General features: G+C 74.4%; 53 protein-coding genes, 1 pseudogene and 1 riboswitch (2 of these 55 running past the window's edge). Of the genes and pseudogenes, 30 read left to right on the top strand and 24 right to left on the bottom strand.

Translation table 11 applies throughout. From position 1 onward, the window contains the following. On the top strand, positions 1–730 hold the 3' portion of the coding sequence (locus tag AB0947_RS31380; protein ID WP_366753743.1) for a CoA transferase. It extends 671 nt beyond the left edge of the window; the window shows 730 of its 1,401 coding nt (coding positions 672–1,401); its start codon lies off the left edge, out of view; its stop codon occupies positions 728–730. A gap of 9 nt (positions 731–739) precedes the next feature. Here the strand turns inward: AB0947_RS31380 and AB0947_RS31375 are convergent, their stop codons facing one another. Together AB0947_RS31375 and AB0947_RS31370 are read right to left on the bottom strand one after the other, a co-directional pair. Next, positions 740–1,786, bottom strand: a complete 1,047-nt coding sequence (locus AB0947_RS31375) for a zinc-dependent alcohol dehydrogenase family protein (protein ID WP_366753742.1) — start codon at positions 1,784–1,786, stop codon at positions 740–742. 162 nt (positions 1,787–1,948) lie between these two features. Beyond that, entirely contained in the window at positions 1,949–2,659 is a 711-nt protein-coding gene (locus AB0947_RS31370) for a VIT family protein (RefSeq protein WP_366753741.1), read from the bottom strand. A 257-nt stretch (positions 2,660–2,916) separates the two neighbouring features. On the opposite strand from AB0947_RS31370, the gene AB0947_RS31365 reads away from it, so the two are divergent. The 6 genes from AB0947_RS31365 to AB0947_RS31340 all read left to right on the top strand — a co-directional run bounded on the left by AB0947_RS31365 (position 2,917) and on the right by AB0947_RS31340 (position 10,829). Next, positions 2,917–5,523, top strand: a complete 2,607-nt coding sequence (locus tag AB0947_RS31365; protein WP_366753740.1) for an MXAN_6230/SCO0854 family RING domain-containing protein — start codon at positions 2,917–2,919, stop codon at positions 5,521–5,523. Between the two features lie 133 nt (positions 5,524–5,656). Next, on the top strand, positions 5,657–6,640 hold the full coding sequence (locus AB0947_RS31360; RefSeq protein WP_366753739.1) for a DEDDh family exonuclease: 984 nt from the start codon (positions 5,657–5,659) through the stop codon (positions 6,638–6,640). A gap of 99 nt (positions 6,641–6,739) precedes the next feature. Next, a complete protein-coding gene (locus AB0947_RS31355) occupies positions 6,740–6,973 on the top strand; it encodes a hypothetical protein (protein ID WP_189985138.1) in 234 nt (77 codons plus the stop codon). 16 nt (positions 6,974–6,989) lie between these two features. Then, positions 6,990–7,820 carry an SURF1 family protein gene (locus tag AB0947_RS31350; RefSeq protein ID WP_366753738.1) on the top strand — a complete coding sequence of 277 codons (831 nt, stop codon included), beginning with the start codon at positions 6,990–6,992 and terminating at the stop codon, positions 7,818–7,820. A gap of 463 nt (positions 7,821–8,283) precedes the next feature. Beyond that, positions 8,284–10,068 carry a glycoside hydrolase family 15 protein gene (locus AB0947_RS31345; RefSeq protein ID WP_366753737.1) on the top strand — a complete coding sequence of 595 codons (1,785 nt, stop codon included), beginning with the start codon at positions 8,284–8,286 and terminating at the stop codon, positions 10,066–10,068. A gap of 5 nt (positions 10,069–10,073) precedes the next feature. After that, positions 10,074–10,829 (top strand): SDR family oxidoreductase, encoded by a 756-nt coding sequence (locus AB0947_RS31340; RefSeq protein WP_366753736.1) that lies wholly within the window; start codon positions 10,074–10,076, stop codon positions 10,827–10,829. 74 nt (positions 10,830–10,903) lie between these two features. Here the strand turns inward: AB0947_RS31340 and amaP are convergent, their stop codons facing one another. From amaP to AB0947_RS31315, 5 genes are read right to left on the bottom strand one after another with little or no spacing between them, the layout of a single operon-like run. Then, complete coding sequence (gene amaP, locus AB0947_RS31335; protein ID WP_366753735.1) at positions 10,904–11,491, bottom strand: alkaline shock response membrane anchor protein AmaP; 588 nt, start codon at positions 11,489–11,491, stop codon at positions 10,904–10,906. After that, on the bottom strand, positions 11,488–12,153 hold the full coding sequence (locus tag AB0947_RS31330) for a DUF6286 domain-containing protein (RefSeq protein ID WP_366753734.1): 666 nt from the start codon (positions 12,151–12,153) through the stop codon (positions 11,488–11,490). Before AB0947_RS31330 ends, amaP begins: the two co-directional genes overlap by 4 nt. Beyond that, entirely contained in the window at positions 12,150–12,554 is a 405-nt protein-coding gene (locus tag AB0947_RS31325) for a hypothetical protein (protein ID WP_366753733.1), read from the bottom strand. The genes AB0947_RS31330 and AB0947_RS31325 overlap by 4 nt, the downstream gene beginning before the upstream one ends. A 5-nt stretch (positions 12,555–12,559) precedes the next feature. Continuing rightward, on the bottom strand, positions 12,560–12,754 hold the full coding sequence (locus AB0947_RS31320) for a hypothetical protein (RefSeq protein WP_366753732.1): 195 nt from the start codon (positions 12,752–12,754) through the stop codon (positions 12,560–12,562). Positions 12,755–12,800: 46 nt separating this feature from the next. Next, on the bottom strand, positions 12,801–13,271 hold the full coding sequence (locus AB0947_RS31315; protein WP_366753731.1) for an Asp23/Gls24 family envelope stress response protein: 471 nt from the start codon (positions 13,269–13,271) through the stop codon (positions 12,801–12,803). A gap of 100 nt (positions 13,272–13,371) precedes the next feature. Here AB0947_RS31315 and AB0947_RS31310 point away from each other — a divergent pair, with 100 nt between their 5' ends. Further along, positions 13,372–14,097, top strand: a complete 726-nt coding sequence (locus AB0947_RS31310; RefSeq protein ID WP_366753730.1) for a nucleopolyhedrovirus P10 family protein — start codon at positions 13,372–13,374, stop codon at positions 14,095–14,097. A gap of 30 nt (positions 14,098–14,127) precedes the next feature. Here the strand turns inward: AB0947_RS31310 and AB0947_RS31305 are convergent, their stop codons facing one another. The 4 genes from AB0947_RS31305 to AB0947_RS31290 form a co-directional block, all read right to left on the bottom strand. Continuing rightward, positions 14,128–14,931 (bottom strand): enoyl-CoA hydratase/isomerase family protein, encoded by an 804-nt coding sequence (locus tag AB0947_RS31305; RefSeq protein ID WP_366753729.1) that lies wholly within the window; start codon positions 14,929–14,931, stop codon positions 14,128–14,130. Positions 14,932–15,048: 117 nt separating this feature from the next. Beyond that, positions 15,049–15,270: a helix-turn-helix domain-containing protein gene (locus AB0947_RS31300; protein ID WP_004002281.1), complete on the bottom strand. Its 222-nt coding sequence runs from the start codon at positions 15,268–15,270 to the stop codon at positions 15,049–15,051. Between the two features lie 335 nt (positions 15,271–15,605). Then, positions 15,606–17,204, bottom strand: a complete 1,599-nt coding sequence (locus AB0947_RS31295) for an ABC-F family ATP-binding cassette domain-containing protein (protein ID WP_366753728.1) — start codon at positions 17,202–17,204, stop codon at positions 15,606–15,608. Positions 17,205–17,297: 93 nt separating this feature from the next. Next, on the bottom strand, positions 17,298–17,990 hold the full coding sequence (locus AB0947_RS31290) for a hypothetical protein (RefSeq protein ID WP_366753727.1): 693 nt from the start codon (positions 17,988–17,990) through the stop codon (positions 17,298–17,300). Positions 17,991–18,204: 214 nt separating this feature from the next. Here AB0947_RS31290 and AB0947_RS31285 point away from each other — a divergent pair. Then, positions 18,205–18,471 (top strand): annotated as a pseudogene (locus AB0947_RS31285) (hypothetical protein); the annotation flags it as partial. Positions 18,472–18,534: 63 nt separating this feature from the next. Here AB0947_RS31285 and AB0947_RS31280 read toward each other — a convergent pair. The 3 genes from AB0947_RS31280 to AB0947_RS31270 form a co-directional block, all read right to left on the bottom strand. Next, positions 18,535–19,953, bottom strand: a complete 1,419-nt coding sequence (locus AB0947_RS31280; RefSeq protein ID WP_366753726.1) for a hypothetical protein — start codon at positions 19,951–19,953, stop codon at positions 18,535–18,537. A gap of 214 nt (positions 19,954–20,167) precedes the next feature. Next, positions 20,168–21,295: an alpha/beta fold hydrolase gene (locus tag AB0947_RS31275; protein WP_366753725.1), complete on the bottom strand. Its 1,128-nt coding sequence runs from the start codon at positions 21,293–21,295 to the stop codon at positions 20,168–20,170. A 133-nt stretch (positions 21,296–21,428) separates the two neighbouring features. After that, the gene (locus AB0947_RS31270; RefSeq protein ID WP_366753724.1) at positions 21,429–22,160 is read right to left on the bottom strand and encodes a class II aldolase/adducin family protein; all 732 of its coding nucleotides are present in this window, start codon (positions 22,158–22,160) and stop codon (positions 21,429–21,431) included. Between the two features lie 179 nt (positions 22,161–22,339). Here AB0947_RS31270 and AB0947_RS31265 point away from each other — a divergent pair, with 179 nt between their 5' ends. From AB0947_RS31265 to cobI, 10 genes are all read left to right on the top strand, one after another. Next, positions 22,340–23,176: a lysozyme gene (locus tag AB0947_RS31265; protein ID WP_366753723.1), complete on the top strand. Its 837-nt coding sequence runs from the start codon at positions 22,340–22,342 to the stop codon at positions 23,174–23,176. A 143-nt stretch (positions 23,177–23,319) separates the two neighbouring features. Then, a complete protein-coding gene (locus tag AB0947_RS31260; RefSeq protein ID WP_366753722.1) occupies positions 23,320–24,561 on the top strand; it encodes an inorganic phosphate transporter in 1,242 nt (413 codons plus the stop codon). 40 nt (positions 24,562–24,601) lie between these two features. Continuing rightward, a complete protein-coding gene (locus tag AB0947_RS31255) occupies positions 24,602–24,829 on the top strand; it encodes a hypothetical protein (RefSeq protein ID WP_189815421.1) in 228 nt (75 codons plus the stop codon). Between the two features lie 158 nt (positions 24,830–24,987). Beyond that, positions 24,988–25,130: riboswitch (cobalamin riboswitch) on the top strand. Between the two features lie 100 nt (positions 25,131–25,230). Next, complete coding sequence (locus AB0947_RS31250) at positions 25,231–26,175, top strand: cobalamin biosynthesis protein (RefSeq protein WP_366753721.1); 945 nt, start codon at positions 25,231–25,233, stop codon at positions 26,173–26,175. Next, positions 26,172–27,680, top strand: coding sequence for a cobyric acid synthase (locus AB0947_RS31245; RefSeq protein ID WP_366753720.1), 1,509 nt, complete (start codon positions 26,172–26,174; stop codon positions 27,678–27,680). The genes AB0947_RS31250 and AB0947_RS31245 overlap by 4 nt, the downstream gene beginning before the upstream one ends. Then, positions 27,677–31,327, top strand: a complete 3,651-nt coding sequence (cobN, locus tag AB0947_RS31240; RefSeq protein ID WP_366753719.1) for a cobaltochelatase subunit CobN — start codon at positions 27,677–27,679, stop codon at positions 31,325–31,327. The genes AB0947_RS31245 and cobN overlap by 4 nt, the downstream gene beginning before the upstream one ends. Beyond that, positions 31,324–33,339 carry a putative cobaltochelatase gene (locus AB0947_RS31235; RefSeq protein WP_366753718.1) on the top strand — a complete coding sequence of 672 codons (2,016 nt, stop codon included), beginning with the start codon at positions 31,324–31,326 and terminating at the stop codon, positions 33,337–33,339. The genes cobN and AB0947_RS31235 overlap by 4 nt, the downstream gene beginning before the upstream one ends. Further along, on the top strand, positions 33,339–33,938 hold the full coding sequence (gene cobO, locus AB0947_RS31230; protein ID WP_366753717.1) for a cob(I)yrinic acid a,c-diamide adenosyltransferase: 600 nt from the start codon (positions 33,339–33,341) through the stop codon (positions 33,936–33,938). The genes AB0947_RS31235 and cobO overlap by 1 nt, the downstream gene beginning before the upstream one ends. Further along, a complete protein-coding gene (locus AB0947_RS31225; protein ID WP_366753716.1) occupies positions 33,932–35,308 on the top strand; it encodes a cobyrinate a,c-diamide synthase in 1,377 nt (458 codons plus the stop codon). The genes cobO and AB0947_RS31225 overlap by 7 nt, the downstream gene beginning before the upstream one ends. Next, positions 35,305–36,036, top strand: a complete 732-nt coding sequence (gene cobI, locus AB0947_RS31220; RefSeq protein WP_366753715.1) for a precorrin-2 C(20)-methyltransferase — start codon at positions 35,305–35,307, stop codon at positions 36,034–36,036. The genes AB0947_RS31225 and cobI overlap by 4 nt, the downstream gene beginning before the upstream one ends. Positions 36,037–36,047: 11 nt before the next feature. Here cobI and AB0947_RS31215 read toward each other — a convergent pair whose 3' ends face one another. Then, positions 36,048–36,776 (bottom strand): ZIP family metal transporter, encoded by a 729-nt coding sequence (locus AB0947_RS31215; protein ID WP_366753714.1) that lies wholly within the window; start codon positions 36,774–36,776, stop codon positions 36,048–36,050. Between the two features lie 82 nt (positions 36,777–36,858). Here AB0947_RS31215 and cobM point away from each other — a divergent pair, with 82 nt between their 5' ends. Genes cobM through cobC form a run of 6 tightly spaced genes read left to right on the top strand, consistent with a single transcriptional unit; the run spans position 36,859 to position 43,182 of the window. Further along, positions 36,859–37,677 (top strand): precorrin-4 C(11)-methyltransferase, encoded by an 819-nt coding sequence (gene cobM / locus AB0947_RS31210; protein WP_366753713.1) that lies wholly within the window; start codon positions 36,859–36,861, stop codon positions 37,675–37,677. Continuing rightward, positions 37,674–38,909, top strand: a complete 1,236-nt coding sequence (gene cbiE / locus AB0947_RS31205; protein WP_366753712.1) for a precorrin-6y C5,15-methyltransferase (decarboxylating) subunit CbiE — start codon at positions 37,674–37,676, stop codon at positions 38,907–38,909. The genes cobM and cbiE overlap by 4 nt, the downstream gene beginning before the upstream one ends. Continuing rightward, positions 38,906–40,588 (top strand): precorrin-3B C(17)-methyltransferase, encoded by a 1,683-nt coding sequence (gene cobJ, locus AB0947_RS31200; RefSeq protein WP_366753711.1) that lies wholly within the window; start codon positions 38,906–38,908, stop codon positions 40,586–40,588. The genes cbiE and cobJ overlap by 4 nt, the downstream gene beginning before the upstream one ends. Further along, entirely contained in the window at positions 40,585–41,175 is a 591-nt protein-coding gene (locus AB0947_RS31195) for a precorrin-8X methylmutase (protein ID WP_366753710.1), read from the top strand. The genes cobJ and AB0947_RS31195 overlap by 4 nt, the downstream gene beginning before the upstream one ends. Further along, positions 41,172–42,089 (top strand): sirohydrochlorin chelatase, encoded by a 918-nt coding sequence (locus AB0947_RS31190; RefSeq protein WP_366753709.1) that lies wholly within the window; start codon positions 41,172–41,174, stop codon positions 42,087–42,089. Before AB0947_RS31195 ends, AB0947_RS31190 begins: the two co-directional genes overlap by 4 nt. Beyond that, positions 42,079–43,182, top strand: coding sequence for an Rv2231c family pyridoxal phosphate-dependent protein CobC (gene cobC, locus AB0947_RS31185; RefSeq protein WP_366753708.1), 1,104 nt, complete (start codon positions 42,079–42,081; stop codon positions 43,180–43,182). Before AB0947_RS31190 ends, cobC begins: the two co-directional genes overlap by 11 nt. Positions 43,183–43,452: 270 nt before the next feature. On the opposite strand, the gene AB0947_RS31180 is transcribed toward cobC, so the two are convergent. From AB0947_RS31180 to AB0947_RS31160, 5 genes are all read right to left on the bottom strand, one after another. Further along, positions 43,453–44,364, bottom strand: coding sequence for an SCO1860 family LAETG-anchored protein (locus AB0947_RS31180; RefSeq protein WP_366753707.1), 912 nt, complete (start codon positions 44,362–44,364; stop codon positions 43,453–43,455). Positions 44,365–44,519: 155 nt separating this feature from the next. Then, on the bottom strand, positions 44,520–45,611 hold the full coding sequence (locus AB0947_RS31175; protein ID WP_366753706.1) for an amidohydrolase family protein: 1,092 nt from the start codon (positions 45,609–45,611) through the stop codon (positions 44,520–44,522). Positions 45,612–45,628: 17 nt separating this feature from the next. After that, positions 45,629–46,423, bottom strand: a complete 795-nt coding sequence (locus AB0947_RS31170; protein ID WP_366753705.1) for an amino acid ABC transporter ATP-binding protein — start codon at positions 46,421–46,423, stop codon at positions 45,629–45,631. Next, a complete protein-coding gene (locus AB0947_RS31165; RefSeq protein WP_366753704.1) occupies positions 46,420–47,253 on the bottom strand; it encodes an amino acid ABC transporter permease in 834 nt (277 codons plus the stop codon). Before AB0947_RS31165 ends, AB0947_RS31170 begins: the two co-directional genes overlap by 4 nt. After that, entirely contained in the window at positions 47,250–48,098 is an 849-nt protein-coding gene (locus tag AB0947_RS31160; protein WP_366753703.1) for a transporter substrate-binding domain-containing protein, read from the bottom strand. Before AB0947_RS31160 ends, AB0947_RS31165 begins: the two co-directional genes overlap by 4 nt. 139 nt (positions 48,099–48,237) lie before the next feature. Here AB0947_RS31160 and AB0947_RS31155 point away from each other — a divergent pair, with 139 nt between their 5' ends. The 5 genes from AB0947_RS31155 to thpD all read left to right on the top strand — a co-directional run bounded on the left by AB0947_RS31155 (position 48,238) and on the right by thpD (position 52,824). Further along, on the top strand, positions 48,238–49,338 hold the full coding sequence (locus AB0947_RS31155; RefSeq protein WP_366753702.1) for an aminotransferase class V-fold PLP-dependent enzyme: 1,101 nt from the start codon (positions 48,238–48,240) through the stop codon (positions 49,336–49,338). Positions 49,339–49,686: 348 nt separating this feature from the next. Then, on the top strand, positions 49,687–50,205 hold the full coding sequence (ectA, locus tag AB0947_RS31150; protein WP_366753701.1) for a diaminobutyrate acetyltransferase: 519 nt from the start codon (positions 49,687–49,689) through the stop codon (positions 50,203–50,205). A gap of 13 nt (positions 50,206–50,218) precedes the next feature. Beyond that, positions 50,219–51,490, top strand: coding sequence for a diaminobutyrate--2-oxoglutarate transaminase (ectB, locus tag AB0947_RS31145; protein ID WP_366753700.1), 1,272 nt, complete (start codon positions 50,219–50,221; stop codon positions 51,488–51,490). A gap of 29 nt (positions 51,491–51,519) precedes the next feature. Beyond that, positions 51,520–51,924, top strand: a complete 405-nt coding sequence (locus AB0947_RS31140; protein ID WP_366753699.1) for an ectoine synthase — start codon at positions 51,520–51,522, stop codon at positions 51,922–51,924. Between the two features lie 6 nt (positions 51,925–51,930). After that, positions 51,931–52,824: an ectoine hydroxylase gene (gene thpD / locus AB0947_RS31135; RefSeq protein ID WP_366753698.1), complete on the top strand. Its 894-nt coding sequence runs from the start codon at positions 51,931–51,933 to the stop codon at positions 52,822–52,824. A gap of 59 nt (positions 52,825–52,883) precedes the next feature. Here the strand turns inward: thpD and AB0947_RS31130 are convergent, their stop codons facing one another. The 4 genes from AB0947_RS31130 to AB0947_RS31115 form a co-directional block, all read right to left on the bottom strand. Continuing rightward, complete coding sequence (locus AB0947_RS31130) at positions 52,884–53,945, bottom strand: aminotransferase class V-fold PLP-dependent enzyme (RefSeq protein ID WP_366753697.1); 1,062 nt, start codon at positions 53,943–53,945, stop codon at positions 52,884–52,886. Positions 53,946–54,040: 95 nt separating this feature from the next. Further along, the gene (locus tag AB0947_RS31125; RefSeq protein WP_366753696.1) at positions 54,041–54,760 is read right to left on the bottom strand and encodes a DsbA family oxidoreductase; all 720 of its coding nucleotides are present in this window, start codon (positions 54,758–54,760) and stop codon (positions 54,041–54,043) included. A gap of 105 nt (positions 54,761–54,865) precedes the next feature. Then, positions 54,866–55,480, bottom strand: a complete 615-nt coding sequence (locus AB0947_RS31120; protein ID WP_366753695.1) for a DUF1349 domain-containing protein — start codon at positions 55,478–55,480, stop codon at positions 54,866–54,868. Between the two features lie 23 nt (positions 55,481–55,503). Next, positions 55,504–56,584: the 3' portion of an aldehyde dehydrogenase (NADP(+)) gene (locus tag AB0947_RS31115; RefSeq protein WP_366753694.1), read on the bottom strand. The gene runs 449 nt beyond the window's last position; only the last 1,081 of its 1,530 coding nucleotides appear in the window; its start codon lies beyond the right edge, outside the window; the stop codon is at positions 55,504–55,506.

Here is a 56,584-nt window from a genome sequence, read left to right as displayed (position 1 = left end):
GGTCGCCACCCGCACCCTGGCCCTGCTCGGCGCGGACGTGCTGCGCGTGGACGCCCCCTGGCTGCCGGAACTGCCGGACCAGCACGCCGACACGGGCTTCGGCAAGCGGTCCGCCACGCTCGACCTGACCGCCGGCCGGGACACCTTCGAGGAGCTGCTGCGCACCGCCGACGTCGTGGTGACCGGGTACCGGCCGGGCGCGCTCGACCGGTTCGGGCTCGCACCGCGCGCGCTGGCCGAGCGGCACCCCGGCCTGGTCGTCGCCCAGGTGTCGGCGTGGGGCGCGTACGGGCCGTGGGGCGGCCGGCGGGGCTTCGACAGCCTGGTGCAGGTCGCGACCGGCATCGCGGTCACCGAGGGCTCGCCGGACCGGCCCGGCGCGCTGCCCGCGCAGGCGCTCGACCACGGAACCGGCTATCTGCTGGCGGCGGCCGTGCTGCGGGCGCTGACCGAGCAGTCGTACGACGGCGGGAGCCGGCTGGTCCGGCTGGCGCTGGCCCGGACCGCCCACTGGCTCACCGAGCGCACCCCGTCCACGGCCGCCGAGGGCATCCCGTCCGCGGTGGCCGAGGGGGCGCCGTACGCGGGCCCCGACGCCTGGCTGGCCGAGACGGACGGTCCCCTGGGCCGGCTCCGGCACGCCCACCCGGCCGTGTCCTTCACCGGGGGCCCCGCCGGCTGGGCGCGGCCTCCCGTGCCGTGGGGGTCGGACCCGGCCGAGTGGCGCTGACGGGCCGGTTCAGCCGTTGGTCACCAGCACCTTGAGCGCGGTGCGTTCGTCCATGGCTTTGTAGCCGGCGGGCACGTCCTCGATGCCGACGGTCATGTCGAACACCGGCGAGGGGTCGATCGTGCCGTCGAGCACGTCCGGCAGCAGGTCGGGGATGTAGGCGCGGACCGGCGCGACACCGCCGCGCAGGGCGAGGTTCCGGTCGAACATCACGCCGAGGTTCAGGCCGGTGCCGCTGCCGTGGGGCACGCCGACGAAGCCGATGGCGCCGCCGTCGCGGGTGATGTTGACGGCCGTCCGCATGGACTGCTCGGTGCCGACCGCCTCCACGACGGCGTGGGCGCCCTGCCCGCGGGTCAGCTCGCGGACGGCCTCGACGGCCGCGTCCCCGCGCTCGGCGACGACGTCGGTGGCGCCGAACCGGCGCGCGATGTCGGTGCGCACCTCGTGCCGGCCGAGCGCGATGATCCGCTCGGCGCCGAGCCTCTTGGCGGCCAGCACGGCGCACAGGCCGACCGCGCCGTCACCGACGACGGCGACCGTGGCGCCGGGCCGGGCACCCGCTCCGAGGGCCGCGTGGTGACCGGTGCCGAGGACGTCGGAGAGGGTCAGCAGGGCCGACAGCAGGTGGTCGTCGGAGGCCGCGTCCTTGGGGAGCCGGACGAGGGTGCCGTCCGCGAACGGCACGCGGACGGCCTCGCCCTGGCCGCCGTCGTAGCCGACGGAACCCCAGAAGCCGCCGTGCTCGCAGGACGTCGTCAGGCCCTCGCGGCAGTAGTCGCAGACGCCGTCGGACCACATGAAGGGCGCGACCACCAGGTCACCGCGCCGGAGGGTGCCCACCTCGGAGCCGGTCTCCTCCACGACGCCGAGGAACTCGTGCCCGATGCGCTGCCCCGGCTGCCGGGCCGCCTCGCCCCGGTAGGCCCACAGGTCGCTGCCGCAGATACAGGCCCGCAGCACCCGCACCACGGCGTCGGTGGGCAACTGCACCACGGGCTCGGGCACGTCCTCCACGCGCAGCTCGAACGGGGCGTGGATGGTGGTGGCGCGCATGGCGGGGATCCTTCTCGTGGGGGTCGTACCAGGGCGTGCGGAGTCGCACAGGGTCGTGCGGAGTCGCACAGCGTCGTGCGGGCGGCGGGCCCGGGGTGCCGGGCCCGTTTCACCGTACGCCGGGGCCGCCGCCGTCCGCGCGGCCGGGGGTGACCCGCCCGGTCACGCCCCCACCGCCCCCAGCAGGCTTCCCGCCACGTACGTCACCGCCATCGCCAGGGCGCCGCCCGCCACGTTCCGCAGGACCGCGCGTCGCGGGTCCGCCGCGCCGAGGCGGGCACTGCTCCAGCCGGTGAGGGTCAGGGCGGCCAGGACGGAGACGACGGTGACGGCGAGCCGCCAGCCGGCCGGGGGCAGGACGATGGCCAGCAGGGGCAGCAGCGCGCCGACGGTGAACGACAGGAAGCTCGCCCGGGCCGCGTGCCAGGGGTTGGTCAGCTCGTCCGGGTCGATGCCCAGCTCCACGCGCGCGTGGGCCCGCAGCGCGTCCCGCGCGGTGAGCTGCTCGGCGGCCTCGCGGGCCACCTCGCGGGACAGGCCGCGCTGCTCCAGCAGCTCGGTCAGCTCCCGCAGTTCGGCCTCCGGCTGCTCGCGCAGCTCCCGTTTCTCCACGGCCAGCGCCGCCATCTCGGAGTCGCGCTGGGTGGAGACGGAGACGTACTCGCCGGCCGCCATGGACATCGAGCCGGCGAGCAGACCGGCCAGCCCGGCGGTGAGCAGGGCGCTGCGGCTCCCCGTCGCGCCCGCCACCCCGACGACCAGTCCGGCGGTGGACACGATGCCGTCGTTCGCGCCGAGCACCGCGGCCCGGAGCCAGTTCAGCCGGACACCGAGCGTGCCGCCGTGGGGCTCGTCATGGATGGGTTCCGTCACAGCAGGGAGGATCGCATCCCGGGGTCGCGCCCGCCGCACCGACGCCCCGCGCGCGGGCAGCGGCCGCTCGCGCCGGCCACGCGTGCCCGCCGGTGCCGCCCGGAAATTCGCTGGCGCCCGAACTGCCGTACGCCTACTGTTCCTGACCGCGGGGGCGGCTCCGCCGGCGTGCTTCCTTCTCTTCCCACCCTTGGAATCCACAGCGCGCCCACTCTCCGCCCCCGACCCATCTTCTTTTCCGCACCGGGGGATTCCGCTTGTCCGAACTGGCGTCCGTGCTGCTCCGCCGTCTCCGTACCGTCTACGTCGACCAGGCCGGACCACGCCCGGGCGACCCGTCGACGGCGGAGGGGCTCACCGCCCTGGAAGGCGAGCTGCTCGACCGGGGCTTCGCGCCGACGGCACAGCTGCGCGCGGCCCTCGCCTGGCTCGGTCCCGCCGGGCTCGCGGACGCCGGCCGGCGGCTGATCCGGCACCTCGACGCCGAACTGGGCGCGGACCGCACCCACATGCCGCTGTTCCGCTCCTTCCCCGCCTCCGTGCCGGACGACACGTTCGGGCTGTACGTCGACCGGGTCTTCGCCCTGCTGCTCCAGTGGCCCGCCCAGCCGTGCGTGCTGTGCGGCACGGTGGGCGCCGTGCACCCGGTGGCGCCGTGCGCCCATCTGGTGTGCCGCGCGTGCTGGGACGGCGCCGACTACACCGGCTGCCCGCTGTGCCGCCGCCGGATCGACACCGCCGACCCGTTCCTGGTGCCGGGCGAGCCGCGCCGCCCCCGAAAGGTGCCGACCGGCCCGCTGAAGCTGCTCGCCCTCGGCAGGGACGTCCGCGCGGACACGGTCCACGCGCTGCGCACGTTGCTGGCCCGGCGCACTCCCCTGCCCGCGCTGGACCGCGCCGATGTGACGGTGCTGCTGGCGCACGCGCCGGCGGACCTCGGCTGGTTCCCGGCGGAGATCCCGGTCCGGGAGACGAAGGCGCTCGTCCTCGGCACTCTGCTGCGCGACCGGCACACGCGCGTGGCGGCCACCGGCCTGCTCGGCACGCACCTGACGACCGCGACCGACGTGCTGCGGCTGCTGTGCGTGTGGTCCGGCGGCACGGCGGACCTCACGGCGCCGCCCCGGCTGCGCTCGCTGCCCCGTGCGCTGCGCCGCCGGCTGCTCGGCCTGCTCGACTCCTTCGCCGTGCCCTCGCTGGTGGAGGACGTCCTGCGGCACCCGGCCGCGTGGAAGCGGGCCGCCGAGACCCTGCACCCCTTCGAGCACCACGCCCGGCATCCCGGGGCCGCCCTCGCCTTCGCCGTGCTGCGCGGCACGTCCGTCGTGCCCGGCAGCGCCCTGGGCGAGGCGCTGCTGCGGACGGCCGCCGCCCACCCGGAGGCCGTCCGGGTCGCGGACGGCCGGATCCGGGCGGCCACCTGGCGCGCGCGGACGGAACAGGCACTGGCCGGGCGGGACACCGGCGCCGCGCTCGCCCTCCTGGGACAGCGGCCGGGCGAACTGCTGCGCCGGCTGGACCACCTGCTGCGGCTGCGCGAGCTCGACGTACTGCCCGAGGAGTTCGACGAGGTGCTGCGGCGGGCACTGCCCGGGGCCGGTCCCGGCCCGCTGCTGGCCGCGCTCGGCCGGCTGCGCGTCCGTCATCTGCCCGGTGACCGGCGGGTGTTCTTCCCGCGCGGTCAGGTCACGCACGCGTACACGGCCGACGACACGCGCCCGCCGTTCGCCGAGGCGGTGACCGCGCGCGTGTGCGCGCTGCTGGAGACGGAGGCGCTGCGCCGCCTGGCCGCCGGGTCCCGGTTCGACCTGGCGGTGCTGGACTCGGCTCTCGCGGGGCTCGCGGTGCCGTCCGCCGAGCGTGCCGCCGCCAAGGCCCTCGTGTCGGTGCCGCGCGGCAGCACCCAGCCACTGCCCGCCGGCGAGGTGCTGCGGCTGTTCCTGCACTGGACGGAACCGGAGACGACCCGGGTGGACCTGGACCTGTCGGTGGCGCTGTACGACGAGGACTGGGAGTTCGCCGGCCTGTGCGACTACACGAACCTCGTGTACGGCGACCGGTGGGCCGTCCACTCCGGCGACCTGACGTCGGCTCCGGCTCCGGACGGCGCCACCGAGTACGTCGACCTGGACCTCGGCGCGCTCGGCGGGCGGGGCGTGCGGTACGCGGTGCCGGTCGTCTTCAGCTACAACGACATCCCGTTCGAGGAACTGCTCGACGCCTTCGCCGGTTTCATGGCGCTGCCGTCGGCGGCGGAGGAGGCGCGCGGCGCCGGGTACCACCCGCGCGCGGTACGGCAGCGCTACGACCTGGAGGGCGACTCGCGCATCCATGTGCCGATGCTGGTCGACCTGCGCCGGCGCACGTTCCTGTGGACGGACCTGCACCTGCCGTCGGCCGAGGGCTACCACGACGTGACCCGGCACCGGGAGGACCTGGGCCGGATCGCCCGGGACCTGTTCCGGTACTTCGCGCACGGCCGTACGACGCTGTGGGACCTCGCGGTGTGGCACGCGGCGGCGCGGGGCGACGAGGTGCTGGTCGTCCGGCGCGCGCCCGTCGCGGGCACCGTCGACGAGCTGTGGCACTACCGGCGCCGGGACGGGGAGGCGGACACCGCGTTCGCCGCGCGGATACGGGCCCTTGAGGCGCCGGAGCGGCGGGAGCCGGCGGGCAGCGCCGCGGACGCCGACGCACGTGCGGGTGAAGCGGCGGCGAAGAAGCGCGTGTTGCTGGCCCTGGTGCACGGCGGGGTGGCACCGCGGGGCGCGACCGGGGAGGTGTACCGGCTGCTGCCCGGCCCGGCCGACGGCTGCGGGCTCGCGCCGCTGACCGCGGGGGACCTGGTGGCGGCGCTGGGGTGAGCGCCGGGGCGGCGGCGAACTCGCCGACGCCCGGGCACGGGTGTGCGGTGGCCGAGCGGGAGGGCGAGCCCGCGGCGTGCGAACGGGACCTGAGGGGCCGTGCTGTCAGTCGTGGCCCGTATCCTCAGTGACCATGCTCGAAGACCGTGCGACCGCAGTGTCCTCCGCCACCCAGTGGCCGGCCGCGTATCCGCTGGGATACGCGGTCGTTGACGTGGAGACCACCGGCCTGGCCCGGGACGACCGGATCATCTCTGCGGCCGTCTACCGGCTGGACGCGCGCGGTGAGGTCGAGGACCACTGGTACACGCTGGTCAACCCGGAGCGGGACCCGGGCCCGGTGTGGATACACGGTCTGACGAGCGAGACGCTGGCCGGCGCGCCGCTGTTCGCGGACGTCGCCGAGGAGTTCGCCGCCCGGCTGGAGGGCCGGGTGCTCGTCGCGCACAACGCCGTCTTCGACTGGCAGATGATCGCGCGGGAGTACGCGCGCGTGCGGCGCGAGGCGCCGGTGCGGCAGCGGCTGTGCACCATCGCCCTGTCGAAGGAGCTGGGGCTGCCGCTGCCCAACCACAAGCTGGAGTCCCTGGCGGCGCACTTCGGGGTGGTGCAGCAGCGGGCGCACCACGCGCTGGACGACGCGCGCGTGCTGGCCGAGGCGTTCCGGCCCAGCCTGCGGGCCGCGGCGGCGGGCGGCGTACGGCTGCCGCTGCTGGAGTGCCGGCCGCTGACGGAGTGGTCCGACCGGCCCGTGCCCCGGCAGGCGTCGGGCGGCTACGGCGGCTACCGGACCGGCGGTTGGCGCCCCTCCCGCAAAAGGCCCGCGTGCCCCTATCCCAACCCAGGTCGCTATGAAGACGGCAAACGCCTCAAACAGGGCATGCGGGTGGCCTTCTCCGGTGACACGTCGACCGAGCGGGAGCTGCTGGAGGACCGGGCCGTGGAGGCCGGGCTGCACGTCGCCACCAGCATCTCCCGGCTGACCAGCCTGCTGGTGACCAACGACCCCGACTCGGGCACGTCGAAGACGGTGAAGGCCCGGCAGTACGGCACGCCGATCGTGGACGAGGCCGCGTTCGGGCAGCTGCTGGGGGACGTGGAGCCCGCCGACGGGTGAACGCACCGCGTATCGGGCCGTCGTACGATCGGGTGATTGCCGGACGACTCACCCGGCGCCCGCTCGCCGGGGAATCGGCGACGGCCCACCCTGTGGCGCATGGCGACATGCGAAGTGTGCGGCAACGACTACGGAATGACCTTCGAGGTGCACGCGCAGGGCGCGGTGCACGTCTTCGACTGCTTCTCCTGTGCGATCCACCGCATGGCACCGGTCTGCGAGCACTGCCGGGTGCAGATCATCGGCCAGGGCGTGGAGGTGGAGGGCCACTGGTACTGCGGCGCGCACTGCGCCCGCCAGGAGGGGAGGACCGGGATCGTCGACCGGGTCTGACCCGGTACCCGCCTGAATGCGCCCCACGGCTCGGAGGTACCGTCGTGGGGTGCACCGCTACCGCTTCCTGTTGTCCCGCCAGTGGGTGATCCTCACCCTCGTCGCGATCGCGCTGATCCCGACGATGATAAGGCTGGGCTTCTGGCAGCAGCACCGTTACGAGGAGCGCACCGCCCGCAACAACCTGGTCTCCGCCGCGCTGCACGCCGAGCCGGTCCCGGTCGAGCGGCTGACCTCCCCCGGCCACGCCGTGACCCGCGCCGACAAGTACCGCACGGTCACCGCGACCGGCACCTTCGAGACGGCGAAGGAGGTCGTGGTCCGGCGCCGTACGAACGCCGACGGCGAGGTCGGCTTCCACGTCCTCACCCCGTTCGTCCTCGACGACGGCAAGGTGCTGCTCGTCAACCGCGGCTGGATCCCGGCGAACGGCGCGCAGACCGCCTTCCCGAAGATCCCCGCCCCGCCGGCCGGCCGGACCACCGTCACCGGGCGGCTGATGGCCGACGAGACGACCTCGGCGAGCGGCATCAAGAACGTCGAGGGCCTTCCCGACCGGCAGATCATGCTGATCAACAGCGCGGAGGAGGCCCGGCGGCTCGGCGCGCGGGTGCTCGGCGGCTACATCCAGCAGACGGCGCCCGAGCCCAAGGGCGGCTCCCCGGAGCAGATCTCCGACCCGGGCAGCGAGGACGCGCCGCTGAACTACGCGTACATGATCCAGTGGTGGCTGTTCGCGGCGGCCGTGCCGGTCGGCTGGTGGTTCCTGGTCCGGCGCGAGATCCGCGATCAGGAGGAGGCCGCGGCACAGCGGCAGCCGAAGGAGACCGAACCGGCCACGGTGTAAGCGGGCCGCCTCCCGGCGATCGGCCACGGGCACGGGCACGAACGGGCAGCGCCCGCCGGCCCAACGGGCACGGTGCAACGAGCCACGCTCCCGGCCGACCGCCCGATGTGACCGAGCCGCGCCTGCCGCCAGTCCGCCACCGTGCGAGCGGCCACGCCTCCGGGCGAGCTGCCTCGGTGCAAGCGAGCCGCAGCTCACGGCCGGCCGGCCACGTGTGAACGGGCCGCCTCCCGGCGATCGGCCACGGGCACGGGCAGCCGCCCCCGGCAGCCCGCCCTGGTGTAAGCGGGCCGCAACGAGCGGGCCGTGCACGGGGTGTCGGTCAGGTCGGTGGAAGGGGGCCGTGGGTCCCCGGCCCGCCCCCGGGGTCCGTGTCGCGCGCGGCCCACCGGGTGTGTGCGGAAAGGTCACTCCCCGGCGTTCCACCTGATTGGCCCCGTGGCCGCCCGGGAAACCGCATCCCGTGAACGCGCGCATCGAGGATTACGCCCTCATCGGCGACGAGCAGACCGCGGCCCTGGTCGGCAAGGACGGCTCGGTCGACTGGCTGTGCCTGCCGCGCTTCGACTCCGGTTCCTGCTTCGCCCGGCTGCTGGGCGACGAGGACCACGGCTACTGGCGGATCGCGCCGAAGGGGGCGGACGTCTGCACCCGCCGCGCCTACCGGACCGACACGCTGGTGCTCGACACCGAGTGGGCGACCGCCGACGGCGTGGTGCGCGTCACCGACCTGATGCCGCAGCGCGACCGCGCCCCCGACGTCGTACGGATCGTGGAGGGCGTCAGGGGCCGCGTCACCGTCCGCAGCACGCTGCGCCTGCGCTTCGACTACGGCTCGGTCATGCCGTGGGTGCGCCGCTCGGACGGCCACCGGGTGGCCGTCGCCGGGCCGGACTCCGTCTGGCTGCGCACCGAGCCGTCCGTGCACACCTGGGGCGAGGACTACGGCACCCACGCGGAGTTCACCGTCGCGGAGGGCGAGCGGGTCGCGTTCGTGCTCACCTGGCACCCCTCGCACGAGCAACGCCCGCCGCTCATCGACCCGTACGAGGCACTGGAGAGCAGCGTCACCGACTGGCGGCGCTGGGCCCGCCAGTGCCGGTACGACGGACCGTACCGGGACGCGGTGGTCCGGTCCCTCATCACCCTCAAGGCCCTCACCTACGCCCCGACCGGCGGGATCGTCGCCGCGGCCACCACCTCGCTGCCCGAACAGCCGGGCGGCGTGCGCAACTGGGACTACCGGTACTGCTGGCTGCGCGACTCCACCCTCACGCTCGGCGCGCTGCTCGCGGCCGGTTTCCAGCAGGAGGCCGAGGCCTGGCGCGACTGGCTGCTGCGCGCGGTCGCCGGCGACCCGGCCGAGCTCCAGATCATGTACGGCGTCGCGGGCGAGCGGCGGCTGCCGGAGACCGAGCTGCCCTGGCTGCCCGGCTTCGCCGGCTCCTCCCCCGTGCGCGTCGGCAACGGCGCCGTCGACCAGCTCCAGCTGGACGTGTACGGCGAGGTGATGGACTCGCTGTCGCTGGCCCGCTCCTCGGGCCTGCCCACGAAGCCGCACATGTGGGCCATGCAGCGCTCGCTGATGACGTTCCTGGAGTCGGCGTGGCGGCAGCCGGACGAGGGCCTGTGGGAGGTGCGCGGCGGCCGGCGCCAGTTCGTGCACTCCAAGGTGATGGTGTGGGTGGCCGCCGACCGGGCGGTGAAGACCCTGGAGCGGCACCCGAAGTTGCAGGGCGACCTGGAGGGCTGGCGCCGGCTGCGCGACGAGGTGCACCGGGAGGTCTGCGAGAAGGGCTTCGACCGGGAGCGCAACACGTTCACCCAGTACTACGGCTCCCGGGAGCTCGACGCCTCCCTGCTGCTCATCCCGCGCGTCGGGTTCCTGCCGCCGGACGACCCGCGGGTGGCCGGCACGGTCGACGCGATCCGCGACGACCTCGGCCACGACGGCTTCCTGCGCCGCTACGACACCGGGGACTCGGTGATCGACGGCCTGCCGGGCGGCGAGGGCGCCTTCCTCGCCTGCTCGTTCTGGCTGGCCGACGCGCTGCACCTGACCGGCCGGACGAAGGACGCGCGGGAGCTGTTCGACCGGCTGGTGGGCCTGTGCAACGACGTGGGCCTGCTGGCCGAGGAGTACGACCCCGTGGACGGCTGCCAGCTGGGCAACTTCCCGCAGGCGTTCAGCCACGTCGGTCTGGTGAACACCGCGCTGATCCTCTACGGGGACGACCGGGCAGGATAGGGACCATGGATCTTGGACTGAAGGACCGGGTGTACGTCGTCACCGGAGCGACGCGCGGGCTGGGCAACGCCACCGCGCGGGAACTCGTCGCCGACGGGGCGAAGGTGGTCGTCACCGGCCGGGACGAGCAGCGGGTCGCCGAGGCGGCCGCCGGACTGGGCCCGAACGCGGTGGGCGTGGCCGTGGACAACGCCGACCCGCAGGCTCCCGGGCGGCTGATCGCCGCCGCCCGGGAGAACTTCGGCGGCTTCCACGGCGTGCTGGTGAGCGTGGGCGGGCCGCCGCCGGGGTTCGTCGCCGACAACACCGACGAGCAGTGGCGCACCGCGTTCGAGTCGGTGTTCCTCGGCGCGGTACGGCTCGCCCGCGCGGCGGCGGCCGAGCTGGAGGAGGGCGGTGTCATCGGGTTCGTGCTGTCGGGCTCGGTGTACGAGCCGATCCCGGGGCTGACCGTGTCCAACGGGCTGCGGCCCGGACTCGCCGGGTTCGCCAAGTCGATCGCCGACGAGCTGGGGCCGCGCGGGATCCGGGTGGTGGGCCTGCTGCCGGGACGCATCGCCACCGATCGCATGCGGGAGCTGGACGGGCTGTCCGCGGACCCGGAGGCCACCCGCGCCGCGAACGAGTCCCGCATCCCGTTGCGCAGGTACGGGACGCCCGAGGAGTTCGGACGGACGGCGGCGTTCCTGCTGTCCCCGGCGGCCTCCTACGTGACGGGGGTCATGGTGCCGGTGGACGGCGGGACACGGCACGGGTTCTAGGGTCTTTCGTCCGGGTCGGGCCGGATCAGCGAGCCCGGCATGATCCGGACGAGAGGCCCGGGGAACCGCGGCCGTCACGTCACCCTCTCCGCGCGGTGTCCGACCTCGCCCAGCCGGACCTCCGCCGGAAGTGACGCCAGGCCCGCCGACTCGCGCGCGTGGGCCAGCGTTCCGGTGGTGAACGTGGTCAGGGCCCCGGCCGGGGCCGCGTCCGCTTCCAGCCGGAGCCAGGCCCGCACCAGCGGAGCCGTCCGGCGGCCCCCCAGGAGGACGCGCGCCCTGGCCACGCCCGGCTGGGCCGCCGCTTCGGCCGTCATGGCGCTCTGCAGCGCCGTGCCCCGCAGGTGCGCCTCCCCGCCGTCGCCGGTGTCGACCAGCAGCTCGGTCAGCCGGCGGCGGCGCAGCGCCGCCGTGAGCCACGCCAGGGCGAGCAGGATCAGGACGGTCAGGGCGGCGATGACCGCCGGCCACCACCAGGGGGCGCCCCGGTAGTGGGTGCGTTCGGCCCGGCTGAGCAGGACGTCGTGCGGACCGGTGTGCGGCCACCAGGAGGGAAGCCGCACGCCCAGGCCGACGGCGAGGACCACGCCGCCGAGCGCGAGCAGCAGCAGCCCGGCGAGGGCCAGCAGGACGCGGTGGAGACCGCCGCGCACCGCGCTCACCCCTTCCGTCCGGGCCGGGCCACGCGCACGGCCGCTCTGGGCGGGCGGGCCAGGGCGAGGTCCCGGATCGCCTCGGCGAGCACGGTGTCCAGGTCGGCGCGTACGTCGTCCAGGTCCCGGAAGTGCGAGACCACCCGGACGTCGGCCTTCCGGCGGCCCATCCACACGCGTGCATCGCGCACGCCGGACACCTCCATGACCCGGTCGCGCAGGAACAGTGCCACCGCGCCGCGCCGGATGGCGGCCCGGACGCCGGGGTGCGGGCGCCGCATCGGCAGCAGGTCGCGCAGGCCGGGGGTGACCGCGAGGACGATCAGCCACAGGCCGAGCGCGGCGGCGACGCCCGCGCCGACCCGTACCCAGGTGTCGTCCAGGGGCCGTTCGGCGAGCTGCCGGGCGAGGACGCGGCGCCAGTGCATCGCGGGGCGGTGGGCGCGTACGGCGGCGATGTCGTACAGCAGGAGTCCGGCACCGGCTGCCAGCAGGGCGGCGACGACGGCGGCGGGGACGCGGCGCGGCGACCAGAAGCGTCCGCTGCCCTTCCCGGCGGGCGGTGCGGCATCGGGCGGCCCGGCGACGGCCGGGGCGCTCCCCGTCCCGCCCACCGGTCCGTCCGCCGAGGCGTCGTGCTCCCCGGCCGGTCCCTGACCCGTCATGCTCATCGGCCGGCCCCCTGACCCGTCGTGCTCATCGGCCCGCCCCCCGTTCCCGTCGTCGGATGCAGTCGTTCCACCTCCACGGCGACCTCCGGCACCTTCAGGTCCGTCAGCGCGCCGACACGCGAGGTGACGTGACTGCGTACGGCGGCGCACCGGGCGGGGATGTCACCGGGGTAGCCGAGTTCCACCCGGACGCGGACCCGGGCCGTCTGCTGGGCCACGACGACCGTGGCGTGCGGCGCGGCGGCGGCACCGGGCAGCGGTGCGAGGGCCTCGCGTGCGGCCTGCGCGGCGATCTTGGCCACGACCCGGTCGGCGATCCGGGTGGCGCCGCGCTCGGCCGGCGGCACGAGGGGCGGCGGGGGGTGCGGTGTGCCCGTGCCGGGGGCGGTGCCGGCGCTCACCGGGGTCACCGCCGCCGGTCCCGCCGCTCGTCGCGGGTGCGGAAGACGTCACCGAGTTCCAGGTCGCCGTCGGCGAACCGGCCGGCGAGGAAGCCGACGGCGCCCAGCGCCGCGACCAGGAGGAAGGCGCCGAAGCCGCCGAAGTAGCCGGCGAACCCCAGCGCCATTCCGGCGATCATGCCGACCACGGCCATGCTCATGCGGGGCTCCTCAGCTCGTCGGGCGTACGGTCTCGGGTGCGGGGTGTCACTGGATCCGCAACTCCGTTTCCTCTTCCTCCTCCTCGGGCAGCTTGACGTCGCTGACCGCGATGTTGACCTCGACCACCTCCAGGCCGGTCATGCGTTCCACGGCGGCGACCACGTTCTCCCGCACGGCGCGGGCGACGTCGGCGATGGCGACGCCGTAGTCCACGACGATCTCCAGGTCGAGCGCGGTCTGCACCTCGCCGACCTCGGCCTTGACGCCCCGGGTCACCGACTTGCCGCCGCCGGGCACCCGGTCCCGTACGGCGCCGAAGGTGCGGGCGAGGCCGCTGCCCATGGTGTGGACGCCGACCACGTCCCGGGCGGCGAGGCCGGCGATCTTCTCCACGACTCCGTCGGCGATGGTGGTGCGGCCCCGGGTCGCCGGGTCGCCGCCGCCGCGCCGGGTGGCCTTGCGGGCCGGTACCTGCGGTTCGTGGCCGCCTTCAGGGGTGGTCGTCGTGTCGGTCATCGCCGTACGTCCCTTTCGGTGCGCCCGCTCGGTCGTCCTTCTCCGACCACGGTATGCAAGGCTGCGCCGTCGCGCGCCGTGGATACGGCAGGCTGGTGGAATGACGGTTGACCGGTGGGCACAGGTGGTGCGGCATCAGGTGGGGCTGGGCAGGCTGTTGCCGCTCGGCGGCCCGCGCGACGGCGCGTGGATCACGGAGGAGGCGGCCGGGGCGGTGCTGCGGCGCGCGGCGGCGGAGGGGGCGCCGGGGGTGCGCCTGGGCGCGCTGCGGATCGCGCTCGCCGATCCGCGGGACCTGTCGGAGCCCGTCGTGCCGGCGCCGCCGAGCGCGCTGCCGCCGGGTCCGCTGCGGGTGACGGCGGACTTCGCCGCGACGGCCGCCGAGCCGTTGCCGACGGCGGCGTCCCGGCTGCGGCTCGTCCTGGCGGGGGCCGCGGCGGAACGGCTCGGCCTCGCGGTGACGGAGATCGACCTGCGGGCGACGGAGCTGCTGGAGCCGGACGCCCCGCCCGCCCCGGCGGCCGGTGTCCCGCAACCGCCGCCGGCCCAGGAGCCGGTGGGCACGGACGGGACCGCGGTGGCGGAGGCGGCCCTGGCCGTCCCCGGGGTGCTCCGGCTGACGGGGTCCCTCGGTGGTGTGGGCCGGGCGGTGCGCATCGAGGAGCACGCCGAAGAGACGGCCCTGCCGCGCCGTCACGTCCGCGTGGAACTGGCCACCGGCGCGACCCACCGGGCCGTGGACGTGGCCCGGCAGGTCCGCGCGGCCGTGCGGGAGGCCCTGCCGGACCGTCCGACGGTGGCCGTGCTGGTCACCGCGGTGGGCTGACCGGCTTCGGGTGCCCGGCCGGGTGCCGGCTCACTCGCCGAGGCCGGCCAGGTCCCGCAGCCGTCGTGCCTGGGCGGCCCGCTCGGCCGCGCGCTGCTCCTCGTACGTCCGGTCGAGGGCACCGCGCAGCAGCGCCTTGGTCTCCACCACCGCGTCCCGGGGCGCGGCCATGATCGCCGCCGCCAGGTCCCGCACGGCCGCGTCCAGTTCGCCGGCGGGCACGGCGAGGCTCGCCAGCCCGCTCGACACCGCTTCGTCGGCGCCGACGAAGCGTCCGGTCACGCAGATCTCCAGCGCGCGGGCGTATCCGACGAGGCCGACCAGCGGGTGGGTGCCGGTCAGATCGGGGACGAGGCCGAGGCTGGTCTCGCGCATGGCGAACTGCACGTCGTCGGCGACGACGCGGAGGTCGCAGCCGAGCGCGAGCTGGAAACCGGCCCCGATGGCATGCCCCTGGACGGCGGCGATGGACACGATGTCGGTCCGCCGCCACCAGGTGAACGCCTCCTGGTATTCGGCGATGGTCGCGTCGATCCCGGCGTCGTCACGGCGCGCGAGGTCGATGAAGGTCGGCTCGCCCGGGATCCCCTCCGGGGTGAACATCTGACGGTCCAGCCCGGCGGAGAAGGACTTGCCCTCGCCACGCAGCACGACGACCCGGACGGAGCCCGGCAGCAGCCGCCCGGCCTCGGCGAGCGCCCGCCACAGGGCGGGGCTCTGCGCGTTGCGCTTGGCCGGGTTGGTCAGCGTCACCGTGGCGAGCGCGTCGTCGACGGTGAGCCGTACGCCGTCCTTGTCGAGTGCGGGAGCGAGGTCCTGCTCGGGCGAAGCCATGGGGCGCCTCCGATGGGTGCGGTCAGCAGAGCGAAGCTAAGTGACTGCACAGTAACCACCCGGCCGGTCGGTCTGCCGACCGGGTGGCCACCATCGAAGCCGATGGGCCGCCCGGAGTCAGGACGAAGCGGCCTTCTTACCCCTGGTCGCTCCGCCACGCCCACGGAGCGTGACGCCCGACTCGCTGAGCATCCGGTGCACGAAGCCATACGAGCGGCCGGTCTCCTCGGCCAGCGCCCGGATGCTCGCACCGGAGTCGTACTTCTTCTTCAGGTCTGCCGCGAGCTTGTCGCGCGCGGCGCCGGTCACCCGGCTGCCCTTCTTCAGAGTCTCGGCCACCCGTGCCTCCTCATGGGAAGTGCGCTCTGGTCTCCTCATGATCACCCCTCCTGGGCGTGATGGCCACCCATTCGGCAAGGTCCGTGAGACATCGTTGTGACGACAGGAGCCGGTCCCCACAAGCGGAAGGGGGGATTCCATGGGGTGCGGCCCATAGGGCCGTCCGGGTGGATTCGTGAAGTGCCAGGTCAGGAACGCGCGGCGGCCGATCCCCCGACAGCCGGGGGATCGGCCGGAAAATGCGTGTACGACACACCGCGGTACGAGGAGATCTCACACAGATGATGGATCACCGATGGGCCGAATGATCCAGACCGAGTGGATCAGTCCTTCGGTCAGGCCAGGGCGACGAGATCCGCGTAGTCGGAGCCCCACAGGTCCTCGACGCCGTCCGGCAGCAGGATGATCCGCTCCGGCTGGAGCGCCTCGACGGCGCCCTCGTCGTGCGTGACGAGGACGACCGCGCCCTTGTAGGTGCGCAGGGCGCCGAGGATCTCCTCGCGGCTGGCCGGGTCCAGGTTGTTGGTCGGCTCGTCCAGGAGCAGCACGTTCGCCGAGGAGACGACGAGCGTGGCGAGGGCGAGCCGGGTCTTCTCGCCGCCGGAGAGGACACCGGCCGGCTTGTCGACGTCGTCGCCGGAGAACAGGAACGAGCCGAGCACCTTGCGGACCTCGACCAGGTCCATGTCGGGGGCGGCCGAGCGCATGTTCTCCAGGACCGTGCGGTCGGCGTCCAGGGTCTCGTGCTCCTGCGCGTAGTAGCCGAGCTTGAGCCCGTGACCGGGGACGACCCGGCCGGTGTCCGGGCTCTCCACGCCCCCGAGGAGCCGCAGCAGGGTGGTCTTGCCGGCGCCGTTGAGGCCCAGGATGACCACCCGGGACCCCTTGTCGATGGCCAGGTCGACGTCGGTGAAGATCTCCAGCGAGCCGTACGACTTGGACAGGCCCTCGGCCATCAGCGGGGTCTTGCCGCAGGGCGCAGGCTCCGGGAAGCGGAGCTTGGCGACCTTGTCGGACATCCGGACGTCCTCGAGGCCGGAGAGCAGCTTCTCGGCGCGGCGGGCCATGTTCTGCGCGGCGACCGTCTTGGTGGCCTTGGCGCGCATCTTGTCGGCCTGGGCGTTGAGCGCCGCGGCCTTCTTCTCGGCGTTGGCGCGCTCGCGCCTGCGGCGCTTCTCGTCGGCCTCGCGCTGCTGCTGGTAGAGCTTCCAGCCCATGTTGTAAATGTCGATCACGGACCGGTTCGCGTCCAGGTAGAACACCTTGTTGACGACGGTCTCGACCAGGTCGACGTCGTGGGAGATCACGATGAAGCCGCCGCGGTAGGTCTTCAGGTAGTCGCGCAGCCAGATGATCGAGTCGGCGTCGAGGTGGTTGGTCGGCTCGTCCAGGAGCAGGGTGTCCGCGTCGGAGAACAGGATGCGGGCCAGCTCGATGCGGCGGCGCTGACCGCCGGAGAGCGTGTGCAGCGGCTGACCGAGCACCCGGTCGGGCAGGTTCAGCGCGGCGGCGATCGTGGCGGCCTCGGCCTCGGCGGAGTACCCGCCCTTGGTGAGGAACTCCGTCTCCTGGCGCTCGTACTGCTTCAGGGCCTTCTCGCGGGTGGACCCCTTGCCGTTGGCGATGCGCTGCTCGTTCTCGCGCATCTTGCGGATCAGTACGTCGAGTCCGCGCGCGGAGAGGATGCGGTCGCGGGCGAGGACGTCCAGGTCGCCGGTGCGGGGGTCCTGCGGGAGGTAGCCGACCTCGCCGGAGCGGGTGATCGTGCCGCCCGCGGGGATGCCCTCACCGGCCAGGCACTTGGTGAGGGTGGTCTTGCCTGCGCCGTTGCGGCCGACGAGGCCGATGCGGTCGCCCTTGGCGACACGGAAGGTGGCGTTCTCGATGAGGACGCGCGCACCGGCGCGCAGCTCGATACCGGAGGCGGAGATCACGGACAGACTCCAGGGCGTACAGGGGTTGGCGGGTGGGCGGCTGAGGACGTTCCCGCCGTCTAATGCGCGAGGAGAAAGGCCATGGGGGAAAGTCTAACGGGGCCGTGCAAGCGGTTTACCGCGTCCGGTCCGCCGGGGCGCGGGCGCGGGGGATCCGTTGCCCAGCGGGGTGCGGCCGGGCGCGATCCGGCCCAGGTCGTCCAGGGCCACGAGCTGGCCGGTCCACGCGGCGTCCGCGCAGGGCTGGGCGAGGAGCAGTGCGGCGCCCCGGCGCACGGCGCTCCCGGGCAGGAAGGCGCAGCCGTCCCGGGCGGGCAGCACCCAGCGCAGGTCGCCGTCGGCGGTGCGGTAGGCGGTGACGCGGCGGGGGGTGACGACGGCGAGGATGCCGCGGCCGAGGGGGCGCAGCACGCCGGTGCCGCCCTGGGCCGGGAGCCACTCGGCCGCGTCGGGCAGGGCCCGGTGCCAGCGCACGGACCGGCCGTCGGTGTCGGTGAGCAGGCCGTCGTCCCAGAGCGCGATCGCCTCCCCGCGCGCGTGCACCACGTCGACGGGGCGGTGCCCCGGGCGCGCGTAGCGCCACCGGAGCGCTCCGGTACGGCTGTCGTGGCCGGCCACGGCACCGTCCCGCACCCGCGCCGCCCAGGTCCCCGTGACCGGCCCGGCGGTCAGGAGCCGGTCGCCGTAGGGAACCGGCCGCAGCTGCCGGGCCGCGCCGAGGAGGCCGAGGGTGACGACGGCCAGGAGGAGGGCGACGGCGAGGCGGCCCACGGGTGGAAGTGCCACCTCACCCCCTTCGGGTACCACCGTCCCAGGATCAGCCGCCGAGCGTAGTCACCGCGGGCCGGGCCGGCGGGGCGGCCGGGCGGGCGGGGCGGGAAGTCCCCCCGTTCGGCGGGGCGGGGGCGTCCGCCGGGGCGTTGTCGGTGGCGGCTGCGAGACTCGCGGAGCAGGGCGCGACCGGTGCGGGACGGGGTCATCGGCACGGAAGGCCCTGGGCTTGGGCTTCACCGGGCTGTCGGTGGGCGAGACGCAGGACGGCAAGGTGGTGCGCGCCGAGCCGGCCCAGGGCGGCGGCGTGGTGGTGATGGCGCGGCGGCCTCCTCGGCACGGCGGTGAGGGACGCGGGACCCACCGGGGTGTACGTCGTGGTGGACGACGTGGACGACCGCCACCGGCGGGCCGTGGAGCACCGGGTGGAGATCCTGATGCCCCGACGGACCGGGATCGCGGCTCCCGGGACTCCATGGCCGGGGACGCCGAGGGGTACGCCCCCGGGACCGGCGTCCGAGCCGCTCCGCTCCCCCGCCGCACCGCGCTCGGCCCGCGCTCAGCCTCCGGTGTGCACCTGGAACGCGGCCCGGCGGACGGCCTTGGCCAGGGCCGGGTCGGGGTGGGCGGCGGCGAGGGCGACCAGGACCTGCACGGTGCGCGGGTGGCCGACGGCGCGGACCTCGTCGAGCAGCTGGGGCACGGTGGGCTGCACCGCGGACTCCAGGTGCCGGACCAGCATCGGCGCCTCGCCGTGGTCGGCGACGGCGGCGGCGGTGTCCACCCACAGCCAGGTGGCCTCGTCCCGGGTGAGGACCTCGTGGGCGTCCTCCGGGTCGACGCCGTCGTGCTCGGCCAGCCACAGCAGGGCGTACGGCCGCAGGGCCGGCTCGTCCACGACGGACCGTACGTCGGGCTCGGCGGGGGCGCCGACGACGCGCAGCGCCTCGAAGGCCAGGCCGCGCAGCAGGGCGTCGTCGCCCCGGGCGGCGGCGATCAGCTCGGTGACGGCGCTGCCGACGGGGCGGGCGGCGAGCCAGGCGCGGTACTCGGCGCGGGCCGCGTTGGGGCGGAGCTGGGCGCAGCCGCGCAGCATGTCCTCGGCGGACTGCTCGATGTTGCCGGCGGGGCTCTGCGCGGCCACGCAGATCTGCTCCAGCTTGACCCAGACCGCCCAGTTGCCGAGCGGGGTGAGCGTGGCCTGGCCGCCGCCGTAGGTGAGGGCGCCGACGGAGGCCAGGGCGCGCAGCGCCCAGTCCAGCAGGGGGGCGAGCGGGGCGTCGGCGGCCGGGGCGGGGTCCGCCGGGCCCGGGGCTCCGGCGGGCTGTCCGGTCCCGGGTTCGTAGGCGACCTCGCAGCGTTCGGTGCGCAGTTCGGTGACCCGCTGCTGGAGCAGGTCGAGCAGCTGCTCGACGGGGACCGGTCCGGCGGACAGCTGGAGGAAGGAGAGCACCTGGGGCATGGCCGAGACGACCTCGGCGACGGCGGCCGGCTCGTGTCCGTCGGGTTCGGGGCAGGCGAGCGACCAGGCGTCGAAGAGGGCGACCCAGCCGCGCAGCACGGCGCTGTCGTCGCGGTCCCAGGCGCGCAGTCGCCAGCCGGGGCGCGCGCTGTCGCCGTGCACCTCGACGAGTCCGGCGAGGCGGGCGGTGTCCCAGTGGGCGCGGACCTGAGCGTCGGTCAGGCCGAGATCGGCGGCGGCGCGTCGGGCGGTGGCGGCGGAGAGGGTGGCCTTGCCGTCGGTGGTGGCGCCGTCGCGGCCGGGGCCGAGTGCGGTGTCGGCCCAGCGGGCGACGCGGACCGCGCCGGCCAGACCGGCGCGGGCCATTCCGGCCAGTTCGGCCGGTGCGGGGGTGCCCTCCGGCGGCCGGGGTGCGGGGCGGCGCGGGCGCCGCTGGTTCACAGCTCTGGGGGCGGCGGCCAGGGGTCGCGGTCGGACGAGTCGGAGCCTGGAGTCGCGCGGGATACGGGACGTCACGGGTGCAGTCTTCCGGTTGACGGTCCGAAAACCCAAACGGAATGTCACGGCGGGCGACGGGGCTGGCCAACGCACCGGGTGCGCACGGGCCGGGGAGGCACGATCGCGCCAGTCGTACGCCCTTAAACGGAATGTTTCGCGCCGGTGCCGGCGGCACGGGCTCACGGGCGCCCCGCCGGCCGGGAAGGCACCCGTGTCACAGCAGCCCCTGCTGTCACATCAGCGGGGTCAGGAACCGCCGCAGCCGCTCCTCGTACTCCTTGGGGTCCGCGTTCCACATCGCCGCGTGCGGGGCGTCCGCGACGGTGTGCAGGGAGACCAGGTCGGCGCGGCGCCGGGCGAGCGCGCGGGAGAACCTCCAGGGGGCGACCCGGTCGCCGGGGCCGTGGATGATCAGGGTGGGGACCCGGAGCCGGCCGGGGCCGGCGATCTCGGCGACCCGGCCGGCGTGCAGTCCGGCCCGGCCCTGCGCGGCCCGCACGGCGAGCGGCAGCAGCGGTCGCGGGGTGTGGCGGGCCCTGGCCAGGGCGCGCAGGGTGGCCTCCCAGCTGAGCACCGGCGAGTCCAGGACGAGTCCGGCGACGCGGTCGCGGACCGCGGAGTGCCCGGCGGCGCGCAGGGCCATGGTGGCGCCGGTGGACCAGCCGAGCAGGACGACCCGGCGGGCGCCGTGGCGGACGGCGTGGCGGATCGCCGCCTCGACGTCCCGCCACTCGGTGTCGCCGAGGTGGTTCAGGCCGTCCGGCGGGCGCGGGGCGCCGTGGTCGCCGCGGTAGGCGAGGGCGAGGACGGGCAGCCGGCGGCCGTGCAGGAAGCCCAGCACGTTCATGGCGTGTTCCCGGGTGGTGCCGAGGCCGTGCACGGCGATCACCCAGGTGTCCCGCTCTCCGGGCACGAACCAGGCGGGCAGGGCACCCAGCTCGCCGGCCACGGTGACGTCGGTGTGGTCGAGGCCGAGGGCGGAGCCGGGGTCGCCGACGTACACGTTGGGGGTCAGCCAGGCCGCGTCGCCGGGGGCGAAGGTGCCGTGGGTGACGCGTTCCAGACGCCGTACGACCGTGTCGGCGGTGTGCTGGGCGCCCTCCAGGACGGGGCCGACGACCGCGTGGGAGCCGTCGCCGGCGAGGCCGTAGGTGCCGGGGCGCAGGGTCGCCAGGTCGCGGGTGAGCGTGATCTGGCCGGCGGCCGTGCCGTGCACGGTGAGGCGGGGTTCGGTGGGCAGCGGGCGGCCCGCCGGGGCCTTCAGCGCGGCGTCGCTGGCGAGCCGGCCCGCGGCGACGGACGCCATCCCGGCGGCCAGGACCGCGGTGAGCCCGGCGGCGGTGGCTTTGAGGGTGCGCACGGCTCCAGTGTCGGCGGGGCCGCGGCCACCGGCCAGCGGAAGCGGGGGCCGTCGCGGTGCGGGCGGGCGCGGTACCGCCGGGTGCGGACGTCGTGGCTGGGCGCCGTCGCGGCGCGTCGAGGACAGCAAGGGGTCACCTCCGTTGGCCGTACCCCTTCAAGCGTTCCCCGGCTTCGGCCACTTGTGCCTCCGTCAGCAGGGAGGGCGTCAGGCCCGGCACGGAGGACGCCGTGAGCCACAGCCGGCACATCCACTCCAGCTGGGCGGTGCGGTCGTAGGCCTGGGTGAGGGTGGCGCCGTAGGTGATCGTGCCGTGGTTCTGCAGGAGGCAGCCGGAGCGGCCGGTGAGGGCGCGGAGCATGTTCCCGGCCAGTTCGCCGGTGCCGTAGGCGGCGTAGGGGGCGACCCGCACGGGGCCGCCGAGGGCGGCGGTCATGTAGTGGACCGGCGGCAGCTCGGGCACGAGCGTGGAGACCGCGGTGGCGTGCACGGCGTGGGTGTGGACGACGGCGCGGGCGTCGGTGGTGCGGTAGACGGCGAGGTGCATGGGCAGCTCGCTGGTGGGCGCGAGCGTGCCGAGCACCTGGCGTCCGGTGAGGTCGACACCGGTGATGTCGTCCGGGGCGAGCCGGTCGTAGGGAACTCCCGACGGGGTGACCAGGACGAGGTCCCCGACGCGGGCGGAGACGTTGCCGGAGGTGCCGACCACCAGTCCGTCGGCGACGGTCCGGCGTGCGGTCGCGACCAGTTCCGCCCAGAGCCGCGCCTCGTCCTGACGCGCCTGCTTCCGCTCCGCGTCCGGTCGCCCGCCGTCCTGCCGGCCGCCCTGGTGCCCGTCGTCCGTGTTCCGCAGCGTGTCAGCCATGCCGTGATCCTGTCAGCCGGACCGGCGCGGAGCGTCCGGGGCGGCCGGAGCCGCGCGGAAACGATACGGCCGAACGGGCGGACATCGCGCCGAAACGCCATGAATCGGCGCGGACGCGGTGATCAGCGGGCCTTCAATGATCCCTCTTGCCGACTGGACGTCCACCCCGGGGGAGACGCATGGCCCGTGAACGCACCCCTGTCCGCCGCCGCACCGGTGTCCTCACGGCGGCCACGGCGGTCCTCGCCCTCGCGACCGCCGCGACCGCCTCCGCCGGACCGCTGGTGCCGCCCGGCGGCCCGGAGACCGCCGCGTCCCCGGCCGCGGGCGCGCCGCCGGTGCTGCCGGGGCTGCCCGCGCTGCCGCTCCGGTCCGGGGCCCTGCCCAGGGGCCACGACGTGTCGTCCCACCAGAGGGGGGTCGACTGGGCGGCCGCCCGGGCGCGGGGCGCGCGGTTCGTCTACGTCAAGGCGACCGAGTCCACGGGCTACCGCAACCCCTACTTCTCCGGGCAGTACTCCGGCGCCCGCGCGGCCGGCCTGATCCGGGGCGCGTACCACTTCGCCCGGCCGGACCGGTCCTCCGGCGCCGAGCAGGCCGCGTACTTCGTGCGGCACGGCGGCGGCTGGCGGGCGGACGGCTGGACGCTGCCGCCCGCGCTGGACATCGAATACAACCCGTACGACGCGAAGCACAAGTGCTACGGGGTGGGCAAGGCCCGGATGGTCCGCTGGATCCGGTCGTTCAGCGACGAGGTCAAGGAGCGGACCGGCCGCCGTCCGGTGATCTACACCACCACCCAGTGGTGGAAGCTGTGCACCGGGAACAGCCGCGCCTTCTCCTCCTCGCACGCCCTGTGGATCGCCCGCCACGGCACCTCACAGCCGGGCGCGCTGCCCGGCGGCTGGCGGTACTGGACGTTCTGGCAGCACGCCGTCAAGGGCAGGCTGCCGGGTGACCAGGATCTCTTCAACGGCTCCCTGAGCCGGCTGCGGATCTTCGCGCGCGACCACTAGCCAAGGCGCGCCTGGGCCGGCGGCGCGAAGCGGAACCCCGTACGCGCGTTACTGACACCCCCACGCCCGCCTCAGTTCATCTTCCGTTCACCCAGGTTGCCTACGTTCGTCCAGCCAATGACCTCGAACGATTGCCTGGGTAAATGGAAAGCTTCTCGCTGATCCTCGCGATTGTGGTGGTAACCGCACTCGCGTTCGATTTCACGAACGGTTTCCACGACACCGCGAACGCGATGGCCACCACCATCTCCACAGGCGCCCTGAAGCCGAAGATCGCGGTCGCCATGTCCGCCGTCCTCAACCTCGTGGGCGCCTTCCTCTCCGTGGAGGTCGCCAACACGATCTCCAAGGGTCTCGTCGACGAGACCGGCATCCGTCCCGAGGTCATCTTCGCCGCCCTGGTCGGCGCGATCCTCTGGAACCTGCTGACCTGGCTGGTGGGCCTGCCCTCCAGCTCCTCGCACGCCCTGATGGGCGGTCTGGTCGGCGCCACCGTCGCCTCCGCCGGCTTCGGCGCCGTCCACGGTGAGGTCCTGGTCACCAAGGTGCTGCTCCCGGCCGTCGCCGCGCCGGTCGTCGCGGGCCTCGCCTCGCTGCTGGCCACCCGGTTCTCCTACGGCGTCGGCGGCACCGCCGACGGCGAGGCCACCCGCAAGGGCTACCGCGCCGGGCAGATCGCCTCCGCGGGCCTGGTCTCCCTCGCGCACGGCACCAACGACGCCCAGAAGACGATGGGCATCATCACCCTCGCCCTCGTCGCGGGCGGCTCCATCGCCCCCGGCTCCAACCCTCCCACCTGGGTGATCCTCTCCGCGGGCATGGCCATCGCGCTCGGCACCTACATCGGCGGCTGGCGCATCATCCGCACCATGGGCAAGGGCCTGACCGACCTGGAGCCGCGCCAGGGCTTCGCCGCCCAGACCAGCGCCGCGACCGCCATCCTGGCCTCCTCCCACCTCGGCTTCTCCCTCTCCACCACGCACGTCGTCTCCGGCTCGGTGATGGGCGCGGGCCTCGGCCGCAAGGGCGGCGTGGTCCGCTGGTCCACCGCGACCCGCATGGCCGTCGCCTGGGTGCTGACCCTCCCCGCCGCCGCGCTGGTCGGCGCGGGCGCCGAGTCCGTCACCGGCCTGGGCGACTGGGGCACCGCCGTCGTCGCCGTCTTCCTGGTCGCCGCGAGCGCCGGCATCTGGAAGCTCTCCCGCCGCGAGGTCGTCGACCACACCAACGTGGTCGAGGCGACCGAGCCGGCCGGTGTGGTCACCGCCGCCATCGCCGCCGTGATCCCGCCCCCGGCGGGCGTGGTCGCCGAGGACCTGACGGCCACCATCCCCGCCCCGGCCACCGAGCCCGCCCCCGCCGCCCCGCCGGCCGCCGCGGTCTGACCCCGACCCGGCGCACACGGTTACTGAAGGAAGCATCCCCATGAAGATCGACTGGGCGGCCCTCGGCTCCGTCTTCGGTGTCAGCCTCGCGTTCACGGTGGGCCTGGTGGTCCTGTTCACCCTCGGCATCAACGGCCTGTCGCGCCGTGAGAAGGCCGCGGCCCGGGGCGGGTCCGCCGCCCTCGCCGTCACCGGCGCCTACGTGTGCTTCGCGGCCTGCGCGGCGGCGGTGGCGTACGGGATCTACCTGATCGTCGTCAAGCCCTGACGGTCCGGAACCCGGCACCGGCCCCGCCGGGCCACCGCCTCGGCGGGGCCGGCGGGGCCTTCGCATGCCGTCGCACCGGACTTCCGGCCGCCGTCCGGCGGACCGGCGGTGTGGGCCTCAGCACAGTCCGGCGTCCCAGGTCAAAGGCAAGTTGACGGCCGTTCCGGGCGCGTGGTGGACTGCCCAGGCCATGTACGGCGGCAAGAGAGGAAGCCGGTGCGAATCCGGCGCGGTCCCGCCACTGTCACCGGGGAAGAACCCCCGGGAGCCAGGAACTCTCACCGCCGATTCACGTCGAACCAGGGCGCGGACACCCTGAGTGAGGACACATATCGCCATGCTCGGCTGCCGATCGAGGACCCGTACCAGGACCGTTCCTGTTCCCACCGCCGGCTGAGCCGATGGGTGCCGATCGCACATACGCGTACGGTGCCGCCGCCGGCGTCCTCGGTGACCTGCTCCTCGGCGACCCGCGCCGCGGGCACCCGGTCGCCGTGTTCGGCCGGGCGGCCGGGGCCGTGGAACGCGCCCTGTGGCACGACCACCGTGGCTGGGGCGCCCTGCACACCGTCGTGTGCGCCGGCGGCGCCGTCGCCCTCGGCGCGCTGGCCGCACGCGCCGTACGCCCCTGCCGTACCGCTTCCGCCGCGCTGACCGCCGCCGCCACCTGGGCCGTCGTCGGCGGCACCTCGCTCGCCCGGGAGGCCCGCACCATCGGGCGCGCCCTGGAGGCCGGGGACGTCGAGGCGGCCCGGGCCCGGCTGCCGCACCTGTGCGGCCGGGACCCGCAGGCCCTGGACGCCGACGGGATCGCGCGGGCCGTGGTCGAGTCGGTCGCCGAGAACACCTCCGACGCCGTGGTCGGCGCGCTCGTCTGGGGCGCCGTGGCCGGGGTGCCGGGGCTGCTCGGCTTCCGGGCGGTCAACACCCTGGACGCGATGGTGGGTCACAGGTCGCCCCGCCACCGGCGCTACGGCTGGGCCTCCGCCCGCCTGGACGACGTCGCCGGCTGGCCGGGCGCCCGGCTGACCGCCGTGCTCGCCGCCGCGGCCGGACCCGATCCGCGCGGCGCCCTGCGCGCCTGGAGGGCCGACGCGCGCAGGCACCCGAGCCCCAACGCCGGGCCCGTGGAGGCCTCCTTCGCGGGCGCCCTCGGCGTCCGCCTGGGCGGCACGCTCTCCTACGGCGGCCGGGTCGAACACCGCCCGCTGCTGAACGGCGCCACCGGACGGCCGGTCCGCGTCACCGACATCGACCGGGCCGTGCGGCTCTCCCGCCGCGTCGGCCTGCTCGCGCTCGGCACCACGCTGGCCGCGCGCGCCCTGCTGAGAGGACGTGGCAAGTGAGCGGTGGTCTCCTCGTCGCCGGCACCACCTCCGACGCGGGCAAGAGCGTCGTGACGGCGGGCATCTGCCGCTGGCTGGTGCGCCAGGGCGTGAAGGTCGCGCCGTTCAAGGCGCAGAACATGTCCCTGAACTCGTTCGTCACGCGCGAGGGCGCGGAGATCGGCCGGGCGCAGGCCATGCAGGCCCAGGCCTGCCGCGTCGAGCCGACCGCGCTGATGAACCCGGTGCTGCTCAAGCCCGGCGGCGAGCAGAGCAGCCAGGTGGTGCTGCTGGGCAGGCCGGTGGGCGAGCTGAGCGCGCGCGGGTACCACGGCGGGCGGCAGCAGCGGCTGCTGGGCACGGTGCTGGACTGCCTGGCCGAACTGCGGGGCACGTATGACGCGGTGATCTGTGAGGGGGCGGGCAGTCCCGCCGAGATCAACCTGCGGCGGACCGACATCGTCAACATGGGGATCGCGCGAAACGCGCGGCTGCCGGTGCTCGTCGTCGGCGACATCGACCGCGGGGGCGTGTTCGCCTCCTTCTTCGGCACCGTCGCCCTGCTCTCCCCCGAGGACCAGGAGCTGGTCGCCGGGTTCCTGGTGAACAAGTTCCGGGGCGACGCCGGCCTGCTGGAGCCCGGGCTGGACATGCTGCGGGACCTCACCGGGCGGCGGACGTACGGCGTGCTGCCCTTCCGGCACGGGCTCGGCATCGACGAGGAGGACGGACTGAGGGTGTCCCTGCGGGGCACGGTCCGCGAGTCCGCCGTGACGCCCCCGGTCGGCGAGGACGTGCTGCGGGTCGCCGTGTGCGCGGTCCCGCTGATGTCCAACTTCACCGACGTCGACGCGCTGGCCGCCGAACCGGGTGTGGTCGTGCGGTTCGTGGACCGCCCGGAGGAGCTCGCCGACGCCGATCTCGTCGTCGTCCCGGGCACGCGCGGGACCGTGCGGGCGCTGGAGTGGCTGCGGGAGCGGGGGCTGGCGGACGCGCTCGTCCGCCGGGCCGCCGAAGGGCGCCCCGTCCTCGGCGTCTGCGGCGGCTTCCAGATCCTCGGCGAGCACATCGAGGACGACGTCGAGAGCCGGCGCGGGCATGTCGACGGGCTCGGCGTCCTGCCCGTCCGGGTGCGGTTCGCCCGCGAGAAGACCCTCACCCGGCCCAGCGGCGAAGCCCTCGGCGAGCGGGTCGACGGCTACGAGATCCACCACGGGGTGGCCACCGTCGAGGGCGGCGAACCCTTCCTGGACGGCTGCCGGGTCGGCCAGACCTGGGGCACCCACTGGCACGGCTCGCTGGAGTCGGACGGCTTCCGGCGGGCCTTCCTGCGCGAGGTGGCCGCCGCCGCGGGCCGCCGCTTCGTGCCCGCGCCGGACACCTCCTTCGCCGCGCTGCGCGAGGAGCAGCTCGACCGGCTCGGCGACCTGATCGAACAGCACGCGGACACGGACGCGCTGTGGCGGCTCATCGAGTCGGGCGCGCCGCAAGGACTGCCTTTCATTCCACCGGGAGCGCCCGCATGAGCACAGTGTTGTTGTTGTCGACCGCCGACACGGATCTGCTGGCCGCCCGGGCGTCCGGCGCCGGCTACCGCATCGGCAACCCCACCCGCGTCGACGTCGCCGGGGAGCTGCCCGGACTGATCGCGGGCGCGGACCTCGCCGTCGTCCGGCTGCTGGGCGGCAAGCGGGCCTGGGAGGACGGGCTGGCCGCGCTGAAGGCGTCCGGCGTCCCGACCGTGCTGCTGGGCGGCGAGGCCGTGCCGGACGCGGAGCTGATGGCGGAGTCCTCGGTGCCGGCCGGTGTGGTCGCGGAGGCGCTGAGGTACCTGGTCGAGGGCGGCCCGGCGAACCTGCTGGAGCTGTCCCGGTTCCTGTCGGACACCGTGCTGCTGACCGGCGAGGGCTTCGAGGAGCCGCGCCGGATGCCGGAGTTCGGCGTGCACGGCGGGTACGAGGTCCAGGGCGGCCGGCCGACCGTGGGCGTGCTGTTCTACCGGGCGCACGAACTGAGCGGCAACACCGCCTTCGTGGACACCCTGTGCGAGGCGATCGAGGCGCGCGGCGCCAACGCCCTCCCGGTGTACTGCGGTTCGCTGCGCGGCGCGGACCCGGCCCTGTACGAGCTGCTGGGGCGGGCTGACGCGCTGGTCGCCACGGTGCTCGCGGCCGGCGGCACGCACGCCTCCCAGGCGTCGGCGGGCGGTGACGAGGAGTCCTGGGACATCGGCGCGCTGGCCGACCTGGACGTGCCGGTGCTGCAAGGGCTGTGCCTCACCTCCTCGCGGGCCGCGTGGGAGGAGTCCGACGCGGCCCTGTCCCCCATGGACGCGGCGATGCAGGTGGCGATCCCGGAGTTCGACGGCCGGCTGATCACGGTGCCGTTCTCGTTCAAGGAGCAGGGCCCCGACGAGGTGCCGGTGTACGTCGCCGACCCCGAGCGGGCCGCCCGCGTGGCCGGGATCGCCCTACGGCACGCCCGGCTGAAGCACAAGCCGAACGCGGAGAAGAGGATCGCGCTGGTCTTCACGGCGTACCCGACCAAGCACTCCCGGGTCGGCAACGCGGTCGGCCTGGACACGCCGGCGTCGGCGGTCCGGGTGCTGGACGCGCTGCGGGACGCCGGGTACGGGGTCACGGAGTACCCGGCCGGCGGCGACGAGTTGATCCACCGGCTCATCGAGGCCGGCGGTCACGACGTGGAGTGGCTGACCGAGGAGCAGCTGGCGGCGGCGCCCGCGCGGGTGCCGCTGGCCGACTACCGCGCGTGGTTCGAGAAGCTGGACCCCGGGCTGCGGGACGCGATGACCGAGGCGTGGGGGGAGCCGCCGGGCGGCCTCTACGTCGACGGCGACGACATCGTGCTCGCCTCCCTCCGGTTCGGGAACGTCGTCGTGATGATCCAGCCGCCGCGCGGCTTCGGCGAGAACCCGATCGCGATCTACCACGACCCCGACATGCCGCCCTCCCACCACTACCTGGCGGCGTACCGGTGGCTGGAGAACTCGTTCGGCGCGGACGCGATCGTGCACATGGGCAAGCACGGCACGATGGAGTGGCTGCCGGGCAAGGGCCTGGGGCTGAGCGCCGGGTGCGCCTCGGACGCCGTCCTCGGCGACCTGCCGCTGATCTACCCGTTCATCGTGAACGACCCCGGCGAGGGCACCCAGGCCAAGCGGCGCGGGCACGCCACGGTGGTCGACCACCTGGTGCCGCCGATGGCCCGCGCGGACACCTACGGCGACCTGGCCAAGCTGGAGCAGCTGCTGGACGAGTACGCGCTCGTCTCCGACCTGGACCCGGCGAAGGCGCCGGCCGTCCGCGCGCAGATCTGGACCCTGGTCAAGGCGGCGGAGCTGCACCACGACCTGCACGTCGACGAGCAGCCCGACGACGAGGCGTTCGACGAGTTCGTCATGCACATCGACGGCTACCTGTGCGAGATCAAGGACGTGCAGATCCGCGACGGCCTGCACATCCTCGGCGGCGGCCCGGTCGGCGAGCCGCGGGTGAACCTGGTGCTGGCCGTGCTGCGCGCCTCCCAGGTGTGGGGCGGCCGGGCGAACGCGCTGCCCGGTCTGCGGGCCGCGCTGGCGGCGCACTTCGGGCTGGTGGAGAAGGAGCTGCTGGCCGAGCCGGGCGCCCCGGTGAAGGTGCCGGTGGAGCTGACGGACCTGGTGGAGGGCCCGTCCCGGACCGGCGCCGACGCCGTCGACCTGCTGGAGCAGCTGTGCCGGCGGATCGCGGAGGGTATGGAGGCGCGGGCGTGGGACCGTACGGTCGTCCCCGCCGTCCTGCGGGGCGTGCTCGGCGCCGAACTCCCCGACGCGCTCGCCGTGCTGGAGTTCGCGTGCGACGAGGTCGTGCCCCGGCTGGCGCGGACCACCGACGAGATCGGGCACATCCTGCGGGCCCTGGACGGCGGTTACGTCCCGGCGGGCCCGTCGGGCTCCCCGACCCGGGGCCTGGTCAACGTCCTGCCGACGGGCCGCAACTTCTACTCGGTCGACCCCAAGGCGATCCCGTCCCGGCTGAGCTGGGAGGTCGGCCAGTCGCTGGCGGACTCGCTGGTGCAGCGGTACCTGAGCGACACCGGGGAGTACCCCCGGTCGGTGGGCCTCACGGTGTGGGGCACGTCCGCGATGCGCACCCAGGGCGACGACATCGCCGAGATCCTGGCGCTGCTGGGCTGCCGCCCGGTGTGGGACGACGCCTCGCGCCGGGTGACCGGCTTCGAGGTGGTTCCGCTCGCCGAGCTGGGGCGCCCGCGCATCGACGTCACGGTCCGCATCTCCGGGTTCTTCCGGGACGCGTTCCCGCACGTGGTCGGGCTGATCGACGACGCGGTGCGGGCGGTGGCGGAGCTGGCGGAGCCGGCCGGGTCCAACTACGTGCGGGCGCACGTGGAGGAGGACACCGCCGGGCACGGCGACCGGCGCCGGGCCACGGCCCGGATCTTCGGCTCGAAGCCGGGGGCGTACGGCGCGGGTCTGCTGCCGCTGATCGACGCCCGGAACTGGCGCAGTGACGCCGACCTGGCCGAGGTGTACGCCGTCTGGGGCGGCTACGCCTACGGGCGCGGGCTCGACGGGCGGGCGGCGCGCGGGGACATGGAGACGGCGTTCCGGCGGATCGCGGTGGCGGCGAAGAACGTCGACACGCGTGAGCACGACCTGGTCGACGCGGACGACTACTTCCAGTACCACGGCGGCATGGTCGCCATGGTCCGGCACCTGACGGGCGCCAACCCCGAGGCGTACGTGGGCGATTCGGCCGTGCCGGACCAGGTGCGGACGCGGACGCTGGGCGAGGAGACGCACCGGGTGTTCCGGGCGCGGGTGGTCAACCCGCGCTGGATGGCGGCCATGCGCCGGCACGGCTACAAGGGCGCGTTCGAGATGGCGGCGACCGTGGACTACCTCTTCGGCTACGACGCGACGGCGGGCGTGGTCGACGACTGGATGTACGAGAAGCTCAGCGCCGAGTACGTCTTCGACCCGGAGAACCGGGACTTCATGAAGAAGTCCAACCCGTGGGCGCTGCGCGGGATCACCGAGCGGCTGCTGGAGGCGGCGGACCGCGGCCTGTGGGCGGAGCCGGACGCGGACACGCTGGAGCGGCTGCGCGCCACCTATCTGGAGCTTGAAGGCGACTTGGAGGGCGACCAGTGACCACCCCGTTCCCCTTTACGGCCGTCGTCGGCCAGGACGACCTGCGGCTCGCGCTGCTGCTGAACGCCGTGTCGCCGGCGGTCGGCGGTGTGCTGGTGCGCGGCGAGAAGGGCACCGCGAAGTCCACGGCGGTACGGGCGCTGTCGGCGCTGCTGCCGGAGGTGGCCGTCGTCCCCGGGTGCCGGTTCTCGTGCGACCCGGCCTCCCCCGACCCCGGCTGCCCGGACGGACCGCACGAGTCCGGCGACGGCGCCGGGCGCCCCGCGCGGATGGTCGAGCTGCCCGTCGGCGCCTCCGAGGACCGGCTCGTCGGCGCCCTCGACATCGAGCGGGCGCTGGCCGAGGGCGTGAAGGCCTTCGAGCCGGGCCTGCTGGCCGAGGCGCACCGGGGCATCCTCTACGTCGACGAGGTCAACCTGCTCCACGACCACCTGGTCGACCTGCTGCTGGACGCGGCGGCGATGGGTGCCTCTTACGTGGAGCGCGAGGGTGTGTCCGTGCGGCACGCGGCCCGGTTCCTGCTCGTCGGCACCATGAACCCCGAAGAGGGCGAGCTGCGCCCGCAGTTGCTGGACCGGTTCGGGCTGACCGTGGAGGTGGCCGCTTCCCGGGAGCCGGAGCAGCGGGTGGAGGTCGTCCGGCGCCGGCTGGCGTACGACGACGATCCGGCCGCCTTCGCCGCGCGCTGGGCCGGCGAGGAGGCTGCCGTACGGCAGCGGATCGTGGCGGCGCGGGAACTGCTGCCGCGGGTGCGGCTGGGCGACGGGGCGCTGCGGCAGATCGCGGCGACCTGCGCGGCCTTCGAGGTGGACGGCATGCGCGCCGACATCGTGATGGCCCGTACGGCGACCGCGCTGGCCGCGTGGGCCGGGCGGACCGATGTGCTCGCCGAGGACGTGCGGCAGGCCGCGCTGCTGGCGCTCCCGCACCGCAGGCGGCGCAACCCGTTCGACGCGCCGGGCCTGGACGAGGACAAGCTGGACGAGACGCTGGAGCAGTCCTCCGGCGAGTCCCCCGACGACGATCCGGGCCCCGACGGCCCCGACGGCCCCGACGGCCCCGGTGGGGGCGGCGGGCAGCCGGCGCCCGACAGCGGTCCGCGGGGCGACGGCGCCGGCGACGCGCGGCCCGAGGCCGGTGAGGACGGGCAGCCGCAGGCGTCCGGCGGGCGGGAGCAGTCGGCCGTACGGGCCGCGGAACCCTTCCGGGCCAAGGCGCTGACCGTCCCCGGCGTCGGCGAGGGTGCCGCCGGGCGGCGGTCGCGGGCGCGGACCGAGCACGGGCGGACCACCGGGGCCCGGCGGCCCCGGGGGGCACTGACCAAGCTGCACCTGGCGGCGACCGTGCGGGCCGCCGCGCCGCATCAGCGGGCGCGGGGCAGGTCCGGGCCGGGACTGGTCGTACGGCGGGACGATCTGCGGCAGGCGGTCCGTGAGGGACGTGAGGGCAACCTCGTGCTGTTCGTCGTGGACGCCTCGGGGTCGATGGCGGCGCGGGAGCGGATGAGCGCCGTGAAGGGCGCCGTGCTGTCGCTGCTGCTCGACGCCTACCAGCGGCGGGACAAGGTGGGCCTGGTGACGTTCCGGGGCTCGGGCGCCGAGGTCGCGCTGCCGCCGACGTCCTCCGTCGACGCCGCCGCCGCGCGGCTGGAGTCGCTGCCGACCGGGGGGCGTACGCCGCTCGCCGCGGGGCTGCTCAAGGCACACGAGGTGCTGCGGGTGGAGCGGCTGCGGGACCCGGCGCGCCGGGCGCTGGTGGTCGTGGTGACCGACGGGCGGGCCACCGGCGGCCCCGAGCCGGTCGCCCTCGCGGGGCGGGCGGCGCGGCTGTTCGCGGCCGAGCAGGTCGCCTCCGTGGTCGTGGACTGCGAGTCGGGGCCGGTGCGGCTCGGGCTCGCCGGACAGCTGGCCGGTGAGCTGGGCGGTACGGCCGTCACGCTGGACGAGCTGCGGGCCGACTCGATCGCCGGGCTGGTCAGGGATGTGCAGGGAACGCCGAGGAGGGCCGCGTAATGCCGCAGGGACAGCCGAGTGTCGTACCGGACGACGGTCTGACGACCCGTCAGCGGCGAAACCGTCCGCTGGTCGTCGTGCACACGGGCGTCGGCAAGGGCAAGTCCACCGCCGCGTTCGGGCTCGCGCTGCGCGCCTGGAACCAGGGGTGGCCCATCGGGGTGTTCCAGTTCGTCAAGTCGGCGAAGTGGAAGGTCGGCGAGGAGAACGCGCTCAGGGTGCTCGGCGCCTCCGGCGAGGGCGGGAGCGTCGACTGGCACAAGATGGGCGAGGGCTGGTCGTGGGTCCAGCGCGACGCGCAGATGGACAACGAGGAGAAGGCCCGCGAGGGCTGGGAGCAGGTCAAGCGGGACCTGGCCGCCGAGACGTACCGGCTGTACGTGCTCGACGAGTTCGCGTACCCGATGCACTGGGGCTGGGTCGACACCGACGAGGTCGTCGACGTGCTGCGCGGCCGTCCCGGCACCCAGCACGTGGTGATCACCGGGCGGAACGCGCCGGAGAAGCTGGTGGACTTCGCCGACCTCGTCACCGACATGTCCAAGGTCAAGCACCCCATGGACGTGGGGCAGAAGGGCCAGAAGGGCATCGAGTGGTGAGGTCCGTCCCCCGGCTGGTCATCGCCGCGCCCTCTTCGGGCAGCGGCAAGACCACCGTCGCCACGGGGCTGATGGCCGCGTTCGCCGCGCGGGGGCTCGCCGTGTCCCCGCACAAGGTCGGACCGGACTACATCGACCCCGGGTACCACGCCCTCGCGACCGGACGGGCGGGGCGCAACCTCGACGCGTACCTGTGCGGGCCGGAGCTGATCGCTCCGCTGTTCCTGCACGGGGCGCGGGGGTGTGACCTCGCGGTGGTCGAGGGCGTGATGGGGCTGTACGACGGGGCCGCCGGCGAGGGTGAGCTGGCGTCCACCGCGCACGTCGCCAAGCTGCTGCGGGCGCCGGTGGTGCTCGTCGTGGACGCGTCCTCGCAGTCGCGGTCGGTGGCGGCGCTGGTGCACGGGTTCGCGTCCTGGGACCCGGAGGTGCGGGTCGGGGGCGTGATCCTGAACAAGGTCGCCTCCGACCGGCACGAGTCGCTCCTGCGGGAGGCGCTGGATGCGGCGGGGGTGCCGGTCCTGGGTGCCTTGCGGCGGGCCGCTCAGGTGGACACGCCCTCCCGGCACCTCGGACTGGTGCCGGTCGCCGAGCGGCAGGCTGCGGCGGTGGACGCCGTCCGGGCCATGGCCGCGCAGGTGGCCCAGGGGTGTGACCTGGCCGCGCTGGAGGGGCTTGCCCGTACTGCCGGTGCCCTCCCAGGGGGCGCCGCACCCTGGGCCCCCGCCTCGCCCGCCCACCACCCGGCTCGGTCCGCCGGGAAGCGAGCCCCTGTCGTCGCCGTCGCCGGCGGGCCCGCCTTCACCTTCTCCTACGCCGAGCACACCGAACTGCTCGCCGCCGCCGGTGCCGAGGTCGTCACCTTCGACCCGCTGCGGGACGAGCGACTGCCCGAGGCGACCGCCGGGCTGGTCATCGGAGGCGGCTTCCCCGAGGTGTACGCCGCCGAGCTGTCCGCCAACGAGCCCCTGCGCAAGGCCGTCGCGGACCTCGCGTCCTCCGGCGCCCCCGTGGCCGCCGAATGCGCCGGGCTCCTCTATCTGTGCCGCGAGCTGGACGGGCAGCCCCTGTGCGGGGTGCTCGACGCCACCGCGCGGATGACCGACCGGCTGACCCTCGGCTACCGGGACGCCGTGGCCGTCGGCGACAGTGCGCTGGCGGCGGCCGGGACGCGGATGCGGGGCCACGAGTTCCACCGCACCGCCGTCGAGCCGGGCGCCGGTGCCGCTCCCGCCTGGGGCGTACGGACCCCGGTCCGGCGGGTCGAAGGTTTCGTACAGCAGGGCGTGCACGCGAGTTACCTGCACACGCACTGGGCGTCCGAGCCCGGTGTCGCCCGTCGGTTCGTGGAGAGGTGCCGGACGTCATGAGCAGCAGGCTGGTCGGGGTCGGGGTCGGTCCCGGTGATCCGGAGCTGGTGACCGTGAAGGGGGTCAACGCGCTGCGGGCCGCCGAGGTCGTCGTCGTACCGGTCCTGGACACCGGGGAGCGGGGGCGGGCGGAGGCGACGGTGCTGCACTACGTGGCCGCGGACAAGGTCGTCCGGGTGGTGTTCGCGCTGAACGAGCGGACCGACCGGGCGCGGCGGGAGGCGGCCTGGGACGCGGCCGGCGCCCGGGTCGCCGAGCTGCTCGCCCGGCACGGGTCCGTCGCGTTCGCCACCATCGGCGACCCGAACGTGTACTCGACGTTCACGTATCTCGCGCAGACCATCGCCGAGCTGGTGCCGGGTGTCACCGTGGAGACGGTGCCCGGGATCACCGCCATGCAGGATCTCGCGGCGCGCTCGGGGGCCGTGCTGACCGAGGGCACCGAGCCGCTGACCCTCGTGCCCGTGACGGCCGGGCCGGCGGTGCTGAAGGAGGCGCTGGCGGGGCCGGGGACGGTCGTGGCGTACAAGTTCGGGCGGCAGGCCGCCGAGGTCGCGGAGGCGCTGCGGGAGACCGGGCGGCTCGGGGACGCGGTGTGGGGCTCGGCGCTGGGCCTGCCGGAGGAGTCGGTGCGGCCGGCCGCCGAGCTGGACGGGACGCCGCTGCCGTACCTGTCGACGCTGATCGCGCCGCCGCGCCGGGACGGCGGCCGGGGCGGAAAGCTGTGACACGGCCCGGGTCACCCGGTGACGCCCACCACCAGCCAGATGAAGGCCGCGCCCGCGACCGTGCACAGCAGGGTGGAGCGGGCGGGGTGCTCGTGGTGGGCCTCGGGGAGGATCTCCGCCGCGGCGAGGTACAGCAGTGCGCCGCCGAACAGGCCGAGATAGCCGCCGAGGACGCCCGCCGGGACGGTGAGGAACGTGGACGCGGCGGCTCCGGCGACGGGGGCGACCGCGTCCGCGAAGAGCATGGCCAGGGCCTTGCGGCGGGCGTTGCCGTACAGGCTGGTGAGGGTGAAGGTGTTGAAGCCGTCCGCGAAGTCGTGGGCGATGACGGCGAGCGCGACCGCGGTGCCCATCCCGTCGCCCACCTGGAACGACGCGCCGATCGCCACGCCGTCCATCAGGCTGTGGCCCACCATCGCCGCGGCCGCCGTCAGGCCCACCTCGGGAGCCCTGTGACGGTGTTCGTCCGCTCCGTGCGAGGCGCGGCGGGCCGCCAGCAGGCGTTCCACCAGATGGGCGAGGAGGAAGCCGGCCAGGAACAGCAGGAGCGCGGCCGGGACGCCGTGGACCTCGGTGCCCGCCGCCCGCAGCGCCTCCGGCAGCAGGTCCAGGCAGACCACGCCCAGCATCAGCCCGCCGGCCAGGCCCAGCACCAGATGGCGGCGGTCGGTCACGCGCTGTGCCGTCCAGCCGCCGGCCAGCGTCATCAGGAACGCGCCGAGCGCGACGAAGACCGCCATAGGCCCTTGCTATCGGATCGACCCGCCTTCCCGCACGTCCGACAGCCATAACCGCAGTACTCGTAGGAGAGGACCGATTCCCATGGCCGATGCCCCCACCGGCAAGGTGACCTTCGTCGGTGCCGGCCCCGGCGCCGCCGACCTGCTGACGTTCCGTGCCGCGCGGGCCATCGCCGAGGCCGACGTCGTGATCTGGGCCGCGAGCCTGGTCCAGGCGGAGGTCCTCGAACACGCCCGCGAGGACGCCGAGGTCCTGGACTCGGCGGCCATGTCGCTGGAGGACGTCGTCGCGGTGTACCGACGCGCGTTCGAGGAGGGACTCCGGGTGGCCCGGATCCACTCCGGCGACCCGGCCCTGTGGGGCGGCACGCAGGAGCAGCTGGACCGCTGCGAGGAGATCGGCATCGCGACCGAGGTCGTACCGGGCGTGTCCTCCTTCTCCGCCGTGGCCGCGCTGGCCCGGCGCGAGCTGACGATTCCCGAGGTCGCGCAGTCCGTGGTGCTGACCCGGCTGGGCGGGGGCAAGACGCCGATGCCGCCCGGCGAGGAGGTCCGCGAGTTCGCCCGCCACGGCACCACCATGGCGATCTTCCTGTCGGCGGCGCGCAGCGGGCAGCTGGTGCGGGAGCTGCTGGAAGGCGGCTACCCGACGAGCACCCCGGTGGTGATCGCGTACCAGGCGACCTGGCCGGAGGAGCTGGTCGTGAAGTGCACGATCGGCACGCTGGAGGAGACCGTCAAGGAGCACCGGCTCTGGAAGCACACGCTGTTCCTGGTCGGCCCGGCGCTGGACGCGCACGGGACGCGTTCGCACCTGTACCACCCGGGGCACTTCCACGGCTACCGCAAGGCCGACCCCGAGGCGCGGCGGGCGCTGCGCGAGCAGCGGGCGAAGAATTGATCACCGTCGTCGGTGCGGGGACCGGGGCGCCGGTGCCCGCGGACGTCGTCGCCGGGGCCGCGCTGGTCGTCGGCGGGCGGCGGCACCTGGACGCCGTACGGCTGCCCGAGGGGGCGCGGCGGGTGGTGCTCGGTCCGCTGGCGCCCGCGCTGGACACCGTCGCCGAGTACGTCGGCAAGGAGCTGCCGGTGGTCGTGCTGGCGTCCGGTGACCCGGGGTTCTTCGGGATCGTGCGGGCGCTGGCCGAGCGGTTCGGGTCCCATCTGCTGGACGTACGGCCGGGGGTGTCCTCCGTGGCCGCCGCCTTCGCCCGGATCGGGCTGCCCTGGGACGACGCGGTCGTGGTCAGCGCGCACGGCCGGGACCTGCGGACGGCGGTGAACGTGTGCCGGGCGCGGCCGAAGGTGGCCGTGCTGACCGGGCCGGGCGCCGGTCCGGCCGAGCTGGGGGCCGCGCTCCCCGGTGACCGGACCCTGGTCGTGGCGAGCGCGCTCGGCGATCCGGAGCGGGAGCGCGTGGAGCGGGTGACGGCCGCCGAGGCGGCGGCGCGGGACTGGGGCACGGCGGTGAGCGTGGTGCTGTGCCTGGACGGGGCGCGGGCGCTCGGCGCGGTGCGGACGGTGGCCGGGGTGCCCGGCGCGCCGGACCGGTGGGCCCTGGAGGAGGGCGCCTTCACGCACCGGGACTCGATGATCACCAAGTTCGAGGTGCGGGCGCTGGCCCTGGCCCGGCTGGGGCCGCGCCTGGGCGACCTGGTGTGGGACGTGGGCGCCGGGTCGGGCTCGGTCGCGGTGGAGTGCGCGCGGCTCGGCGCCGCCGTCGTCGCCGTGGAGAAGACCCCGGACGGGGTGGCGCGCATCCGTGCCAACGCGGAGGCCCACGGCGTCGGCGTGGACGTGGTGCACGGCTCGGCGCCGGAGGCCCTGGCGGGGCTGGCCGGCGATCCCGACGCGGTGTTCGTGGGCGGCGGGGGCCGGGAGCTGCCCGCCGTGGTGGGCGCGTGCGCGCGGCGGGCCCGGCGCACGGTCGTCGTCGCCATGGCCGCGCTGGACCGGGTGCCGGCGGCCCGGCAGGCGCTGGCGGAGGCCGGGTTCACCTGCGACGGGGTGCTGCTGCAGTCCTCGCGTCTCGCGCCGCTGCCGGGGGACGTCACCCGGCTCGCGGCCACCAATCCTGTGTTCCTGCTGTGGGGCGTGAGAACCCCGGTGTCTAGTGAAGGAGTAGTCCAGTGATCGGCCTGATTTCCGCCACCGCGGCGGGGGCGGCGGCGCGGGACCGGCTGGCCGCGGCCTGGCCGGGGCGCACGCGCGTCTACGAGGGTCCCGTCGGGGAGGCCGTACGGGCCGCGTTCGCGGAGTGCGAGCAGCTGGTGTGCTTCCTGGCGACCGGGGCGGTGGTGCGGCTGCTCGCGCCGCTGCTCGCCGGCAAGGCGGCCGACCCGGGTGTGGTGTGCGTGGACGAGGGCGGCCGGTTCGCGGTGTCGCTGCTCGGCGGGCACGGCGGCGGTGCCAACGCGCTCGCCCGCGAGGTGGGTGCGGTGCTGGGCGCCGAGCCGGTGGTGACGACCGCGACGGACGCCGCCGGGCTGCCGGGCCTGGACACGCTCGGGCTGCCGTACGAGGGGGCGGTCGCCGCGGTCTCCCGGGCGCTGCTGGACGGCGAACCGGTCGCGCTGGAGGCGGAGGTGGCGTGGCCGCTGCCGCCGCTGCCGGTCGCGCCCGAGGGTGCGTACACGATCCGGGTGACCGACCGGGCCGTCGCGGCGGGCGAGCGGGAGGTGCTGCTCAGGCCGCCGTCGCTGGTGGTCGGGGTCGGCGCGTCGAAGGGCGCGCCGGCCGAGGAGGTCCTCGGCCTGGTCGAGGAGGCGCTGCGGGAGGCGGGCCTGTCGCCGCGGTCGGTCGCCGAGCTGGCCACCGTGGACGCCAAGGCCGGGGAGCCGGGCATAGTGGCCGCCGCCGAACGGCTCGGGGTGCCCCTGGTGACGTACTCCGCCGGTGAACTGGCGGCGGTCGAGGTGCCCAACCCGTCCGACGCGCCCCTCGCGGCCGTCGGCACCCCGTCGGTCGCGGAGGCCGCCGCCCTGGTCCGGGGCGGTGAACTCCTCGTCCCCAAGCGGAAGTCGGACGCGCGGCCGGCGATGGCGACCTGTGCGGTCGTACGGCGTCCGGGGCGCGGGCGGCTCGCCGTCGTCGGCCTCGGGCCGGGCGCCCGGGACCTGCTCACCCCGCGCGCGGCGGCCGAGCTGCGGCGGGCGTCGGTGCTGGTCGGGCTCGACCAGTACGTGGACCAGATCCGCGATCTGCTGCGGCCCGGCACCCGGGTGCTGGAGTCGGGGCTCGGCGCGGAGGAGGAGCGGGCCCGGACGGCGGTCGCACAGGCCCGCGAGGGGCACGCGGTGGCGCTGATCGGCAGCGGGGACGCGGGCGTGTACGCCATGGCCTCCCCTGCGCTCGCCGAGGCCTCGGACGACATCGACGTGGTCGGGGTGCCCGGGGTGACGGCCGCGCTGGCCGCCGGGGCGATCCTGGGCGCGCCGCTGGGCCACGACCACGTGTCCATCAGCCTGTCCGACCTGCACACGCCCTGGGAGGTCATCGAGCGCCGGGTGCGCGCGGCGGCCGAGTCGGACCTCGTCGTCACCTTCTACAACCCGCGCTCCCGGGGCCGCGACTGGCAGCTGCCGAAGGCGCTGGGCATCCTCGGCGAGCACCGGGACGCCGGCACTCCGGTGGGTGTCGTCCGCAACGCCTCCCGCCCCGACGAGTCCGGCCGGCTCACCACGCTCGGCGCGCTCGACCCCGCGACGGTCGACATGATGACGGTCGTGACGGTGGGCAACACCGCGACCCGGAACATCGCCGGGCGCATGGTGACGCCGCGCGGCTACCGCTGGCAGGAGGACCCGAAGTGAACCGCGTCGTCCACCCTATCGAGCAGGAGTCCTACCGGCGGCTGCGCGCCCGCCTGGACACCTCGCACTTCCCGCCGCTGACCCGGGCGGTGGTGGAGCGGGTCATCCACTCCGCCGCCGACCTGGAGTACGCGAACGACCTCGTCATGGACGAGGGTGAGCTGGTGGCCGCGCACGCGGCGCTGCACGCCGGGGCGCCGGTGGTCGTGGACGTCGAGATGGTGGCCGCCGGGATCACCCGGCGCGAGACCGTCTGCCGGCTGAGGGACGCGGTGGCCGGGCCGGGTCTGACCCGGTCGGCGCACGCGATCCGGCTCGCGTACGAGCAGGTCGGTCCCGGCGCCCTCTGGGTGATCGGCAACGCGCCGACCGCGCTGGAGGAACTGCTGACCCTGGACGCCGCCCCGGCACTCGTCATCGGCCTGCCCGTCGGCTTCGTCGGCGCGGTCGAGTCCAAGGCCGCATTGCGCGAGAGCGGGCTGCCCGCCGTGAGCAACGTGTCCGAGAAGGGCGGGTCGGCGGTCGCGTCCGCCGCGCTCAACGCCCTGCTGTACCACCCCGCTGCACACTCCGAGGAGAACGCGTGACCACCCCGCCCGCCCTGCTCATCGCCGGCCACGGCACCCGTGACGACGCCGGCGCCGAGGCGTTCCGCGCCTTCGTCCGGGAGCTGGGGCGCCGCCACCCCGGGCTGCCCGTCGCCGGCGGCTTCATCGAGCTGTCCCCGCCGCCGCTGGGCGAGGCCGTCACCGAGCTGGTCGAACAGGGCGTACGCCGGTTCGCCGCCGTGCCGCTGATGCTGGTGTCCGCCGGGCACGCCAAGGGTGACATCCCGGCGGCGCTGGCCCGTGAGAAGGAGCGGCACCCGGGCATCTCGTACACCTACGGCCGTCCGCTGGGCCCGCACCCGGCGCTGCTGGGCGTGCTGGAGCGGCGGCTGGACGAGGCGCTGGGCGGCACGGACCGCTCGGAGGCGACCGTGCTGCTGGTCGGGCGCGGCTCCACCGACCCCGACGCCAACGCCGAGGTGTTCAAGGCGGCGCGGCTGCTGTGGGAGGGCCGGGGGTACGCCGGGGTGGAGACGGCGTTCGTGTCGCTCGCGGCGCCGGACGTGGCGAGCGGGCTGGACCGGTGCGCGGCGCTGGGGGCGCGGAGGATCGTCGTGCTCCCCTACTTCCTGTTCACCGGCATCCTGCCGGACCGGGTGCGGCGGCAGACCGAGGAGTGGGCCGCCGCGCACCCGGGGACCGAGGTGCGCTCGGCCGACGTCATCGGGCCCGAGCCGGAGCTGCTGGACCTGGTGATGGAGCGGTACGAGGAGGCCGTCAAGGGCGATCTGCGCATGAACTGCGACTCGTGCGTGTACCGGATCGCGCTGCCGGGCTTCGAGGACAAGGTCGGGCTGCCGCAGCAGCCGCACTTCCACCCGGACGACGACGACCACCACCACGGGCACGGGCACCACCCTCACGGGGGGCACTCGCACAGCCATGCGCACTGAAGCGACCGGCGGGTCCGGCGGGTCCGGGCACGACCTGCGGCACCACGGGGACGCGGAGGTGCGGGACGACGGGGCCGCGTTGGTCGACCTCGCCGTCAACGTCCGCGCGGACACGCCCCCGGCGTGGCTGCGGGAGGAGATCGCCGGCTCGCTGTCGTCGCTCGCGGCCTATCCGGACGGGCGGGCCGCGCGGGCGGCGGTCGCGGCGCGGCACGGGCTGCCGGTGGAGCGGGTGCTGCTGACGGCGGGCGCGGCGGAGGCGTTCGTGCTGCTCGCCCGTGCGCTGAAGGTCCGCCGGCCGGTCGTCGTGCACCCGCAGTTCACCGAGCCGGAAGCCGCGCTGCGGGACGCCGGGCACACCGTGGACCGGGTGCTGCTGCGGGAGGCGGACGGGTTCCGGCTGGACCCGGCGGCCGTGCCGGAGGACGCCGACCTGGTGGTGATCGGCAACCCCACGAATCCGACGTCGGTGCTGCATCCGGCGGAGGCGGTCGTCCGGCTCGCCCGGCCGGGGCGGACGCTGGTGGTGGACGAGGCGTTCATGGACGCGGTGCCGGGCGAGCGGGAGGCGCTGGCCGGGCGGACCGGTGTGCCGGGGCTCGTGGTGCTGCGCAGCCTCACCAAGACCTGGGGGCTGGCCGGGCTGCGCATCGGATACGTGCTGGCCGCGCCCGAGGTGATCGCCGAGCTGGAACGGGCCCAGCCGTTGTGGCCGGTGTCGACACCGGCGCTGGCGGCCGCGCGGGCGTGTGTGGCGCCGAGGGCGCTGGCGGAGGCGGGGCACGCGGCGCACCGCATCGCCGGGGACCGGGCACACCTGGTGGCCGGGCTGGCCGCGTTCGCCGCACGCGGGGTGCGGGTGGTGGGGGCGGCGCAGGGGCCGTTCGTGCTGGTCCGCATGCCGGGCGCGGCCGGGGTACGACGGCGGCTGCGGGAGCTGGGTTACGCGGTGCGCCGGGGTGACACGTTCCCCGGGCTCGGGGACGAGTGGGTGCGGATCGCCGTGCGGGACCGGGCGACCGTGAACGGGTTCTTGCGGGCACTGTCGTCCGCCCTGGATCCGCCGGCCCACCCACCCGTGCCGCCTGGCTGAGGAGGGGGGCCACCGACGGGCGCGGACGAGACGGGACCGGTCACGCGCGCCGCCGGGCTGACACGTTCGCCGGGCTCGGAGACGGGACCGGTCACGCGCACCGCCGGTGTGCCCCCCGGCCACCGACGGGCACGGACGAGACGGAACCGGTCACGCCACCGGCGTGACCCCCCGGCCACCGACCGGCACGGACGAGACGGGACCGGTCACGCGCCGCCGGCGTGACCCCCCGGCCACCGCCAGGTGACCGCTTCCCCCAGCCGCCGCCTGTCAGCCCTTCCGGCGTCGGGCCACGGCGACCGCTCCCCCGCCCGCGAGCAGCAGGGCGAGTGCGCCGCCCGCGATGTACGGGGTCGCCGAGCTGCCGCCGGTCTCCGCGAGGTCCGCTGTGGCGGGGGCGCCCTGCGGGCGGGGGCCGGCGGCCGGGTCGTGGCTCGGTACCGGGGTCTTGGCGGGCGGGGTCACCGGGGACTCGCAGGTGGCCTTGGCCAGGGTGACCGTGCCCTCGACGTCGGCCACGTTCAGCTTCAAGGGGTTGACGGACACCTTGAGTTCGAGGGCGGTCGCGGCGGCCGTACGGGTCGTGGTGCTCCGCCGGGACAGGTCGAGGCGGACCTCGCCGACGCCGGGCACCTTCACCTGGGTCGGTCCGCCGGCGGTGAGGGTGACGCGCTTGCCGAGGACGGTGACGGCGCCGAGGACGTTCGCGGAGGCGACCGGTGCCTCGCCGGCCGCACAGGTCGCCCTGGCGGTGATCGTGTCGGCCTTGATCAGGGACAGCAGGGGCAGGCCGGGGACGTGCAGCTCGGCGTGGGCGACCCGGACCGAGCCCTCGGCGCGCCGCGCGGTCACCGTGGCCCTGGCCTGGGCGACGTCCGCGCCGAGGACGGTGAACGGCCTGCCGCCGTTCACGCCGCCGAGGCGGGCGGACAGCGCGGTCCGGTCGGCGCTCGCCGGTGCCTGGACCTCGTTGAGGGAGACCGCGAGCGGGACGTGCACGGTCTTGTCGAGCAGGGACACGCCGAGCCCGGTGCGCAGGACGACGGCGGAGGCGCGACCGTGGGCACCGGTCGCGTGCGCGGCGCCCGCGCCCCCCAGGACCACGGGCGCCGAGGCGAGGGCCGTGGCCGTCGCGAGGACGGTGAGACGGCGTGCGGACATGCGGAAGTTGTTGCTGTTCACGGCGGTGGGACCCCCAGACGGAACCTGCTTGGGACCCGTCAACCTTGTCCCCGGTGTGGGTGAACGGTCAGCGATCCGGGGTTACTTCACTCAAACGTGGATTTTCCGCAAGCCGATTCGATTCCGGGGCGAAATCGACGGCATCACGGGAACGTCTACTCGACCACCCGTCCGTTCAGCACCACCCGCCGGGGCGCCGCCATCACCCGCACGTCCGCCCGGGGATCGGCCTCGTACACCACGAGGTCGGCCGGGGCGCCCTCCTCCAGCCCGGGGCGGCCGAGCCAGGCGCGGGCGGCCCAGCTGGTGGCGGCGAGCGCGTCGACCGGCGGGATGCCGGCGGCGACCAGTTCGGCGACCTCCTCCGCGACCAGCCCGTGCGGCAGCGTGCCGCCGGCGTCCGTGCCGACGAAGACCGGGATGCCGGCGTCGTAGGCGGCGCGCACGGTGTCGTAGCGCCGCTCGTGCAGCCGGCGGATATGGGCGGACCAGCGCGGGAACTTCTTCTCGCCGCCGTCCGCGAGCCGGGGGAAGGTGGCGATGTTGACGAGGGTCGGGACGATCGCGACGCCCCGCTCGGCGAACAGCGGGATCAGGTCCTCGGTGAGGCCGGTGGCGTGCTCGATGCAGTCGATGCCCGCCTCGACCAGGTCGCGCAGCGAGTTCTCGGCGAAGCAGTGGGCGGTGACCCGGGCGCCGAGCCGGTGGGCCTCGGCGATGGCCGCCTCCACCGCCCCGCGCGGCCAGCAGGGGGCCAGGTCGCCGAGGTCGCGGTCGATCCAGTCGCCGACCAGCTTGACCCAGCCGTCGCCGCGCCGGGCCTCCCGGCCGACGTAGGCGACGAGGTCGTCCGGCTCGATCTCCCAGGCGAAGTTGCGGATGTAGCGGCGGGTGCGGGCGATGTGCCGGCCCGCCCTGATGATCTTCGGGAGGTCGTCGCGGTCGTCGATCCAGCGGGTGTCGGAGGGCGAGCCCGCGTCGCGGACCAGCAGGGTGCCCGTCTCCCGGTCGGTGAGCGCCTGCTTCTCCGCGGTGTCCGCGTCGACCGGGCCCTCGGCGCCCAAGCCCACGTGGCAGTGCGCGTCGACCAGGCCGGGCAGCGCCCAGCCCTCGACGGTGATGATGTCGCGGGCCCCGGCGGGGCGTTCGTAGCAGACGCGGCCCCCGACCACCCACAGCTCGTCACGGACGTCGTCCGGCCCGGCCAGGACCCGGCCCTTCACGTGCAGCACCGCACCATCGCTCATGCCCGCACCCTAACGACCTACGGCTCGGACGTCCCCACCTGGCCGGAGGTCTCCTCCTCGACCTCGGCCATCGCCGGGTCGAGCAGCCGGGAGAGGAAGTGCCGGGTCCGCTCGTGCCGCGGGTCGCCGATCACCCGCTCCGGGCTGCCGTCCTCGACGATCACCCCGCCGTCCATGAAGACGACCCGGTCGGCGACCTCGCGGGCGAAGGTCATCTCGTGCGTGACGACCATCATCGTCATGCCCTCCCGCGCGAGCCGGCGCATGACGGCGAGGACGTCGCCGACCAGCTCCGGGTCGAGCGCGGAGGTCGGCTCGTCGAAGAGCATCACCTCGGGGCCCATGGCGAGCGCGCGGGCGATGGCGACGCGCTGCTGCTGGCCGCCGGAGAGGGAGGACGGGTAGGCGTCCGCCTTCTCGGAGAGGCCGACGCGGGCGAGGTTCTCGGCGGCGACGCGCGCGGCCGTCTCCTTGTCCCGCCCGAGGACGCGGCGCTGCGGCAGCGTGAGGTTCCCGGTGACGTTCAGGTGCGGGAAGAGGTTGAACTGCTGGAAGACCATGCCGATGCGGCGGCGTACGGCGTCGATGTCGACGTCGGGGTCGGTCACCTCGGTGCCGCCGACGAAGACCTGGCCCCTGGTGGGCTCCTCCAGCAGGTTCACGCAGCGCAGCAGCGTGGACTTGCCGGAGCCGGAGGGGCCGATGACGCAGACGACCTCGCCCTGGCCGATCTCCAGGTCGATGCCGCGCAGCACCTCGTTGTCGCCGAAGGACTTGTGCAGTCCGCGGACCTCGATCTCCGGGCGGCTCACCGGATCGCCTCCTGGGCCTTGGATTCCATACGGCGCACGACGAAGCTGAGCGGGATGGTGACCAGCAGGTAGCACAGGCCCGCGACCAGGATCGGCGTGGAGTTGGCGGTCGTACTGGCGAGGTCGCGGCCGAACTTGGACAGTTCCCGCTCCTCCAGGGTGACACCGAGGAACAGCACCAGCGAGGAGTCCTTGAAGAGCAGGACGAGTTCGTTGGTGAGCGGCGGCAGGATGATCCGGAAGGCCTGCGGGACGATGATGGAGACCATGGCCTTGGCGGGCGAGAAGCCGAGCGACCGGGCCGCCTCCATCTGTCCCTTGGGCACGGCCTGGATGCCGGCCCGGATGGTCTCCGCCATGTACGCGGCGGAGACCAGGCCGAGCGCCAGGGCGACCTTGCCGTAGGTACCGCCCGGGATCTCCGTGCCGGGGAAGGCGAGGGGCACGGCGACGCCGACGAAGATGAAGATCAGCAGGGCGGGCAGCCCGCGGAAGATCTCGATGTAGACGCTCGCCAGCCAGCGGTAGGGGCCCACGGAGGACAGCCGCATCAGCGCGAGGAGCATGCCGAGGACGAGTCCGACGACGAAGCCGGACAGCGTGTAGAGCACGGTGTTCTTCAGCGCCAGCGTGATGACGTCCGGGAACATCTGCTTCGCGATGTCCGCCTGGGCGAACTGGTTCTGCAGCCGGCCCCAGTCGGCCGTGGCCGCGAAGGCGATCACGGCGGCGGCGAAGACGGCGTACTGGACACCGCGTGACAGAGCGCGCTTCTGACGCCGGGTCAGTCCCCTCTTCTTCGGCTGGAGGGCTGTGTCCGTGTCGGTCATGAGGCGGCGGGAGAGGCGACGGAGGCCTCGTACGGGCCGATCCACTGCTCGTAGATCTTCTTGTAGGTGCCGTCGGCCTTGGCGGTCCTGATCGCCTTGTTCACGGCGTCGAGCAGCGCCTTGTTGCCCTTCTTGACGGTGAAGCCGTACTGCTCACCGGTCTTGAGGTTGTCGACGACCTTGAACTTGTCCGCGTTGGCCTTGTCCTTCAGCCAGCCCTGGACGACCGGGTAGTCGATGACGACGGCCTGGACCTGGCCGGTGCGCAGGCCGTTGAGGACGGCGTCGGAGGACTCGAAGGAGATCGGGTCGTAGCCCTTGCCCTTGACGTAGTCCTCGCCGGTGGTCTGCGCCTGGGCGCCGAGCTTCTTGCCCTTGGCCTTGACGTCGGCGAGCGAGCCGATCCCGCTGTTCTTGTCGACGAGGACGGCCTGGGTGGCCTCGAAGTACGGGTCGGAGAAGTCGACGTTCTTCTTGCGCTCGGCGGTGATGGTCATGCCGGCGGCGGCCAGGTCGCACTCGCCCGAGTTCAGGAAGGCGCCCGTCTTGAAGTTCTCGAAGGGCGTGTCGAGGATCTGCTGCTTGACGCCGAGGTCCTTGGCGACGAGGTCGATGAGGGAGACGTCGAAGCCCTGCACCTTGCCGTTCACCTCCGACTGGAACGGCGGGTACGGCAGGTGGGTGCAGGTGGTCAGCTGACCGGCCTTGACCAGGTGGACGCCCTTGACCGTGGTCTTGCCGCTCCCCGAGTCGCTGGAGGAGCAGCCGGCCGCGACGAGCACGAGTGCGGCGGTCGCGGTGGTGGCGGCCAGGAGGCGGGTCCGGCGCCCGACGAGCGTTTTCATGGGGGAGGTCTCCTGTCGGGGAACTAAGGGTTCCGATTATAAGGACGGGTTTGAGTCTCTCAAATCAAACCCATGGCCAGGTGGGCCCCCGACCTAAGATCGGGGGAGTCGGCCCCCGAGAGACGAAGAGAGCACCGCCGTGACCCACCCCTTCCTCGACCTGCCCCCGCTGACTGCCGAGCGTTTCGCCGCCATCGAGGACGGGGTGGCCCGGCTGCTGGACACCCGCCAGGACGTCCTGATCACCCAGGGCGAGGCGCTGCTGCCGCTGGAGGGCGCGATCCGCGCGGCCGCCGGTCCGGGCACGGTGGCCCTGAACGTGATCACGGGCCCCTACGGGCAGACCTTCGGCAACTGGCTGCGCGACGCCGGCGCCACGGTGCACGACCTCTCGGTCCCCTTCCACACGGCGGTGACCGCCGCGCAGGTCCGCGAGGCGTTCGCCGAGCACCCGGAGATCGACTTCGTGTCGCTGGTGCACGCCGAGGCGGCGACCGGCAACACCAACCCGGTCGCGGAGATCGGCGAGGTGGTGCGGGAGCGGGGCGCCCTGTTCTACCTGGACGCGGTGGCCTCCGTGGGCGCCGAGCCCGTGCTGCCGGACGCGTGGGGCGTGGACCTGTGCGTGATCGGGGCGCAGAAGGCGATGGGCGGCCCGGCGGGTGTGTCGGCGATCTCGGTGAGCGAGCGGGCGTGGGCCCGGATGGCCGCCAACCCGCACGCCCCGCGCCGCTCCTACCTGTCCCTGCTGGACTGGAAGGAGCGCTGGATCGACGCCGGCCGCAAGGCGCTGCCGCACGCTCCGGCGCAGCTGGAGATGCTGGCGCTGGAGGCGTGCCTGGAGCGGATCGAGTCGGCGGGCCTGGAGTCGGTGATGGCCCGGCACCGGCGCGCGGCGCTGGCCTCGCGGGCCGGCGCGGTCGCACTGGGCGGGGGCCTGGAGCCGTACGTGTACGAGGAGAGGGACGCGGCGCCGGTCGCCACGACCCTGCGGGTGCCGTCCGGCGTGGTGGCCTCCGACCTGGTGGCCCGCGCCCTGGCGACGGACCCCGCCCTGCCGCTCGCGGCGGGCGGCGGCGCCCTGGCCCGGGAGATGATCCGCGTCAACCACTACGGCCCCGACGCGACGCAGGGCGCGGTCCGGGACTGCCTGGCGGCACTGGGCGCGGCGCTCGCCGAGCAGGGCGTGCCGGTGGACCCGGCCGCCGCCCGCGCGGCAGTGGAGCACGCCTGGCGCTGACCGGCGGTCCGCGGTCATCCCGGGAGGGTGACGGAACCCGGTACGCGACGAAAACGGCTCGCGCACACCGCGCGGGCCGTTTTCACATCTTGAATTCCAATTACTTTCACAAACTCCGCCAATTCTCCGGGCGATAGCTTCCCGTCTTCTTCTGCCCGCTTTTTGCAGGGCTAAACAACAGAGTTTGCCGACGCGTTTCCCGCACTTTGCAACCTGTGACACACTCCACAACGAGTGCGATTTGTACAGATTTGATGCGGGACATCACGGACATTTCACTGATCGAGCGAGAACCCCTCGCGTTCGCTCCCGTGCATTTTCGAATTCGCCTCGCTAAATTCGTGCCGCATGACTGCCGCACCCGCAGACCTGCTCATCGAACAACCGGCGACGACCGACGGAGCCGCGCTCTGGCGTCTCGCCAAGGAATCGAAAACCCTCGACGTCAACTCCTCCTACAGCTATCTGCTGTGGTGCCGGGACTTCGCCGGCACCTCGGCGGTGGCGCGCGGCGCGGGCGGGGAGCCGGTCGGCTTCGTCACCGGATACCTGCGGCCGGACCGCCCCCGCACGCTGCTCGTCTGGCAGGTGGCCGTCGACCCCGCCCACCGGGGCCACGGCATCGCCGCCAAGCTGCTGGACGGGCTGACCGCCCGGCTCGTCGCCGAGCGGGGGATCACCGGGATGGAGACCACCATCACGCCCGGCAACACCGCCTCCGAGCGGCTGTTCACCTCCTTCGCCGAGCGGCACGGCGCACAGGTGACCCGTGAGGTGCTGTTCCCGGCCGAGCTGTTCACGGACGGCCCGCACGACCCCGAAGTCCTTTACCACATCGGCCCGTTGACCGACTCCACCGCCCACTGAGGAGCGAATCACCGTGACCATCACCCAGCCCGACCTCAGCGTCTTCGAGACCCTGGAGTCCGAGGTGCGCAGCTACTGCCGCGGCTGGCCCACCGTCTTCGACCGCGCGCAGGGCAGCCGGATGTACGACGAGGACGGTCATGCGTACCTCGACTTCTTCGCCGGTGCCGGCTCACTCAACTACGGCCACAACAACCCCGTGCTCAAACGGGCGTTGATCGACTACCTGGAACGGGACGGCGTCACCCACGGCCTGGACATGTCGACCACGGCCAAACGCACCTTCCTCCAGGCCTTCCAGAACCTGGTCCTGCGCCCGCGCGACCTGCCGTACAAGGTCATGTTCCCGGGGCCGACCGGCACCAACGCCGTCGAGTCGGCGCTGAAGCTGGCGCGGAAGGTGAAGGGCCGCGAGGCGATCGTGTCGTTCACCAACGCCTTCCACGGCATGTCGCTCGGCTCCCTCGCCGTGACCGGCAACGCCTTCAAGCGGGCCGGAGCGGGCATCCCGCTGGTGCACGGCACGCCGATGCCGTTCGACAACTACTTCGACGGCACGGTCCCGGACTTCCTGTGGTTCGAGCGGCTGCTGGAGGACCAGGGCTCCGGGCTGAACAAGCCCGCCGCCGTGATCGTGGAGACCGTGCAGGGCGAGGGCGGCATCAACGTGGCCCGGCCCGAGTGGCTGCGCGCGCTGAAGGAGCTGTGCGAGCGGCAGGACATGCTGCTGATCGTCGACGACATCCAGATGGGCTGCGGCCGTACCGGCGCATTCTTCTCCTTCGAGGAGGCCGGCATCACCCCGGACATCGTCACCGTGTCGAAGTCGATCAGCGGCTACGGGCTGCCGATGTCGCTGTGCCTGTTCAAGCCCGAGCTGGACGTGTGGGAGCCGGGCGAGCACAACGGCACCTTCCGCGGCAACAACCCCGCCTTCGTGACCGCCACCGCCGCCCTGGAGACGTACTGGACCGACGGCTCGGCCATGGAGAAGCAGACCCGCGCCCGGGGCGAGCAGGTCGAGCGGGCCCTGATCTCCATCACCGAGGAGAACCTGGCCGACGTCAGGGAGTACCGCGGCCGCGGGCTCGTGTGGGGCCTGGAGTTCCACGACACCTCCCGGGCCTCCCGGGTCGCCCGCCGCGCCTTCGAACTCGGGCTGCTGATCGAGACGTCCGGCCCCCAGGGCGAGGTCGTCAAGCTGCTGCCGGCCCTGACCATCACCCGCGACGAACTGGACGAGGGACTCAGCGTCCTCGCCCGCGCCGTCCGCGAGACCGCCTGACCCCACCCAGCAAGGAGGAAGCGCAACCCATGATCGTCCGATCGTTCAAGGACGTCGAAGGCACCGACCGGCACGTCAGGGCGAAGTCCGGCACCTGGGAGAGCAAGCGGATCGTCCTCGCCAAGGAGCGCGTCGGCTTCTCCCTGCACGAGACCATCCTGTACGCCGGGACCGAGACGTCGATGTGGTACGCCAACCACGTCGAGGCCGTCGTCTGCACCAGGGGCGAGGCGGAACTCACCGACCAGGAGACCGGGAAGACGTACACCATCACCCCCGGCACCATGTACCTCCTCGACGGGCACGAGCGGCACACGCTGCGCGTCAAGGAGGACTTCCACTGCATCTGCGTGTTCAACCCGCCGGTCACCGGCCGGGAGGACCACGACGAGAACGGCGTCTACCCCCTGCTCACCGAGCCCGAGGAGGTGTGAGAACCCATGACCACCGCCACCGTGAGGGACCTCTACCCGACCCGCGGCACCACCGAGGTGACCGTTCCCCGCCAGGACCCCGTCGTCTGGGGCGCCCCCGACACCCCGGGCCCGATCGCGACGGCCGACCTCCAGGCGTACGAGCGGGACGGCTTCCTCGCCGTCGACCAGCTCATCGGCCCGGACGAGGTCGAGGTCTACAAGCGTGAGCTGGACCGGCTGGTCGCCGACCCGGCGATCCGTGCCGACGAGCGCGCGATCGTGGAGCCGAAGTCCAAGGAGATCCGCTCGGTCTTCGAGGTGCACCGGATCAGCGAGGTGTTCGCGAACCTGGTGCGCGATCCGCGCGTGGTCGGCCGCGCCCGGCAGATCCTCGGTTCGGACGTGTACGTCCACCAGTCCCGGATCAACGTCAAGCCGGGCTTCGGCGCGAGCGGCTTCTACTGGCACTCGGACTTCGAGACCTGGCACGCCGAGGACGGCCTGCCGAACATGCGCACGGTGTCCGTCTCCATCGCGCTGACCGAGAACCACGACACCAACGGCGGCCTGATGATCATGCCGGGTTCGCACCGGACGTTCCTGGGCTGCGCCGGTGCCACGCCGAAGGACAACTACAAGAAGTCCCTGCAGATGCAGGACGCGGGCACGCCGTCGGACGAGGCGCTGACCGCGCTGGCGGGCGAGTACGGCATCCGGCTGTTCACCGGCAGGGCCGGCTCGGCGACCTGGTTCGACTGCAACGCCATGCACGGCTCCGGCGACAACATCACGCCGTTCCCGCGCAGCAACGTCTTCATCGTGTTCAACAGCGTGGAGAACACGGCGGTGGAGCCGTTCGCGGCGCCCGTGCGGCGGCCGGAGTTCATCGGGGCGCGGGACTTCACCCCGGTGCGGTGACCCCCGGCCACCGGGCCGGGGCCTCCTCGTGCGGGACAGGAGGCCCCGGCCCGGTCGGGTCAGCCGGACAGCGCCTCCAGCAGCCGGTCCACGTCGGCGGCCGTGTTGTAGAGGTGGAAGGCCGCGCGCAGATTGCCCGCGCGGTCGGAGACCTCGATGCCCGCCTCGCTCAGCCCGGGCTGCCGGGAACCCAGTCCGGGGACCGAGACGATCGCCGAGCCCGGGGCGGGCACCGGCTCGTGGCCGAGGCCGGCGAGACCGGCGCGGAACCGGTCGGCGAGGGCGGTGTCATGGGCGTGCACGGCGTCCACCCCGAGTTCCTCGATCAGCTCCAGCGAGCGCCGCAGTCCCGCGAAGGTGAACAGGGCGTGGGTGAGGTCGAACCGCCGGGCGGAGCGGGCGAGCTCGGCCACCGGGCCGTAACAGCTGTCCCACGGCCGCTCGGCCGCGACCCAGCCGGCGAGCAGCGGGGTCAGCCCGCCGAAGTCCTCGGGGACGGTGAGGAAGGCGGCGCCGTGCGGGCCCAGCAGCCACTTGAAGGAGACGCTCGCGGTGAAGTCGTAGGCGTCCGCCTCCACCGGGAGCCAGCCGGCGGCCTGGGAGAAGTCGACGTAGGTGCGGGCGCCGTGGGCGCGGGCGGCCTCGCGCAGGGCGGGCAGGTCGGCGATCCGGCCGTCGGCGGACTGGGCGGCGCTGACCGCGACGAGCGCGGTGCCCGGCCGGACGGACTCGGCGATCCGCTCCAGCGGGACCGTGCGGACCTTGAGGTCGCCGCGGACGTGGAAGGCGTTGAGCACGGAGGTGAAGTCGTCCTCGGCGGTGAGGACTTCGGCGCCCGCCGGGAGCGAGGCGGCGATCACACCGGTGTGCGCGGCGACCGAGGCGCCCGCCGCGACCCGGGTGGCCGGGACGCCGGCGAGCCGGGCGAACGCGGCCCGGCTCGACTCCACGTCCTCGTACAACGGGGTCAGCGGCCGGCCCTCGGCCCGCAGCAGCGCCGCCTCCTGGAGGGCGGCGACGGTGCGGGCCGGCAGCAGGCCGTTGCTCGCGGTGTTGAGGTAGATGCTCTTCGGGGTGAACTCGGCGCGGACGAGGCTGTCGAACGTCTCCGTGGTCTCCATGGGTCCACTCTGCGGCCCGGGGAACTACGCGTCCATCGCGAACTTGTACGTGGTTCCTCTTAGTGGCGCTTATACGACCGCACCGACCTGCGCTTTCAGCCCTGCTGCGGCACCGCGCACCCGTCCGGCCCGCACGCCTGGGCGTCACCCTGCTCGACGAGCCTCAGCGGCGAGCGCTCGCCCCAGGCCTGGGTGAGCGCCTGGGTGAAGACGTCGGCGGGCTGGGCGCCGGAGACCCCGTACGTCCGGTCGAGGACGAAGAACGGCACACCGGTCGCGCCGAGCTGGGCGGCCTCGCGCTCGTCGGCGCGGACTTCGTCGGCGTAGCGGGCGGGGTCGGCGAGCACCGCGCGGGCGGCGTCGGCGTCCAGTCCCGCCTCGACGGCCAGCTCCACCAGGCGTTCGTCGCCCTCGGTGAAGACGGACCGCTCCTCGGCGAAGTTCGCCCGGTACAGGATCTGGATCAGCTCGTCCTGCCGGCCCCGCTCCTTGGCGAAGTGCAGCAGGCGGTGCATGTCGAAGGTGTTGCCGTGGTCGCGGTCCCGGGTGCGGTAGTCCAGGCCCTCGGCGGCGGCCTGGGCGGCCAGGTTGTCCTCGCCGGCCTGGGCCTGCGCCTCGCTCATGCCGTACTTCCCGGTCAGCATGGTGATCACCGGCTGGACGTCGCCCTTGGCGCGGCCCGGGTCCAGTTCGAAGGAGCGGTGCACCACCTCGACCTCGTCGCGGTGCGGGAAGGCAGCCAGCGCCTTCTCGAAGCGGGCCTTGCCCACGTAGCACCAGGGGCAGGCGATGTCGCTCCAGATCTCGACGCGCATGTCTTCGGCTCTCTCCAGGTCGTACGGGCGCGGGGGCTCTCCCCGACCGGTGCGTGAACGTTCAAGCAGCCGGTTTCATTCCCGTTCCGCCGCCTTCCGCGAACCTCAGCCGCCGTCCCGCAGGTCGCCCGGCCCGCCGGGCCGGAACGCGATGTGGTCGTAGGTCACCGCACACCCCTCCCCCACCGGCGACTGCGCCATGAACCCGACGAGCGCGGCATCCGCCTCCTTCTCCTCCCCCAGGGTGAAGAACCGGACGAAGGTCCAGCGCACGCCGTCCCGGGAGGCGTGGAAGGCGAAGGCCCGCCCCGTCCGGCTGACCCGCAGCCACACCGAGTCCCCGTCCACCGTGAAGGAGTTGGCGTCGTCGGAGCGCCCCCGGGTGACCACCGTGCACACGGTGGGCACGTCCGGGGAGTACTCCAGACAGAGCTTGGCCCAGGCCCGCTCGCCCGCGTGGACGTAGAGCACCCCGGCGTCGAACGCGTCCCGGAACCCCACACGGACCCGGGCGATCAGCCGGAAGTCCCCTTCCGGCGGCGCGCCGAGCAGCCGGGGCGCGTCGGAGGCGGGTTCCAGCGCGTCGCCGTCGGGCGGCACGAACCGGTCCTGACGCGGCCCGGCCCGCCCGGTCAGCACACCGTCCCGGTAGGACCAGTCACCGTCCGGGCCGTGCGCTTCCAGGGGGAAGGGCACCTCGGGAATGTCCACGTCCGTCAACCTCTCCTCGTCCTCATTCGGCGTTACCGCTCCAGCACCCCGTTGAACCGCCGCGGAAGCCCCAGGGGGTTGTCGTCCTTCAGCTCGTCCGGCAGCAGTGCCTCGGGCGCGTTCTGGTAGACGACCGGCCGCAGCCACCGCTCGATGGCGGTGCCGCCCACGGACGTCGACGTGGACGTGGTGGCCGGGTAAGGCCCCCCGTGATGCTGCGCGGGCGCCACCGCGACCCCCGTCGGCCAGCCGTTGACCAGCACACGCCCGGCGAGCGGCGTCAGCTCGGCGAGCAGCTCCGGGCCCCGTCCCCGCCCGGCGGCCTCGTCCGAGGACACCTGGACGGTCGCCGTCAGGTTGCCCGGCAGCCGCGACAGCACCGCCGTGGCCTCGGCCTCGTCCGCGTAGCGGGCCACCACGGTGACCGGCCCGAAGCACTCCTCCAGCAGCAGGTCGTACGCGCCCTGCGTGGCCAGCTTCTGTGCCGGCACCGTGAGGAACCCGGCGCTGACCGCGTGTTCGCCGCCCGCGCCCGGGGTGACCGGCGACTCCACGTCCGGCAGCCCGGCGCGCTCGGCGACCCCGGCGACGAAGTTGTCCCGCATGCGGTGGTCGAGCAGCACCCCGGCGTCGGTGTCGCTGACGGCGTCGGTCAGGGACTTCACCAGCCGGTCGCCGGCCGCGCCGGACGGCACCAGCACCAGGCCGGGCTTGACGCAGAACTGGCCCACGCCGAGGGTCATCGACCCGGCGAGCCCGCCGCCGATCTCCTCGGCCCGCTCGGCCGCGGCGGCCTCGGTGACCAGGACCGGGTTCAGCGAGCCGAGTTCGCCGTGGAACGGGATCGGCACCGGACGCGCGGCGGCGGCGTCGAACAGCGCCCGTCCGCCCCGGACCGAACCGGTGAAGCCGGCCGCGGCGACCAGCGGGTGCTTGATCAGCTCGACGCCCGCCTCGAAGCCGTGCACGAGTCCGACGACGCCCTCGGGGATGCCGTGTTCGGCGGCGGCCCGGCGCAGCACCTTGGCGACCAGCTCGGACAGGGCCGGGTGGTCGGGGTGGGCCTTGACGACGACCGGGCAGCCGGCGGCCAGCGCGCTCGCGGTGTCGCCG

It is taken from the genome of Streptomyces sp. NPDC047841 (assembly GCF_040704085.1).
Taxonomy (GTDB): domain Bacteria; phylum Actinomycetota; class Actinomycetes; order Streptomycetales; family Streptomycetaceae; genus Streptomyces; species Streptomyces argyrophylli.
This window is presented reverse-complemented; position numbering and strand designations above follow the sequence as displayed.

Excerpts from the sequence above, each read along its gene's own strand:
- AB0947_RS31375 (WP_366753742.1), bottom strand. The coding sequence starts at position 1,786 with ATGCGCGCCACCACCATCCACGCCCCGTTCGAGCTGCGCGTGGAGGAC.
- AB0947_RS31360 (WP_366753739.1), top strand. The coding sequence starts at position 5,657 with ATGCTCGAAGACCGTGCGACCGCAGTGTCCTCCGCCACCCAGTGGCCG.
- AB0947_RS31355 (WP_189985138.1), top strand. The coding sequence starts at position 6,740 with ATGGCGACATGCGAAGTGTGCGGCAACGACTACGGAATGACCTTCGAG.
- AB0947_RS31350 (WP_366753738.1), top strand. The coding sequence starts at position 6,990 with ATGCGCCCCACGGCTCGGAGGTACCGTCGTGGGGTGCACCGCTACCGC.
- AB0947_RS31340 (WP_366753736.1), top strand. The coding sequence starts at position 10,074 with ATGGATCTTGGACTGAAGGACCGGGTGTACGTCGTCACCGGAGCGACG.
- AB0947_RS31330 (WP_366753734.1), bottom strand. The coding sequence starts at position 12,153 with ATGAGCATGACGGGTCAGGGACCGGCCGGGGAGCACGACGCCTCGGCG.
- AB0947_RS31320 (WP_366753732.1), bottom strand. The coding sequence starts at position 12,754 with ATGAGCATGGCCGTGGTCGGCATGATCGCCGGAATGGCGCTGGGGTTC.
- AB0947_RS31315 (WP_366753731.1), bottom strand. The coding sequence starts at position 13,271 with ATGACCGACACGACGACCACCCCTGAAGGCGGCCACGAACCGCAGGTA.
- AB0947_RS31310 (WP_366753730.1), top strand. The coding sequence starts at position 13,372 with ATGACGGTTGACCGGTGGGCACAGGTGGTGCGGCATCAGGTGGGGCTG.
- AB0947_RS31305 (WP_366753729.1), bottom strand. The coding sequence starts at position 14,931 with ATGGCTTCGCCCGAGCAGGACCTCGCTCCCGCACTCGACAAGGACGGC.
- AB0947_RS31270 (WP_366753724.1), bottom strand. The coding sequence starts at position 22,160 with ATGGCTGACACGCTGCGGAACACGGACGACGGGCACCAGGGCGGCCGG.
- AB0947_RS31265 (WP_366753723.1), top strand. The coding sequence starts at position 22,340 with ATGGCCCGTGAACGCACCCCTGTCCGCCGCCGCACCGGTGTCCTCACG.
- AB0947_RS31260 (WP_366753722.1), top strand. The coding sequence starts at position 23,320 with ATGGAAAGCTTCTCGCTGATCCTCGCGATTGTGGTGGTAACCGCACTC.
- AB0947_RS31255 (WP_189815421.1), top strand. The coding sequence starts at position 24,602 with ATGAAGATCGACTGGGCGGCCCTCGGCTCCGTCTTCGGTGTCAGCCTC.
- AB0947_RS31250 (WP_366753721.1), top strand. The coding sequence starts at position 25,231 with ATGGGTGCCGATCGCACATACGCGTACGGTGCCGCCGCCGGCGTCCTC.
- cobN (WP_366753719.1), top strand. The coding sequence starts at position 27,677 with ATGAGCACAGTGTTGTTGTTGTCGACCGCCGACACGGATCTGCTGGCC.
- cobO (WP_366753717.1), top strand. The coding sequence starts at position 33,339 with ATGCCGCAGGGACAGCCGAGTGTCGTACCGGACGACGGTCTGACGACC.
- cobI (WP_366753715.1), top strand. The coding sequence starts at position 35,305 with ATGAGCAGCAGGCTGGTCGGGGTCGGGGTCGGTCCCGGTGATCCGGAG.
- AB0947_RS31215 (WP_366753714.1), bottom strand. The coding sequence starts at position 36,776 with ATGGCGGTCTTCGTCGCGCTCGGCGCGTTCCTGATGACGCTGGCCGGC.
- cobM (WP_366753713.1), top strand. The coding sequence starts at position 36,859 with ATGGCCGATGCCCCCACCGGCAAGGTGACCTTCGTCGGTGCCGGCCCC.
- cobC (WP_366753708.1), top strand. The coding sequence starts at position 42,079 with ATGCGCACTGAAGCGACCGGCGGGTCCGGCGGGTCCGGGCACGACCTG.
- AB0947_RS31175 (WP_366753706.1), bottom strand. The coding sequence starts at position 45,611 with ATGAGCGATGGTGCGGTGCTGCACGTGAAGGGCCGGGTCCTGGCCGGG.
- AB0947_RS31165 (WP_366753704.1), bottom strand. The coding sequence starts at position 47,253 with ATGACCGACACGGACACAGCCCTCCAGCCGAAGAAGAGGGGACTGACC.
- AB0947_RS31160 (WP_366753703.1), bottom strand. The coding sequence starts at position 48,098 with ATGAAAACGCTCGTCGGGCGCCGGACCCGCCTCCTGGCCGCCACCACC.
- ectA (WP_366753701.1), top strand. The coding sequence starts at position 49,687 with ATGACTGCCGCACCCGCAGACCTGCTCATCGAACAACCGGCGACGACC.
- AB0947_RS31140 (WP_366753699.1), top strand. The coding sequence starts at position 51,520 with ATGATCGTCCGATCGTTCAAGGACGTCGAAGGCACCGACCGGCACGTC.
- thpD (WP_366753698.1), top strand. The coding sequence starts at position 51,931 with ATGACCACCGCCACCGTGAGGGACCTCTACCCGACCCGCGGCACCACC.
- AB0947_RS31130 (WP_366753697.1), bottom strand. The coding sequence starts at position 53,945 with ATGGAGACCACGGAGACGTTCGACAGCCTCGTCCGCGCCGAGTTCACC.
- AB0947_RS31125 (WP_366753696.1), bottom strand. The coding sequence starts at position 54,760 with ATGCGCGTCGAGATCTGGAGCGACATCGCCTGCCCCTGGTGCTACGTG.